Origin of the sequence: Streptomyces sp. NPDC048506 (assembly GCF_040651315.1) — a bacterium.
Lineage (GTDB): Bacteria > Actinomycetota > Actinomycetes > Streptomycetales > Streptomycetaceae > Streptomyces.
The window spans coordinates 57,672-112,748 of sequence record NZ_JBEZIX010000033.1; the positions used below are offsets into that span (position 1 = coordinate 57,672).

46 protein-coding genes (1 of these 46 cut by a window edge) are annotated in these 55,077 nt (G+C 71.7%); 14 read left to right on the forward strand and 32 right to left on the reverse strand.

The window, feature by feature from the left end:
- Together AB0C96_RS25855 and AB0C96_RS25860 are read right to left on the reverse strand one after the other, a co-directional pair.
- On the reverse strand, positions 1-1,297 hold the 5' portion of the coding sequence (locus AB0C96_RS25855) for a SpoIIE family protein phosphatase (RefSeq protein ID WP_362920272.1). 779 nt of this gene lie to the left of the window's left edge; 1,297 of the gene's 2,076 nt are visible here — the first part of the coding sequence; the start codon lies at positions 1,295-1,297; its stop codon lies beyond the left edge, outside the window.
- Positions 1,298-1,583: 286 nt separating this feature from the next.
- Positions 1,584-3,503: a right-handed parallel beta-helix repeat-containing protein gene (locus AB0C96_RS25860; protein ID WP_362920274.1), complete on the reverse strand. Its 1,920-nt coding sequence runs from the start codon at positions 3,501-3,503 to the stop codon at positions 1,584-1,586.
- 98 nt (positions 3,504-3,601) lie between these two features.
- Here AB0C96_RS25860 and AB0C96_RS25865 point away from each other — a divergent pair, with 98 nt between their 5' ends.
- Positions 3,602-4,567, forward strand: a complete 966-nt coding sequence (locus AB0C96_RS25865) for a TetR/AcrR family transcriptional regulator (protein WP_362920275.1) — start codon at positions 3,602-3,604, stop codon at positions 4,565-4,567.
- Between the two features lie 62 nt (positions 4,568-4,629).
- Here AB0C96_RS25865 and AB0C96_RS25870 read toward each other — a convergent pair whose 3' ends face one another.
- Positions 4,630-5,151, reverse strand: a complete 522-nt coding sequence (locus AB0C96_RS25870; protein ID WP_362920276.1) for a CBS domain-containing protein — start codon at positions 5,149-5,151, stop codon at positions 4,630-4,632.
- Positions 5,152-5,199: 48 nt separating this feature from the next.
- Positions 5,200-5,661 carry a cyclic nucleotide-binding domain-containing protein gene (locus tag AB0C96_RS25875; protein ID WP_362920278.1) on the reverse strand — a complete coding sequence of 154 codons (462 nt, stop codon included), beginning with the start codon at positions 5,659-5,661 and terminating at the stop codon, positions 5,200-5,202.
- A 511-nt stretch (positions 5,662-6,172) separates the two neighbouring features.
- Here AB0C96_RS25875 and AB0C96_RS25880 point away from each other — a divergent pair.
- From AB0C96_RS25880 to AB0C96_RS25890, 3 genes are read left to right on the forward strand one after another with little or no spacing between them, the layout of a single operon-like run.
- Entirely contained in the window at positions 6,173-6,877 is a 705-nt protein-coding gene (locus AB0C96_RS25880) for a CBS domain-containing protein (protein ID WP_362920280.1), read from the forward strand.
- Positions 6,877-7,743, forward strand: a complete 867-nt coding sequence (locus AB0C96_RS25885) for a universal stress protein (RefSeq protein WP_362920281.1) — start codon at positions 6,877-6,879, stop codon at positions 7,741-7,743. Before AB0C96_RS25880 ends, AB0C96_RS25885 begins: the two co-directional genes overlap by 1 nt.
- 53 nt (positions 7,744-7,796) lie before the next feature.
- Positions 7,797-8,528: a pyridoxamine 5'-phosphate oxidase family protein gene (locus AB0C96_RS25890; RefSeq protein ID WP_362920283.1), complete on the forward strand. Its 732-nt coding sequence runs from the start codon at positions 7,797-7,799 to the stop codon at positions 8,526-8,528.
- Positions 8,529-8,597: 69 nt separating this feature from the next.
- On the opposite strand, the gene AB0C96_RS25895 is transcribed toward AB0C96_RS25890, so the two are convergent.
- The 6 genes from AB0C96_RS25895 to AB0C96_RS25920 form a co-directional block, all read right to left on the reverse strand.
- Positions 8,598-9,476 (reverse strand): universal stress protein, encoded by an 879-nt coding sequence (locus AB0C96_RS25895; protein ID WP_362920284.1) that lies wholly within the window; start codon positions 9,474-9,476, stop codon positions 8,598-8,600.
- 181 nt (positions 9,477-9,657) lie between these two features.
- A complete protein-coding gene (locus AB0C96_RS25900; protein WP_362920286.1) occupies positions 9,658-11,028 on the reverse strand; it encodes a nickel-dependent hydrogenase large subunit in 1,371 nt (456 codons plus the stop codon).
- Positions 11,025-11,828, reverse strand: coding sequence for an oxidoreductase (locus AB0C96_RS25905; RefSeq protein WP_362920288.1), 804 nt, complete (start codon positions 11,826-11,828; stop codon positions 11,025-11,027). Before AB0C96_RS25905 ends, AB0C96_RS25900 begins: the two co-directional genes overlap by 4 nt.
- Position 11,829: 1 nt before the next feature.
- Positions 11,830-12,654: an FAD/NAD(P)-binding protein gene (locus AB0C96_RS25910; RefSeq protein ID WP_362920290.1), complete on the reverse strand. Its 825-nt coding sequence runs from the start codon at positions 12,652-12,654 to the stop codon at positions 11,830-11,832.
- The gene (locus tag AB0C96_RS25915; protein ID WP_362920291.1) at positions 12,651-13,136 is read right to left on the reverse strand and encodes a cyclic nucleotide-binding domain-containing protein; all 486 of its coding nucleotides are present in this window, start codon (positions 13,134-13,136) and stop codon (positions 12,651-12,653) included. Before AB0C96_RS25915 ends, AB0C96_RS25910 begins: the two co-directional genes overlap by 4 nt.
- Positions 13,133-14,287, reverse strand: a complete 1,155-nt coding sequence (locus tag AB0C96_RS25920) for a 4Fe-4S dicluster domain-containing protein (RefSeq protein WP_362920293.1) — start codon at positions 14,285-14,287, stop codon at positions 13,133-13,135. The genes AB0C96_RS25915 and AB0C96_RS25920 overlap by 4 nt, the downstream gene beginning before the upstream one ends.
- Before the next feature lie 173 nt (positions 14,288-14,460).
- Between AB0C96_RS25920 and AB0C96_RS25925 the strand changes: the two genes are divergently transcribed.
- The gene (locus AB0C96_RS25925; RefSeq protein WP_362920294.1) at positions 14,461-14,955 is read left to right on the forward strand and encodes a hydrogenase maturation protease; all 495 of its coding nucleotides are present in this window, start codon (positions 14,461-14,463) and stop codon (positions 14,953-14,955) included.
- Positions 14,956-15,022: 67 nt separating this feature from the next.
- On the opposite strand, the gene AB0C96_RS25930 is transcribed toward AB0C96_RS25925, so the two are convergent.
- The 10 genes from AB0C96_RS25930 to AB0C96_RS25975 all read right to left on the reverse strand — a co-directional run bounded on the left by AB0C96_RS25930 (position 15,023) and on the right by AB0C96_RS25975 (position 29,780).
- Positions 15,023-15,460 carry an Hsp20/alpha crystallin family protein gene (locus AB0C96_RS25930; RefSeq protein ID WP_362920296.1) on the reverse strand — a complete coding sequence of 146 codons (438 nt, stop codon included), beginning with the start codon at positions 15,458-15,460 and terminating at the stop codon, positions 15,023-15,025.
- 148 nt (positions 15,461-15,608) lie between these two features.
- The gene (locus AB0C96_RS25935; protein ID WP_362920298.1) at positions 15,609-16,256 is read right to left on the reverse strand and encodes a CBS domain-containing protein; all 648 of its coding nucleotides are present in this window, start codon (positions 16,254-16,256) and stop codon (positions 15,609-15,611) included.
- 43 nt (positions 16,257-16,299) lie between these two features.
- Complete coding sequence (locus tag AB0C96_RS25940) at positions 16,300-19,002, reverse strand: GNAT family N-acetyltransferase (protein ID WP_362920300.1); 2,703 nt, start codon at positions 19,000-19,002, stop codon at positions 16,300-16,302.
- A 73-nt stretch (positions 19,003-19,075) separates the two neighbouring features.
- Positions 19,076-19,801 carry a CBS domain-containing protein gene (locus tag AB0C96_RS25945; RefSeq protein WP_362920302.1) on the reverse strand — a complete coding sequence of 242 codons (726 nt, stop codon included), beginning with the start codon at positions 19,799-19,801 and terminating at the stop codon, positions 19,076-19,078.
- A gap of 112 nt (positions 19,802-19,913) precedes the next feature.
- On the reverse strand, positions 19,914-20,597 hold the full coding sequence (locus AB0C96_RS25950; protein ID WP_362920350.1) for a CBS domain-containing protein: 684 nt from the start codon (positions 20,595-20,597) through the stop codon (positions 19,914-19,916).
- 254 nt (positions 20,598-20,851) lie between these two features.
- Positions 20,852-23,488, reverse strand: a complete 2,637-nt coding sequence (locus tag AB0C96_RS25955; protein ID WP_362920304.1) for a cation-transporting P-type ATPase — start codon at positions 23,486-23,488, stop codon at positions 20,852-20,854.
- 201 nt (positions 23,489-23,689) lie between these two features.
- A complete protein-coding gene (locus tag AB0C96_RS25960) occupies positions 23,690-24,613 on the reverse strand; it encodes an RNA polymerase sigma-70 factor (RefSeq protein ID WP_362920305.1) in 924 nt (307 codons plus the stop codon).
- 164 nt (positions 24,614-24,777) lie between these two features.
- Positions 24,778-25,251: a carboxymuconolactone decarboxylase family protein gene (locus AB0C96_RS25965; RefSeq protein WP_362920306.1), complete on the reverse strand. Its 474-nt coding sequence runs from the start codon at positions 25,249-25,251 to the stop codon at positions 24,778-24,780.
- Positions 25,252-25,436: 185 nt separating this feature from the next.
- Complete coding sequence (locus AB0C96_RS25970) at positions 25,437-26,654, reverse strand: PP2C family protein-serine/threonine phosphatase (protein WP_362920352.1); 1,218 nt, start codon at positions 26,652-26,654, stop codon at positions 25,437-25,439.
- Between the two features lie 237 nt (positions 26,655-26,891).
- Positions 26,892-29,780 (reverse strand): TIR domain-containing protein, encoded by a 2,889-nt coding sequence (locus AB0C96_RS25975; protein WP_362920308.1) that lies wholly within the window; start codon positions 29,778-29,780, stop codon positions 26,892-26,894.
- 133 nt (positions 29,781-29,913) lie between these two features.
- On the opposite strand from AB0C96_RS25975, the gene AB0C96_RS25980 reads away from it, so the two are divergent.
- Positions 29,914-30,462, forward strand: coding sequence for a hypothetical protein (locus tag AB0C96_RS25980; RefSeq protein ID WP_362920309.1), 549 nt, complete (start codon positions 29,914-29,916; stop codon positions 30,460-30,462).
- A 110-nt stretch (positions 30,463-30,572) separates the two neighbouring features.
- On the opposite strand, the gene AB0C96_RS25985 is transcribed toward AB0C96_RS25980, so the two are convergent.
- Positions 30,573-31,772 carry an FAD-dependent monooxygenase gene (locus AB0C96_RS25985; RefSeq protein ID WP_362920311.1) on the reverse strand — a complete coding sequence of 400 codons (1,200 nt, stop codon included), beginning with the start codon at positions 31,770-31,772 and terminating at the stop codon, positions 30,573-30,575.
- Between the two features lie 104 nt (positions 31,773-31,876).
- On the opposite strand from AB0C96_RS25985, the gene AB0C96_RS25990 reads away from it, so the two are divergent.
- On the forward strand, positions 31,877-32,497 hold the full coding sequence (locus AB0C96_RS25990; protein WP_362920313.1) for a PadR family transcriptional regulator: 621 nt from the start codon (positions 31,877-31,879) through the stop codon (positions 32,495-32,497).
- A gap of 38 nt (positions 32,498-32,535) precedes the next feature.
- On the opposite strand, the gene AB0C96_RS25995 is transcribed toward AB0C96_RS25990, so the two are convergent.
- The 3 genes from AB0C96_RS25995 to AB0C96_RS26005 form a co-directional block, all read right to left on the reverse strand.
- Positions 32,536-33,672, reverse strand: coding sequence for an SDR family oxidoreductase (locus AB0C96_RS25995; RefSeq protein ID WP_362920315.1), 1,137 nt, complete (start codon positions 33,670-33,672; stop codon positions 32,536-32,538).
- 69 nt (positions 33,673-33,741) lie between these two features.
- Positions 33,742-34,746: a hypothetical protein gene (locus tag AB0C96_RS26000; protein WP_362920316.1), complete on the reverse strand. Its 1,005-nt coding sequence runs from the start codon at positions 34,744-34,746 to the stop codon at positions 33,742-33,744.
- Between the two features lie 276 nt (positions 34,747-35,022).
- Positions 35,023-35,370 carry a carboxymuconolactone decarboxylase family protein gene (locus tag AB0C96_RS26005; RefSeq protein WP_362920318.1) on the reverse strand — a complete coding sequence of 116 codons (348 nt, stop codon included), beginning with the start codon at positions 35,368-35,370 and terminating at the stop codon, positions 35,023-35,025.
- Between the two features lie 351 nt (positions 35,371-35,721).
- On the opposite strand from AB0C96_RS26005, the gene AB0C96_RS26010 reads away from it, so the two are divergent.
- The 3 genes from AB0C96_RS26010 (at position 35,722) to AB0C96_RS26020 (ending at position 38,819) form a co-directional block, all read left to right on the forward strand.
- Positions 35,722-36,261 (forward strand): gluconokinase, encoded by a 540-nt coding sequence (locus AB0C96_RS26010; RefSeq protein ID WP_362920320.1) that lies wholly within the window; start codon positions 35,722-35,724, stop codon positions 36,259-36,261.
- Between the two features lie 28 nt (positions 36,262-36,289).
- Positions 36,290-36,826 carry a DUF389 domain-containing protein gene (locus AB0C96_RS26015; protein ID WP_362920321.1) on the forward strand — a complete coding sequence of 179 codons (537 nt, stop codon included), beginning with the start codon at positions 36,290-36,292 and terminating at the stop codon, positions 36,824-36,826.
- A 154-nt stretch (positions 36,827-36,980) separates the two neighbouring features.
- Complete coding sequence (locus AB0C96_RS26020) at positions 36,981-38,819, forward strand: glycoside hydrolase family 15 protein (protein WP_362920323.1); 1,839 nt, start codon at positions 36,981-36,983, stop codon at positions 38,817-38,819.
- Here the strand turns inward: AB0C96_RS26020 and AB0C96_RS26025 are convergent, their stop codons facing one another.
- The 6 genes from AB0C96_RS26025 to AB0C96_RS26050 form a co-directional block, all read right to left on the reverse strand.
- Positions 38,820-40,613, reverse strand: coding sequence for a cation:proton antiporter (locus tag AB0C96_RS26025; protein ID WP_362920325.1), 1,794 nt, complete (start codon positions 40,611-40,613; stop codon positions 38,820-38,822).
- A 50-nt stretch (positions 40,614-40,663) separates the two neighbouring features.
- A complete protein-coding gene (locus AB0C96_RS26030) occupies positions 40,664-41,704 on the reverse strand; it encodes a cytochrome d ubiquinol oxidase subunit II (protein WP_362920326.1) in 1,041 nt (346 codons plus the stop codon).
- Complete coding sequence (locus AB0C96_RS26035; protein ID WP_362920328.1) at positions 41,701-43,185, reverse strand: cytochrome ubiquinol oxidase subunit I; 1,485 nt, start codon at positions 43,183-43,185, stop codon at positions 41,701-41,703. The genes AB0C96_RS26030 and AB0C96_RS26035 overlap by 4 nt, the downstream gene beginning before the upstream one ends.
- Positions 43,186-43,221: 36 nt before the next feature.
- Entirely contained in the window at positions 43,222-44,028 is an 807-nt protein-coding gene (locus AB0C96_RS26040) for an SDR family oxidoreductase (protein WP_362920354.1), read from the reverse strand.
- A gap of 197 nt (positions 44,029-44,225) precedes the next feature.
- Positions 44,226-45,806, reverse strand: a complete 1,581-nt coding sequence (locus AB0C96_RS26045) for a GMC family oxidoreductase (RefSeq protein ID WP_362920330.1) — start codon at positions 45,804-45,806, stop codon at positions 44,226-44,228.
- Positions 45,807-45,926: 120 nt separating this feature from the next.
- Positions 45,927-46,895, reverse strand: coding sequence for a cyclase family protein (locus tag AB0C96_RS26050; protein WP_362920332.1), 969 nt, complete (start codon positions 46,893-46,895; stop codon positions 45,927-45,929).
- Between the two features lie 516 nt (positions 46,896-47,411).
- On the opposite strand from AB0C96_RS26050, the gene AB0C96_RS26055 reads away from it, so the two are divergent.
- The 3 genes from AB0C96_RS26055 to AB0C96_RS26065 all read left to right on the forward strand — a co-directional run bounded on the left by AB0C96_RS26055 (position 47,412) and on the right by AB0C96_RS26065 (position 51,713).
- Positions 47,412-48,782: an alkaline phosphatase gene (locus tag AB0C96_RS26055; protein WP_362920334.1), complete on the forward strand. Its 1,371-nt coding sequence runs from the start codon at positions 47,412-47,414 to the stop codon at positions 48,780-48,782.
- A 358-nt stretch (positions 48,783-49,140) separates the two neighbouring features.
- Positions 49,141-49,749, forward strand: a complete 609-nt coding sequence (locus tag AB0C96_RS26060; RefSeq protein ID WP_362920336.1) for an AAA family ATPase — start codon at positions 49,141-49,143, stop codon at positions 49,747-49,749.
- A gap of 209 nt (positions 49,750-49,958) precedes the next feature.
- Positions 49,959-51,713 (forward strand): PKD domain-containing protein, encoded by a 1,755-nt coding sequence (locus tag AB0C96_RS26065; RefSeq protein ID WP_362920338.1) that lies wholly within the window; start codon positions 49,959-49,961, stop codon positions 51,711-51,713.
- A 94-nt stretch (positions 51,714-51,807) separates the two neighbouring features.
- Here AB0C96_RS26065 and AB0C96_RS26070 read toward each other — a convergent pair whose 3' ends face one another.
- The gene (locus tag AB0C96_RS26070) at positions 51,808-52,401 is read right to left on the reverse strand and encodes a TetR/AcrR family transcriptional regulator (protein ID WP_362920340.1); all 594 of its coding nucleotides are present in this window, start codon (positions 52,399-52,401) and stop codon (positions 51,808-51,810) included.
- 72 nt (positions 52,402-52,473) lie between these two features.
- Here AB0C96_RS26070 and AB0C96_RS26075 point away from each other — a divergent pair, with 72 nt between their 5' ends.
- Positions 52,474-52,752 (forward strand): antibiotic biosynthesis monooxygenase, encoded by a 279-nt coding sequence (locus AB0C96_RS26075; RefSeq protein WP_362920341.1) that lies wholly within the window; start codon positions 52,474-52,476, stop codon positions 52,750-52,752.
- A 6-nt stretch (positions 52,753-52,758) separates the two neighbouring features.
- Here AB0C96_RS26075 and AB0C96_RS26080 read toward each other — a convergent pair.
- A partial coding sequence (locus AB0C96_RS26080; protein WP_362920343.1) for a SpoIIE family protein phosphatase occupies positions 52,759-55,077 on the reverse strand: 2,319 nt, incomplete at its 5' end.

The window sequence follows — 55,077 nt, forward strand, 5'->3', positions numbered from 1 at the left end:
CGTCGAAGGGCTGGGGGTTGCGGGCGCGGCTGAGGCCGAGGAAGCCGAGGATGTGGCCTCGGGCGGTGAGCGGGGCCAGCATGTAGGAGTGCACTCCGGCACGGGCCAGCAGCGCGGCGGCGCGGTCGTCGCGGGCGATGCGCGCCAGGTCGGTGTCGTCGGCGCGGGAGATCAGGATCGGGCGGCCGGTGCGCACGCACTGGGTGGCCAGGCGGTCGGCGTCGAAGGCGGCGATCTGTCCGGGGGGATCGACGGCCCGGACGGCTTCGGTGGGGTAGGCGGCCTTGACCGCGAGCGCGCGGTAGACCGCGGGGCCGTCCCTCGTGGCCGGGCGGTGCTCGTCCAGTACGGAGTCGAGCACATCGACCGTGACCACGTCGGCGAGTTCGGGAACGGTGACCTCGGCCAGCTCTCGGGCGGTCTGGTCCACCTCCAGGGTGGTGCCGATGCGGGCGGAGCCGTCCGCGATCAGGGCCAGGCGCCGTCGGGCCTCGGCGGCCTCTGTGGCCGCGTGATGGCGGTCGGTGACGTCGGCCACCAGCTCTGCCACTCCGAGCACGCGCCCCTGAGGGTCGTCCAGCCGGTACAGCGAGATCGACCAGGCGTGCTCGCGCGGCCCCGGGTCGGCCGGGCTCCGGCCGACGATGGTGGCCCGGTCGACCATGGGAACCCCGGTCGCCAGGACCTCCCGCATCGCGGCCTCCGGCACCTCGAACTTCGCCGCGGTCATGATCTCCCGGTAGTGCCGGCCGAGGTGGTCCTTCGCGGGGATGCCGTGCATCCGCTCCAGGGCCGGGTTGACGGACACATACCGCAGACCGGTGTCGAGGATCGCCACTCCGATGGGCGACTGGGCGATCAGCCGGGTGGACAGGGCGACGTCCCGCTCCACCTCGCGCAGCGTCGGCGAGTCGGTGCCGAGGCCGAGGGCGTAGAAGTCGCCGCGGTCGTCGAGCAGCCGCATGTTGCGCAGCTCCACCAGTCGCGCGGTGCCGTCTTTGTGCCGCACCGGGAACGCACCGCCCCAGCTCTTACCGGTCTCCATGACCTCGGTGAATTCCTTGAGCACCAGGTCCCAGTGCTCTTCGTTGACGAGCAGCTGGGCGGCGTACTGCCCGAGCGCCTCCTCGGCCGGGTATCCGTACAGGTCCTCGGCCTGCGGGCTCCACAGGACGATCCGCCCCTCGGAGTCCAGCAGCACCGCTGCGACACCGAGGAGATCCAGCAGTCCGCTCGGCTCGGGCGACACGCCTTCCGGCTCATCGGGACCGGTCGGAGGGCCGTCGGCTGCGCTCACCCGGGCCTCCTTCCGCTCGCCGGACCACGCGGGCACTCGCCCCGACACGGTCCACGGCCCCGCTGACGGATGCGGCCCGTCCCCACGTCCGGTGGGTGCTTCGGCTTCCATGGTCCCCCCGGACCGGCCGACCGGACACCTCGTCCGGCCGGGCCGGCCCCTCTCCCTCCACGAGTCGCCTCACGTCTCCCCCACCAGGCGCCTCACGAGGCGCCTGGCCGCCAGCCGCTGACCTCCGGGCCCATCACACGCTGTATCTCGGCGACTACCCCGGCGGCCACCAGGGTCACTCGGCCCGGCCGGGGCTCGGGCCGACGGGCGGAGCGGACCGGCCTGCGGAAGCCAGGATGGCGGCGCCGGCGGGGTCGGCGGCCAGAGCCTCCTCGAAGCCGTCCCTCGGCAGCACCGTGTTCCTGGCGAGGGTGACTCCGCTCGGCGGGGAGTCGGCCCCGGCAGGGTGGTCGTCCCAGAAGTTGTCGAGGAAGGCCACGTTCTCCAGCGGGGGCGTCACCTGTAGCACGATCGGGGTGTCACTGCGGTGGACGACGTTGCCCTGCACGGTCACCCACGCGGCACCGTAGTCGGTGTAGAGGCCGAAGTTGTAGGGGGTGACGGTGTCGCGGATGACATTGCCCCGTACCAGGGTGCCCTCGGCGTAGGAGCTCCCCTGGACGCCGTTGAGGTAGATGCCGCCGCCGTCGGCAAGCACCGTCATGGTGTGGTGGATGAGGTTCTCGATGATCTGGACCCGGGCGGCATGGCTGCCGCCGGTGACGACGATCCCGCTGTACGGCACGTCGTGGATCTCGTTGTGAGCCACCGTCACCTCGCGCGCGTCGGTCACCCAGACGGCGGGTGAGCCGTGGTACTCGCGGCCGATGTGGTGGATCAGGTTCTGCTGGATCCGGGTACCGGTGCCGGAGGCGACGGTCACGGCGCTGCCGGAGACGTCCTCGATCCGATTGCCGACGACCGCGTTGTCGCGGCCCGGGCCGGCGAAGCCGATCGCCCCGGCGCCGAGCCGGGTGAACCTGTTGCCGTGAAGGGCGACCCGCACGGCGGCGGTGAACTCGACGTTGGCCGGCAGGAGCCGGGGTTCTGCCGGGATCGTCACATGGGCGTTGCCTTCGGCGAGTTCGACCTTGTGCAGCTCCCCTCCGCCGTAGTAGGTGTTGGCGAAGAAGTGCAGGAACCCGTGGGGTCCGTCCGGTTCGGTCCAGCCGGCGTGGGAGAAGGTCAGGCCGCGCAGCGTCACATCGTGCAGCGGATTCTCCTCGGTTCCCCGGCCGACGACCAGCTTCTCCAGGACCGGAGCGATGATCTCGGCTTCGGACGGGTCCTCGCCGGGCAGTGGCAGGTAGTGCAGGACGTGGCGCCCGGGGGTGCGCCGGTCGAGGACGAAGGTGCCCGGCTCGGCCAGGAAGCTCACGCTGTTCTCCGCCGAACTCGGCCGGGCCAGGCCGTCCCACCGTGTGTCCCGGCGGCTTTCGGGGCTTTCGGGGCTCTCGGGGCTCTCCGGCTTGCCGCCGACCCAGGTGGCGGTGTAGAGCTCGCGGGCCCAGTCGAAGGCGGGCTGGGCGAGGGTGATGGTCGTGGACCGCGCATCACCGGTGATCTCGGCGACCCGGATGCGGGCCTCCGACCACGGGTACACCCACGGGAAGACGAACTCGATGCTCGTCGGGTCCTGCCAGCTCTGCGGAGCCGTACTGTCCGTGACGTAACCGGTCTCGGTTTTCGTCACGCTGCCCGGAAGGCCGGGACTGAACGAGGCCCTGGGCGCTCTACGGCCGTTCACATACAGCTGCCGGGTCTCCAACGACCCCACCTCCGCCCGCCAGGCGCCGTCCACCTCGCCGGGGTGCCACCCGGTGATCGCCCGGCCACCGCTGACAACGGCCTTCTCCTGCTGGGGAGTTCCGTATCCATGGGCCTGGTAGACGACCCGGTGGCCATGCTCGCCCGAGTCTCCTGCGTCGGCGTCCAGAGTGAAGGGGGCGTCCAGGACGTATGTTCCGGTGCGGAGGTTGACCACGAGGTCGGAGTGGAGTGACGCGGTGCGGGCACGAACGGCCCGCTGTGCGGCGGGCAGGGTGGCGAACGGCCGGTCGAGCGTGCCGGGCCAGGAGTCGCGGCCCCAGGGCGCCACGTAGAGCTGCCCTGACTGATCGGGCTGGTCGGGCTGGTCGGGCTGGTCGTCGAGCATGGGTGTACCTTCCCCCCAAGGTGTGTATGCCGTACACGTATGCGTACACCATAAACACCGGACTAGGGTGGACGTCAAGGATGGGAAGGGGAGTGCGCATGACCGAGGAGAACACGGCGGCCGATCCTGGACGCACCGTCGAGCTGCTCTGGGGCGCCAAGGAGAGCCACGGCAGAGCGGGGCTGAACCTGGCCGGGATCGTCGCGGCGGCGATCGAGGTCGCCGACGCCGAAGGGCTGCCCGCGCTGTCCATGCGGCGGGTGGCCGAGCGGCTGGGCTTCACGACGATGTCGCTCTACCGGCACGTACCCGGCAAGGCGGAGCTGATCGAGCTGATGCGGGACACCGTGGTCGGCGAACTCGACATGGTCGCACCCGACCACCCCGAGCCCGAGAACGGCGACTGGCGCAGCGGCATGGAGGCGTGGGCCCGTGCGCGCTGGGCCCTGCACCTACGGCATCCGTGGCTTGCGCACACCGCCGGCAGCCGGCGACTGCCCGGCCCGAACATCATGGCCGACTACGACCGCGCGCTGCGGATCGCCGAGCGGACGGGGTTGCGGGCTTCCGAGGCGATCGCGATGGTCTCGCTGGTCGGCGGCTTTGTGACGACCGCCGCCCAGCAGGCCCACGAAGCCCTTCGCGAGGAACGGGAGTCCGGCATCTCGAACGCGCAGTGGTGGCGCAGCCGGGAGGAACTGGTCGCGCACATGTCCCCGTACCCCGCGCTCGGTCGCCTGTGGCAGGCCGGTGGCTTCGACGAGCCCGAGGACCCCTTCGACTTCGGCCTCGCCCGCACTCTCGACGGCGTCGAACTGCTCATTCGGCGCCGAAGTGACGAAAAGCGTGACGCAAATGGTGTCGCTGAAGCGCAGCCCCCCGCAGGGCGGTGCGCGGTCTGCGGCGCCGAGTTCGACGGGGTGCACAGGGGACGTCCACGGGACTACTGCTCCCGCGCCTGCCGGCAACGGGCCTACCGGCAGCGCCGATCGGCGACCTCGGCATCCACCGATTCCGGGGCGCCCGTCAGTGTGCCCGTGAGTTCTGCCGGCAACACCCGCTGAGGCCCTCGCCACGGCCGGCGCAGACACCACCGCACGCCCGGGGGAGACGGATGCCACCCGCGCTACCGCGGTCGCACATCCGCCACCGGCCGCTCATGCGGGAGGGCGGACAGTCCCGGGGCCCGGTCCCCTTCGCCCGCGCGCTCGGTGGAACGCGGCGGGCCGGGTGGCTCGGCCAGTGCGCACCACGACAGCGGTCCCAGCAGCTCGCCGAGGCGTCGTGCCACGTCCATGAGCAGGTCGTCGAGCGCCACCAGCCCGATGAGCCGGCCCTCGTCCACGACGGGCAGGCGGCGCACGCCCGCCCGGCGCATGATGCGGTACGCCTCGTCCACATCGTCGTCCGCCCCGACGGTGCGGACCGGCGCGGTCATCACACTGCTGACCGGAGAGGTCGCACTCAACCCGACGGCGAATCCGCGCACGGTCACGTCCCGGTCGGTGACCATGCCGTGGATCGCCGGACCGGACGTCACCACGACGCATCCGACGACGCTCTCCGCCATCCGCCGGGCGGTCTCCGCCAGCGTGGTGTCGGGCGTGACCGTCACCACCGGACTGCGCATCACCTCACGTACCCGCATGGGTCTGTCCCTCCTCCGGAGCCGCGGCGAGGGCGAGGGCCATCGCCTTCACGGCGGGGCCGGCATGGTGCTTGCTCCGGGGCCGTACATGTCGAGCAGACGAAGCCGCGTGGCCTGGAGGCGGCGGGCGACGACGTCGAGGACCCGGCGGGTCACCGCCAGGCCGAGTGCCGGATCCGCGTCGCACAGGGCGCGTACCGCCGTCGCGTCGAACTCATAGGCCCGCACGGGGGTGAATGCCTCCGCTCCCATGCGCCAGGCGTACGGAGGCACCAACCACGACCACCCGAGCAGATCGCCGTGGCCGAGCATCTCGACGACGGTCGGCCGCCGCCCCGCTACTCGGATGTCGAGGTTGACCGAGCCGGTGCGGATGATCCAGAAGCGGTCGGCGAGCCCACGTTCTTCGAAGATCCGCGTCCCCGCCGGAAACGACACCTCGTCGGCGAACTGCATCAGGCGGGCCCGCCCTTCGGCTGGGAGCACATTGAGCAAGGGTGTCGTGGTCATGGTGGTGTCTCCCGGGTTCGCGGCGGTGGCGTACGGCCGCCGGATCTGCCTGGCCGGTCGCCACCAGAGTGCGCACGCGCACGGTGCCCGGTACAGGGACTCTTCGGCGCGAGGTGATGGGCCGAACGGCCTCGGTGCGCGCACACGCAAAGAGGCGAGGAGGACCGCCCACTTCTCGCGGGCCCGGATTGCGCGGTGCGCGGCTTCGCTCCGCTGCTCCGCGTCCTCGCGTCCTCCTCGTCATGTCCAGGGAAGCGCGCACGGCCACGGAAGTGGAGGGTCGGTCGGGCCCTGTGCGGGGGCTGACCGGCCCTTTCCGGCGGGGCCTCCGGCCCGGCCCGGGCGCCGAGCGGCGATTGTCGTACGCCGTCGGGGTCTCGCCGCGGACCGGTCGGCCCGCGGGGACGGCCGGCCGGCTGTTGGGGCCGAGTGGCTCATGCCCGGCGTCCACGGGCCGGCCACGCTGGAGGTGTGGCCGCACGGCCGGCCGCCGCGGCCGAAGGAGGCGGAGATGGAGCACCGCACGATAGGTGAGCTGATGACCCGGAAGGTCGTGAGCGTCCGGCTCGACACCCCGTTCAAGGAGATCGTGCAGACGCTCGCCGACAACGCGGTGAGCGCCGTGCCGGTGCTCGACGGTCTCGGCAGACCGGCCGGCATCGTCTCGGAGGCCGATCTGCTGCGGAAGGCGGCCGATCGATCGGATCTGTCCGGCAGGACCCCGTTGCCGTATCTGGAGGCGTGGGAGCGGGCCCGGGCGGAGGGCCGCACCGCCGGTGAGTTGATGTCCGCCCCCGCGGTGTGCGCCCATCCCGAGTGGACGGTGGTGGAGGCGGCACGCCTGATGGAGGTGCAGAGCGTCAAGCGGCTCCCCGTGGTCGACGAGACGGACACGCTGCTGGGCATCGTCAGCCGCAGCGATCTGCTGCGCGTCTTCCTGCGCAGGGACGACGCGATCCAGGAGGAGATCACCCACGAGGTCATCGGGCGCACGGCACGTCTCGGCGCGTCGGGGGTCACCGCCGAGGTCGTGCGGGGCCAGGTGGCGCTGCACGGCACGGTGACCGACCCGTTGCTGATTCCGGTGCTGGTGCGGATGTGCGCGAGCGTCGACGGGGTGGTGTCGGTGTCCGAGGACCTGAAGGGAACTCCGGCCCCTGGCGAACCGGACGACAGGGTCGACGAGGGCCGCTCGCCGGAGAGGCGGTCGCCGTGATGAGGAACGTCGTCACCGTCGGGGTGGACGGCACCCTCCAGGCCCTGGCGGCGGCGCGCTGGGCGGCACACGAGGCGCGGCTGCGACAGTCCCGGCTGCGGATCCTGACCGCCTGGCACCCGCTCACCGCCGGACCGCGCGGCGCACCGTCCACGGCAACGGAGTCCCCGCACTGGCCGGACCGCATCCTCGAAGAGGCAAGGGCCACGGTCGTGTCGGCGCACCCGGGGCTGTCGGTCGACGTGAGCCTGGTGCACGAACCGCCGCTGGACGCCCTGGTCGAAGCCGCCGAGCAGGCGGATCTGCTCGTCCTGGGGTCGCGGGGGCTGGGACCGGCGGCGCGCTTCGCACTCGGGGAGACCGGCCTCGACCTGGTGCCTCGGGTCGCGGTCCCGGTCGTCCTGGTCCGGGCACGGCAGGACATCCCGCCCACCGAGGACGGCGACGGCATCGCGGTCGGCGTGAGCCTGCATGCCCCGTCTGAAGGGCTGCTGGCCTTCGCCTTCGAGACCGCCGCCCGGCGGGCCGTCCCGCTCCACGCGGTGCACGGCAGAGACCTTCCGCTGTTCGCCTCCGAACAGGGTGCTGCCAAGGAGCGGGCCGCCGCCGAGGAGGAGGCCGGGATCGCGCGCCAGGAGCTGTCCGAGGCGCTGCGCCCCTGGCGGGAGAAGTTCCGGGACGTACGGGTGGAGGAACGCGTGGTGATGGAGAGTCCGGCACCCGCCCTCCTGCACGGCGCGGCGGACGCCCAGCTGCTGATCGTCGGCCGGCGGCACATCGGCCGCGCGGTCCCTCGGATCGGTCATGTCGTCCATGCGGCCGTCCATCACGCTCCCTGCCCCGTGGCGATCGTGCCGCACGACTGAACCCGTCCGGACGGACACGGCCGGACCCCGCTCGCCGAGAGGATGTGTGCGTGATGACGACCGACAAGGCACCCGGATCCGGCGCCCGGCCGGGGCAGCCCCGCAGTGACCTGGGCCGGCGCGCCGCGCTGCGCAGGCAGCAGCTGGGGCTGACCCGGGAGGAGGTCGCGGCCCGGGCCGCCGCCTCACCCGGCTATCTCCAGTACGTCGAGGAGCACGGGGCCGAACCGGACATCGGGTTCCTGCTGCGCCTCGCCGCCGCACTGGACACCACGGTCGCCGACCTGACGGGCCGCACCACCGACCTTCCCGAGGGCCCCGGCAAGGCCGGCGCCCACCCCGAGGTGCTGGTGCTCGGCCCCGCCGAATGCTGGGAACTGCTCTCCACGCACGGCGTCGGGAGGGTGGCCGTCACCCTCGACGACGCCCCGGCCGTCTTCCCCGTCAACTACACCGTCGCCGAGGGCGTGATCGCCTACCGCACCCACGCGAACTCCGGTCCGGCCGCGGTGGCCGGCCACGAGGCCGCGCTGGAGGTCGACCACATCGACGACGCGTTCAGCCAGGGATGGAGTGTGCTGGCCGTGGGGCCCGCCGAGGTCGTCACCGGTTTCTACGCGTCCCGCGCGCTCGAAGAGCAGGCGTACTCGGCCCCGTGGGTGGGCGGTGGCGGGTACCAGTGGATCACCATCCGGCCGACCCGCCTCACCGGGCGGCGCATCCGCGTTCCCGGGGCACCGGTACCGCCGACCGGTGACACCGGGCGCGGCTCGGGCGCGCGGTGACACCGGGCACGGCTCGGGCGCGTCCGGGACGTGACCCGGTCCGGCCGTCGTCCCCGTCGGCAGCCCGGGTCAGTCCACACGGGCCTCACGAGGTACGACCGCCAGCGGGCCCGGTGCGAAGTGGGAGAGCGTGCGGCTGGTGGAGCCGAGCACCAGGCCCCGGAACCCGCCCAGCCCGCGCGACCCGACCACCAGGCAGCGCGCCTCGGTGGCCGCTTCGGCCAGTTGCACCGCCGGCTGCCCCACCAGGACCTTCTGTCGCACCGTGACCTGCGGGTACTTCTCCCGCCAGCCGGCGATCGCCTCCGATACGTCGATGAAGGACTCCCGGATGTCCTCCGGCCAGTCCCCGTGACGCGGCCGACGTACCTGCACCGCGAGCAGCTCCGCCTCGCCCAGGGCCGCCTCCTCGAACGCGAAGGCCACCGCGGGAGCCGAGGCCGCCGAGCCGTCTACCCCCACCATGACGGGCCCGAGCGGGTCGTAACGGGCGATGTCCCCGGGGACCAGGACGACGGGGCACGGAGGGTGGCCGACGAGTGACCGCCCGACCGTGGTGAAGGTGACCGCCTCCCCCGGTCCGGACACCTGGTGTCCGCCGACCACGAGCAGCACGGCGTCCTCGGCGGCTTCCCGCAGCACGGCGGTCGGGTGGCCGGCCTCCAGACGCGTCGTGGTCCGGAGGCCGGGTGCCCGCCCTGCCACGGAGTCCTTGTGGTGGTCCAGCAGGGCCTGTCCGGAGGCCCGGAAGTGCGAGGCCCAGATCTGGTCCGGTGTGTCGTGCCGGTCCTTCGGTGCGGCTCCGGCCGGCCACTCCTGGGCGTGCACCAGGCACAGCGGGCGTCCGCGCCGGACCGCCGCGTCCGCTGCCCACTCCACCGCGCCGCGCGCCGTCTTCGAACGGGAGACCCCGGCCACCACCGGGTTGCTCGGATCGTTGCTGCTCATGTCTCTTCTCCTCCCGGAGACAGGCCGCACGCCCCGGAGACGAGCCGCGAAGCGGCCCGGCGCCGGAACCCCGTGCTCCTGAGCGTGCCGCGCCGCGCGGCGGCGCCGGTAGGGCCGGGTGGCACCACGCTGGGGCTGGAGGACCCCGGGTGGCCATGGGGTCTGTCCGATGGGTCGGGGATCAGCCCCGCTCGACGGTCAGGTCGAGGAAGTGGGTGGAGCAGGAGATGCACGGGTCGTGGTTGCGGATCACCCGTTCGCACAGCGCGGTCAGCTCCGCGTCCGTGCCGCGGCTGCCGGAGTCCAGGCGGTCCTGCACGGCGCGCCGTAGGTCGTGCTCGATCGCGGCCTGGTTCTGGGCGGTCGGCGGGACCAGGTCGGCTTCGATGACGGTCCCGTCGGTGTCGAGGGTGTAGCGGTGGTAGAGGAGGCCGCGGGGTGCCTCGGTCGCGCCGTGGCCGGTGGCCGCCCGTGGGGAGACGTCGATATGGGGACGGGGCGGGGGGTCGTACCCGTCGATGAGGCGCAGCGCCTCGTCGACCGCGTACATCACCTCGACGGCTCGGACGACGATGCTCCGGAACGGGTTGCGGCACACCGTTCCGTCACGGGGATCGCCGAGCCCGGCCTCGCGCGCGATGCGGAGCACCTCGGGCGGCAGCCAGCGGCCGCTGACGGCGTAGCGGGCGAGCGGCCCGGTCAGGTGGCGGCGCCCGTCGAGCAGCGAGTGCAGGGCGGTGGAGTGCGGTACCTGGGTCTCGGTGACGTGCTCGGGGAAGGCGTGGACCGGGAAGCTGCGGGTGGGCAGGGCTCGGTCGCTGTCCGGGGGCAGGCCGGCGGTGCTCGGGGCCGGCATGGCGGTGGGGGTGCCGGAGTCGATGGCGTAGCTGCCGGGTTCGGCGAGTGCGAGGAGTGCGGTGTCGATTCCGGCGTCCGGGAAGTCGAAGTCGGCCACCCAGCGCACGGTGGCCTCCGCGGCGTCGCGGGCACGGCGCAGCCGTTCCGCCAGGGGCCGCAGTTCCTGTCTGGTCGGTACGCGGTGGAAGCCGCCGAGGCGGACGTTGACCGGGTGGATGGCGCGGCCGCCGAGCAGTTCGATGACCGCGTTGCCGGTCTGCTTCAGCGCCAGTCCCCGTTCGACGTGGGCGAGGTGGGTGCGGGCGAGGTCGATCACGCTGTCGTGGCCGAGGAAGTCGGGGGCGTGCAGCAGATAGATGTGGAGGGTCTGGCTTTCGATCCACTCGCCGCAGTAGAGCAGCCTGCGCAGGGCGGCCAGCTGCCCGTCCACGGTGACGCCGCAGGCGTCCTCGACGGCTCGGCAGGCGCTCATCTGGTAGGCGACGGGGCAGATCCCGCAGACCCGGGAGGTGATGTCGGGCGGCTCGGTGTAGGAGCGCCCGCGGAGGAACGCCTCGAAGAACCGCGGCGGTTCGTAGATCTTCAGGTGGGCCTCGGCGACTTGGCCGTCGTCGAGGCGCAGGTGCAGCGCGCCCTCGCCCTCGACGCGGGCGAGGGAGTCCACGCGGAGCACCTTGGTCTCCCGCTGTGTCACCGCTGGAGTTCCTCTCTCGACACCGCGTCGAATTCCGGTGCGCCGGTGTTGAAGGTGCGCAGGACCCGGACCACGTCGAGGGTGTCCATCCCGTCGCGGCGCAGCAGCGGGATGAACGAGGGGAAGTTGACGGAGTTGGACGGGCCGAAGCAGCCGTAGCAGCCCCGGTCGTAGGCCGGGCAGAGCGCGCCGCAGCCGGCGTGGGTGACCGGCCCCAGGCAGGGGGTGCCGTGGGCGACGGTGACGCAGACGGTGCCGCGGCGTTTGCACTCGAAGCACACGCTGTGGGCGGGCACGTCGGGCGTGCGGCCGGCCAGGTGGGCGGTGATCACCTCGACGAGCTGGCCGCGGTCGATGGGGCAGCCGCGCAGTTCGAAGTCGACGGGGACGTGGGCGCTGATGGGGGTGGAGGTGGCGAGGGTGTCGATGTAGTCCGGCCGGGCGTAGACCGCGGCCTGGAACTCCGCGACGTCCGCGTAGTTGCGCAGTGCCTGGACCCCGCCGGCGGTGGCGCAGGCGCCGATGGTGACGAGCCGGCGGGAGGCGGCGCGGATCTGCCGGATCCGTTCGGCGTCCTCCTCCGTGGTGACCGAGCCCTCGACCAGGGACAGGTCGTAGGGGCCTGGTCCGGGCGCGCTGGACGCCTCCAGGAAGTGGGTGATGCGGACCCGGTCGGCGATGGCGAGGAGTTCGTCCTCGCAGTCGAGCAGGGTGAGCTGGCAGCCGTCGCAGGAGGCGAACTTCCACACGGCCAGCTTCGGCCGCCGATCGGACGTGGTCCTGCCGGGCGATGTCGCCATCTCACAACTCCCTTACGCGGAGCAGGGGTTCGGCGCCGTACCAGGGGACGACCGGGCCGTCCCGGCACAGCAGCAGCGGGCCGAGCTGGCAGTGGCCGCAGTGGCCGGTGCCGCAGTGCATGGTGCGTTCCAGCGATACCCGGATCCGGTCCGGGGCGAGCCCGCGGTGGACGAGGTCGCGGGCGGCGGCCCGCATCATCACCTCCGGTCCGCAGACGAACGCCGCCGTGTTCGAGGGGTCGTACTCCGCGCGGTCGAGGAGCGCGGTGACCACCCCGACGTCCCCCTGCCAGCCGTCGTCCGGCCGGTCGACGGTGACGTGGACCCGGGCACCGGCGGCCCGCCAGGCCTCGACGTCCCGGGTGCAGAGCAGGTCACCGGGGGTGCGGGTGCCGATGAGGACGGTCGGCCGCCGGTACTGCCGGGGGGCGGCGAGCACGGCACGGACCAGCGGGCGCAAGGGCGCCAGGCCCAGCCCACCGGCGACGACCAGGAGATCGCGTCCCTGGGCGGCGGGCAGCTCCCAGCCGGTGCCGAACGGCCCGCGGACGCCGACCGTCGCTCCGGGCGAGAGGCCGTGCAGGGCGCGGGAGACCGCTCCGACCGCGCGGACGGTGTGGGTCAGCCGGTGGCCGTCCAGGCCGCTCAGCGACAGCGGGATGTCACCGATGCCGAAGGCGTACACCATCGCGAACTGGCCCGGGACGAACGGCGGCAGGGGCGCCGCCACCGGGTCGAGCACGAGCTCCGCGGTGTCGGGGGTCTCGTCCGTGCGCGCGAGCACCCGGTAGGGAACCGGCACGAGGTCCGGGCGGGCCGGGGTCACGGCGCCGCTCCCCCGGCTCCGGTGCGCGACGCGCCGCCGGGCGGGCCGTAGAGGTCCAGCAGGCGGGTACGGGCGGCTCGCAGCCGTCGCCCGATGGCCACCGCCGCGACGCAGCGGGTGACCGCCAGGCCGAAGGCCGGGTCCGCGTCGATCGCGGCGCGGACCTCCCGTGCATCGCACTCGTACGCCGTCACCATGGCGCGGGTCCGCGCGCCGAGGTGCCACTGGTAGGGCTCGAACAGCCAGGACCAGCCGAGCAGTTCGCCCTCGCCCAGGGTCTCGACGACGACCGTGCCGCGGCCCGGTTCGTGCACGTCCAGCGCGACGGTCCCGGAGCGGATGATCCAGAACCGGTCGGCCGCGCCGCCCTCGTCGAAGATCCGCAGACCGGCGGGGAAGGAGACCTCATGGGCCAGGGCGAGCAACCGGTCGCGGTGCGGCGGCGGCAGCGCCCCGAGGAGTCCGGGCCGGTCGGCCGTCACGCCGTGGCCTCGCCCTGTGCGCCGCCGGCCGCGCGCTCCGCGTGCAGCGCGTGGGCCTCCTCGGTGATGTCGATGCCGACCGGGCACCACACGATGCACCGCCCGCAGCCGACGCACCCCGAGCTGCCGAACTGGTCGTACCAGGTGCCGAGTTTGTGGGTGGCCCACTGCCGGTAGCGGCTGTGGCCGGTCGCGCGGACCGGCCCGCCCGGCAGATGGGTGAACTCCAGGTCGAAGCAGGACTCCCAGCGCCGCCACCGCTCGGCGTGGTCGCCGGTCAGGTCGGTCACGTCCTCGGCGGAGGTGCAGAAGCAGGTCGGGCACGCCATGGTGCAGTTGCCGCAGGTCAGACAGCGGGCGGCAACATCGTTCCAGCGGTCGGCGTGCAGGGTCTCGCGCATCAGCACCTGGAGGTCGACCTCGGGCATGGTGCGGCCCATCCGGCCGGCCGCCGCGTCGACCCGCTCCCGTGCCGTGGTGGCGACCGAGGGGTCGTCCGGCTGGCGAGGCAGCTCCGCCAGCACCGACGCGCCCTCGTCGCTGCCGGACCGGGCCCAGAAGCGATGCCCACCGCCGTCGACCACCTCGGTCAGCGCCAGGTCGTAGCCGCCGTCGACGGCCGGCCCGGTGCCCATGGACGTGCAGAAGCAGGTGGCTCCCGGCTCGGTGCACTCCACGGCGACCAGGAAGGCCCGTTCGCGGCGGGCCCGGTACCTGCTGTCGCTGTGCGGCCCGCCGGCCAGCACCCGGTCCTGTACGGCGATCGCCCTCAGGTCGCACGGCCGGACGCCGAGGAACGCGTACGACGGCGGCGGGGTGTCGTCCTCGGTCACCGCCCATGCGCCGTCGGGCCCGCGGTCGGCGCTCCACTGCCGCTCACGCTGCGGGTGCAGATAGGTCTTCCACGACTGCGGACCGGCGCTGTGCGCGAACGCCGCGCCGTCCTCACGGGGCCTGACCCGGTAGTGGCCGGCCTCCAGCTCGACGCCCCAGCCGTACGGCAGGTCGTCGCCGTCGGTGAGCTCGGCCAGCACGATCGCTCCGTCGCGCACGGTCGGCCCGATGACCGTACGGCCGCGCGCGACCAGGACCCGGACGAGCGCCGCCAGCCCCTCCGGCCCGATCACCGCGGTGGTTTCCTCGCCCGTCATCGGCCGCCTTTCGGTGCGGATCTGCGCCAACGCGGTCAGTATGTGACCGGTCGCGGCCCCGAAGTGGGACGACGATCCGAGCTGTGCTCCATCCAGCGCTACGGGTGCCCCGGACGGCCCCTGGGTCGTGCCGGACGACTCGGCGGGGGCGAGTGCGGGGAAGGACCGATGCCATGGACTCCTCCGACTCCACCGCACGGGTCACCGTCATCGGCATCGGGAACGACCACCGCCGCGACGACGGCGTGGGCTGGGCGGTCGTTACCGGGCTCGCACAGCGGCGGCTCCCCCGCGGCACCGGCCTCGTGCGCACCGACGGGGAACCCCTCCGCGTCATCGGTGCCTGGGAAGGCGCCCGCCTGGCGATCGTCGTGGATGCCGCCCGCGCCCGTCCGTCCCGGCCCGGCCGCGTCCACCGCTTCCGCGTCCACGGCGCGCCGTCCCGCAGGCCCTGCGGCGAGACCAGCTCACACGGCTTCGCGCTGGGCGATGCGGTGGAGCTGGCCCGGGTGCTGGGCCGGCTGCCCGGTGAGCTGCTCGTCTACGCCGTGGAGGCCGCCGACACCGGCCCGGGCACCGGCCTGTCGCCGTCCGTCGCGGCCGCTGTCGGCCCACTCGTCGCACGGATCGAGCGGGACCTCGCGGGCCATGCCGACGGTGGTCACTGAGGACGGTGTGGACAAACCGTCGGGCCGCGGGCGGTGCTCCGCGGCCCGGCGGCTGCCGGTCGCTGTCTCAGCTCTTCTTGGTGCCCCGGGTGACGGCGATCTTGGTGGTCTCGTCCTTCTTTCCTTCCAGCGGGACCCGGACCGTGAGGATGCCGTCGGTGTAGTCCGCGGTGGCCTTGTCGCCGCGCGCTCCCGCGGGCAGCCGGACGGCGCGGGCGAAGGATCCGTAGTGGAATTCGGAGGTCTCCTTGGTCTCCGTGCGTTCCTCCCGCTCGGCGCGGAGGGTCAGCACATCGCCGGTGACATCGATCGCGAGGTTCTTCTCCGGGTCGATCCCCGGCAGCTCTGCCTTGACCTGGTACGCATCCTCGCCCAGGGTCTCCTCGATGCGGATCTCGTGCGTGCCGAAGTGCCATGGTCCGCCGAGGATTCCGCTTTCCAGCCGGTCGAACACGTCCTGCATCGCGAGAGTCCGCGACGGGTGGCGTTGCATTACGTTGCCCATGGTTGCTCCTCAGTCAACGCGTCCGGTGGGCGGAGCGAACGCCCCTCGCTATCGATCCTGCTCGGCGCCCGACCCGCGACCAATGAGTCGATGGTCGCTGCGCCAGGGCCGAACGGCCCATGGGCGGGGACGTCCGTCGCGCCGGGCGTCACGGCCGGAAGCCGCCCCGGTCGAAGGCCGGCCCCGGCCCCGGGTACGCCGACTCGCCTCGGTGGACGAGCCGACTGACCACCCCGGTGACACCGTCGACCTGCCGCACCATCCGCACCAGGACGGCCACCTGGCCGCTGCTGTCCAGGCTCCCGCTGAGGGTCGCCACCCCGTCACGGACCGAGACGTCCACACTCCGCGGGCTCAGCCACAGCGTCCGCACCACGATCTCGTCGATCACCTCGTCCCGGATCTCCTCGTCGGAGCGGGCGAAGAGCCTGAGCACATCCCGCCGGGTGAGCATGCCGACGAGGCGTGCCTCCTCGTCCACGACGGGGAGCCGCTCGATGCCGTGCGCGGACATCAGGCGGGCAGCCCGGACGACCGAATCGTCGGCGCGGACGGTATGGGCCGGAGCGGACATCACCGTCTCCGCGGTGCAGTGGTCCAAGCCGCGGCCCGCGCTCCGTGCACGTGCCAGGTCGGTGGCCGAGACGACCCCGCGCACCCTGTCGTCGGAGTCCACCACGGGCACGCCGTTGATGCCGAACTCCGCCATCCAGCACGCCAGTTCATGTGCCGGCGTCCCGCTGCGCGCTCGGACGACATCGCCGGTCATGACGGCCCCGACCCGTCGACGCTTCATTTCGGGCCCTTCCTCCACACACATTGACACCGGCTGCCCGACCTCACGGAAGTCGGCGCAGCGACGGATCGGCCGCCCGGCGCGGCAGCAGACGGACCCGGGCGTCCACGACGGTGCTGCCGTCCGGCCGGGCGATCACGGGGTTGCACTCGGCCTCGGCAAGCTCCGGAAGGTCGTCGGCCATCCGGGAGAGCCGCGCCAACAGTGCCTCCAGGGAGGCGAGATCAACCGGCTCGGCGCCTCGATAGCCGAACAGCAGCGGTGCACAGCGGGGCGCGGTGATCAGCTCGTGGACGTCGGTATCGGTCAGCGGCGCGAGGCGGGCCGCCTGGTCGGCCAGCAGCTCGCTGGTGGTGCCGCCGAGGCCGAAGACCACCAGCGCGCCGAACACCTCGTCCTGCACCACCCCGGCGAGCAGCTCCGTTCCCCGCTCCACCATGGGCTGGACCAGCGCCCCGGTCATCGCCGTGCCGAGCCGGGCCGTCAGGTCGCGGTAGGCGGACCGGACGTCGCGCTCGCCGCGGAGGTCCAGCAGGACGCCGCCCCGCTCGGTCTTGTGGACCATGCCGGGCCCCTGTGCCTTCAGGGCCACCGCTGCGCCGGAGCGGCCCCTCACGCGGCCGGCGGCCTCGACTGCCTCCTGCTCGGTGGTGACGTAGGCCTGCGGCGCCCGAGGAACGCCGTAGCACTCAAGGAGCCGTGCGGTCTGCCGGGCGTCCAGCCAGCCGCCGGCCGGGTCCTGGGCGAGGAACTCCGCGACAAGAGCGCGTGCTTCCGTGGAATCGGCACCGACCGGCTCCACGACGTGCCCCTGCGGCCGGGCCAGCCAGCGGGCGCGTTCGGCGGCGTGCCTCAGAGCACGCGCCGCCGACCGCGGCTCGCCGTACGCCGGCACCGTCCGCCCGTCGTCGGCGCGGAGCAGGCGGACGCGTTCCGGCTGGTCGAGCAGGACCGCGACGACCGGGCAGCGGGCTCGTGCCGGGTGTCCCGAGGAGGTCAGCGCGGTGGCCAGGTCGGTGCCCACCGCGGTGGCCAGGGCGGTCGGCACCAGGGTGGTGAGCACGGCGTCCACCGCACCGGATGCGGCGATCCGGTCCAGGCACGCGCCCAGTGCGGGCGCGCTCACCGCCGGCGTGGTGTCCACCGGGTTTCCGGCACTGGCACCGGCCGGGAGGGTGGCGAGGAGTTCGGCCACGAGGTTCGTGGGCAGCTCGGGGACGGCGAGTTCCGCGTCCGCGCACGCGTCCGCGGCGAGTACCCCGGCTCCGCCCGCGTTGGAGATGACGGCGATCCGGCTGCCCGTGGGCAGTGGCTGGGAGTGCAGCAGTGCCGCGGTGTCCAGCAGCTCGCCGAGGGTCCGGGCGGCGGTGATGCCGGCCTGCGTGAACAGCGCCCGACGGGTCATGGTCGGCGTGGCCGCGGCCGCGGTGTGCGACGCGGCGGCCCGGCGGCCGGCCGCCGAACGTCCGGCATCGACGGTGAGCACCGGCATCCGGCGGGTGACGCGCCGGGCAGTTCGGGAGAAGGCGCGCGGGTTGCCGAACGACTCCACGTGCAGCAGGGCCAGGTCGGTCCGGTCGTCGCACTCCCACCACTGGAGGAAGTCGTTGCCGCTGACATCGCGCTTGTCGCCGAGCGAGACGAAGCTGGAGACGCCGATGCCCAGACGGGAGAGGCCGTCGAGGAGCGCGATGCCGACTCCGCCCGACTGCACGGCGACGCCGGCGGTGCCGGGCAGCGGCCGGCCGACGGCGAAGGTCGCGTTCAGCCGGACCTCCGGTTCGGTGTTGGCGATGCCCAGGCAGTCGGGACCCACCATCCTCATGCCCCAGTGCCGGCACACCGCCGTCAACTCCGTGGTCCGCTCGGCGTCGAGGCCGGCGGTCAGCACCACCAGTGCCCGCACCCCGGCTCGGCCGCACTGCGCCGCGACCTCGGGGACGTCAGCGGCCGGGACCGCGATGACGGCGAGGTCCGGGGCGCGGGGCAGGTCCCCTACGGAGGCGAACGCCGGGACGTGCAGCACGGCGTGGGCATGCGGGTTGACCGCGTGGAGGAGACCCCCGAAGTGGCTCGCGCGCAGGTTGTGCAGCACGGCCCGCCCTACCGAACCCGGCCTGGTCCCGGCTCCGATGACCGCGACCGAGTGTGGTCTCAGCAGCGGCCGCAGGCTCGCGATGTCGGCGGTGCGGCCCCGGAGGTCCACGGCAAAGCGGTACTTCTCGTCCGGTGCGAGCCGGATGACGCCGTGCACCGTGCTGCCGTCGTACCGCCGGGTGATGCGCAGCCCGAGGTCGGCCAGGACGCGGTGGACGGGGTGGTTGTCGGCGAGCACGTCGGCGGTGAAGGCGACGATGCCGTTCTCCCGGGCGGTGTGTACGAGGTGTTCCAGGAGCAGGGTGCCCACGCCGCGGTGGTGGAAGTCGTCGGCGACCGCCAGGGCGATCTCCGCGGTGGTCGGGTCGTCTCCGGTCTCGTACTCGGCGACACCGATCAGCCGGTCGCCGTGCAGGGCGACCAGGGTGCGGTGTCCGGGGGCGCCGGGCGCGCAGAGCCGTTCGGCCGCCCGTTCGCCGGAGCGGCGGCTGACCACGAAGAACCGGCTGCGCAGGTTGTCCGCCGACATGTCGTCGTAGAACCGCAGCACCTGCTCGCGGTCCTCCGGGCACGCCGGACGCAGCCGGGCCGTGCTTCCGTCTGCGAGCAGTGCGCACACCGTGCGGACGGCGGCGGCCGTTTCCGTCATCGCGCCATGTCCCTTCTCCGGCATCGCCCGGCCTCCCGCGCCGACCGGTCCCACACGGTCGGCGGAACCCGACTCAACGGACCCGCCGGACCTCCTCACCCCGGGTCGACCGCCCCGCTCCCTGGGACGACCGCCCCGTCCGCTCATCCGGCTCCCGCTCGTCCCGGACGTCGAACGTCACGTCCACCACGCCCTCGACGGCTCGCACCAGACGGGCCGCGACGGGCAGCAGAGCCCGTTCAGCGATCCGGCCGCGCAGCGCGACCACCCCGTCCACGACACTGACCTCGACCTCCGTCGACTCGTCCGCGAACAGCCGGTCGACGATCTCCGTGCGCACCTCCGCCGCCAGGTCCTCATCGGAGCGTAGGAAGACCTTCAGCAGGTCCGCGCGGCTGACGATGCCCTGCAACATCCCCTGGCCGTCGACCACGGGCAGCCGCTTGACTGACTTGCGCGCCATCGTGCGCGCCGCCTGAGCGATGGTGTCGCCGGCGTGCACCGTCAGCGCCGGGGTACTCATCAGCTCGCCGGCCGTCAGGGCACCGGCCTTGCGCAGGTCGTCCAGCCGGCGCAGCTGGTCCATCCGGTCCGGGTCCTCGTCCCGGAACTCCTCCTTCGGCAGCAGGTCGGCCTCGGAGACCACGCCGATCACCCGCCCCTCCCCCGCGAGCACCGGCAGCGCGCTGACCTTCCACTGCTCCATGGTCTCGACGATCTCCTTGAAGCGTGCGTCCTGGCCGACGGCGACCACCGTCTGGGTCATCACATCGCTGACGCTGTGCGGGGTGTGCGCCATGACGCCTCCTCCCTACGGGCCACTGCGACACCTTCAGCGTGCTGGTGCCCGCCGGTGCGGGGCAGGGGCCGTCCGGCCCTACCTCCGGCCGACCGGCCGGGACCGCCCCCGGTCAGAACGGCGAGCTCACACCGGACGGCACGGCCCGTACCGAGGCACCGCCCGTCACGTCGAAGCTCACGTCCACCACTCCCTCGATGCCGCGCACCAGGCGCGCCATGACGGGCACCAGCGACCGGTCGCGGACGTGCCCGCTCAGCGTGACCACCCCGTCGACGACGGCCACGTCGAGTTCCTTCTCCGGCACGGTGAACAACTTCCCGAGGACCTGGCGGACCTCCTGCGCGAGGTCGTCGTCCGACCGCAGGAACACCTTCAGCAGGTCGGAACGGCTGACGATGCCCACGAGCAGCCCGTTTCCGTCCACGACCGGCAGTCGTTTGACGGATGACCGCGCCATCGTCCGGGCTGCCTGGGCCAGCGTGGCGTCGGCGAGTACCGTCACCGCGGGACTGGTCATCAGCTCCCCGGCCGTCACCGCCTCCGCCCGACGCACGTCGTCGGACTCCCGCAACCGCTCCAACCTTGCCGGGTCCGCCTCCCGGAAGCCCTCCTTGGGCAGCAGATCGGCCTCGGACACCACTCCGATCACCCGCCGCTCGGCCGAGAGCACCGGTACGGCACTCACCCGCCGGCTCCGCAGGGTCCGGACGATCTCCTTGAAGCGGGCCTGGTGATCGACGGCAGCGACGGGCTGGGTCATCACGTCGCTGACGAGGTGCGGAGTGCTCGGCATGGGAGTGCTCGGCATGGTGACGCCTCCTCGGAAGCCGGCCGGCTTCGCACGGCCCCACATGAGCGCGGTGAACGTCCGACCGCCGTCACCACCCAGCCTGGAACCTTTCGAGCCGGCCGGACAGGGCCGTCCGGCCCTTCCCCCGCGCCGTAGGGCACCGGTGCTCCGAGCACACCCGAGGCAGTGCCCTCCCCCTCCGGCCTCCCCGGCGCCCCATGCGCCGCCGAAGACCGGCGAGGTCCCCGCTGCGGCGCTCAACCATGCCCCGGAGCAGCAGGCGTCCCACCCTCCCCCGGCTCCAACGGGCCCGCACCCGGTGGGCGTTCCGGTCTCAGCCGCGCCTGGAGGCGCATCACGACATGACCGAGGCCGGACAACGCGCAGGCGATCGCCAGGTCGACGGGCGGGAGGGGCTCCGTACCCAGCAGGTCCCGCAGCGGGGGCAGATAGACGCCGGCTGCCTGGAGGCTCAGTGCCGTGCCCACGGCGACCAGCAGGAAAGGGTTGGCCAGGGTGCCCGGGCGAGCCCGGGATCCGAGCGCCACGCCGAGCTGGGTGGCGCCGAGGACCAGGAACATCATGGACTGCCAGGGGCGTCCGGTCTCCCGGGCCCAGACGCCGGCCGCCAGTGTGACGGTGGCGACGAAGGCCCCTATGAACAGGATCCGCGGCCACAGGCCGGCACCCAGCACACTCTCCTCGGGAGGCCGGGGCGGGTGCCGCATCGTGTCCGGGGCGACGGGCTCCGCGCCGAGCGCGACACCGGGCAGGCCGTGCGTGAGCAGGTTGATCCACAGGATCTGCGCGGGGAGCAGCGGCAGCGGCATCCCCAGGAAGGGGCCGAGCAGCATGACCAGGATCTCCGCGGTGCCCCCGGCGAGCGCGTAGAGCAGGAAGCGGCGCACGTTCGCGTAGACCCGGCGGCCCTCCTCGACGGCCGACACGATCGTGGCCGGATTGTCGTCGGCGAGTACCAGATCGGCCGCCTGGCGTGCCACCTCGGTGCCGCGCCGCCCCATGGCCACGCCGATGTCGGCCCGGCGCAGGGCCGGGCCGTCGTTGACGCCGTCCCCCGTCATGGCCACCACGTGACCCGCCCCACGCCACGCCTGAACGATGTCCAGCTTCTGCTCGGGGGTGGTACGGGCGCATACCCGCACGCCCGTCAGATCGCCCGCCGTGCCTTCCCGGATCCGCTGGCCGGTGGTGACGTCCTCGTCGCGGGCGGCGATGCCGAGGCGCTCGGCCACGGCCCGTGCGGTCAGCGGATGGTCACCGGTGATGAGTACGGGGACGATGCCGGCACGCTTGCAGGCGGCGATGGTCGTCCCGGACGCGCTCCGGGGCGGGTCCAGGATGCCGACGAGGCCGAGCAGCGACAGGCCCGACTCCCACGTCCCGGAGGGCTGTACCGTTCCCTCGTGGTCGGCGGAGGCGACGGCGAGCACCCGATATCCGCGGCGTGCCAGCACCTCCGCCCGTGCCGTCGCACGGGCGAGCGCGTCCGGGCGGTCGGCCAGGATCCGCGGCCGGAGCAACGCTTCCGGCGCCCCTTTGCACACGACCCGCAACCCGCCCTCCGGTCGCCGGTGCACGGTCGTCATACGCTTGCGACCGCTGTCGAACGGAATCTCCTGCACGCGTGGCAGCTCGCGGTCCAGCGCGGCCCGGTCCAGCCCGAGGCGGGCTCCGGCCACGAGCAGCGCGGCCTCCGTGGGATCGCCCAGCGCACGCCACTGGGTGGAGCGGTCCGACGGAGGCTCCAGCGCCGCGTCGTTGCACAGCATCGCGGCACACAGCAACGCCGCCAGGTCGGGCGCATCGCCCGCGGTCACCGACGTACCGCCGCGAACGACCCGGCCCTGAGGTTCATAGCCCGTACCCTCGACTGCGGCCTCTCCGTGCGGCGTCCAGAGCTGCTCGGCGCGCATGCGCCCCTCGGTCAGAGTGCCGGTCTTGTCGGTGGCGATCACGGTCACCGAGCCCAGCGTCTCCACCGCGGGCAGCCGGCGGACGATGGCGTGCCGGTCCGCCATCCGCCGAGCTCCCAGCGCGAGAGCGAGCGTCACAACGGCCGGGAGGGACTCCGGGACGGCAGCGACGGCGAGGCTGATCGCCGCCACGATCATCAACTCCACAGGCTGACCGCGCACCAATCCGAGAGCGAGGACCACCGCGCACAGCACCACGGTGACGGCCGCCAGAACGCGGCCGAACCCCGCCAGCCGGTGCTGGAGCGGAGTCGGACCGGGCGCCGCGCCCATCAGGGAGGCGATCCGGCCGAGCGCGCTGTCGGCCCCGATGGCGGTGACCGCGATGCGTCCGTGGCCACGGACGATGACCGTGCCCGCCGACACCGTGCCGCGCGACCTGTCACTGTCCGGGGCCTTCTCCACCGGCACGGACTCGCCGGTCAGCGAGGACTCGTCCGACAGCAGCAACGTCGCGGCCAGTACGTCGCCGTCAGCCGGAACGATGTCCCCCTCGGCCAGCAGAACCAGGTCACCGGCCACCACCTCGGCAGCCGGAACGGATCGTTCCGCGCCGTCCCGCACCACCCGGGCGGCGGGGGCGCTCATGGCGGACAGCGCCATGACCGCCTGCTCCGCCTTCACCTCCTGCACGACGCCGACGACGGTGTTCACCGTGATCACGAGCAGGATCACGGCGGCATCGGACAGGTCACCGGTGGCGATCGTCAGGGCGGCGGCCACCAGCAGAACCAGGATCAGCGGGTCTCGCAGCTGCTGCAACACCCGCCGCCACACGGGCGTCCGCGGCTCCTCCGGGAGCTTGTTGGGCCCGTGGCGCTCCCGTCGCCGCGCGGCTTCCTCCGACGACAGACCCGACCACTGCGGGAGGCCCGCTCCGGAGTCCGTCGCCCTCCGCATCCGCTCTCCACCTGCCCTACGCCTGTTCACGCCGCGAGCGGAGGTGCATCCGATCCACCGACCAGGGTGCCCGGGCCGTTCTGTTCGGTGTGCGCCATCGGCCGCTCCCGTCACGTATCGCGCCTCCACTCCGGAGGGCAGGACTCCGTTTCTCAGGGTGCCACCGCGAGAGGCAACCGCCGGTGACCGACGGACCCACGGTCAGTTCCGCTGCCGACGGGCCTGCTTCACCTCGCGGTCGAGAGCCCAGACGTCGGCAACCGGCCCGAGGTGGCCGAGCTTGTCGGGATTGCTCACCGTGCGGACGGCCTGGATCTGCCCGTCGAGCACATCGAGGACCATGGCGTGGCTCACCTTGCCGTCCCGGTCGCGGAAGACGGCGCCGGGCTGGCCGTTGACCTCGTGCGGCTCGAACGTCACGTCGATCCGGATCAGCCAGGGGAAGACCGCGCCCAGCAGCCGGGCCACGTTCTCCGCACCCATGACGGCCCTGGCCAGCTGCGGGGCCTTGCCACCGCCGTCCCCGACCAGCTGCACGTCGGCGGCCAGCAGACTCTGTAGCCCGCCCACATCGCCGTTCTTCAGCGCGTCGAAGAACCGCGTCGCCAGCTCCTGCCGCTCCTGACGGTCCGCTGCGAACCGTGGCCGCCCGGCCTCCATGTGCCGCCGCGCCCGCACCAGCAGCTGACGGCATGCCGCCTCCGAACGCCCCACCGCCGTGGCGACCTCGTCGAAGCCCAGGGCGAACACCTCCCGCAGCACGAACACCGCCCGCTCCAGCGGGCTGAGCCGCTCCAGCAGCAGCAGCGCCGCCATCGACACCGAGTCGGCCAGCTCCACCGACCGCGCCGGATCCTGATACGGATCGCTCAGCAGCGGCTCGGGGAACCACGGGCCGACGTACTCCTCGCGCCGCACCCGCGCGGAGCGCAGCACATCGATCGAGATCCGGGTCACCGCGGCGGACAGAAAGGCCTTGGTCGACGTCGGCCGGGTCGCCGAGGCGTCGAAGCGCAGCCAGGTCTCCTGCACCGCGTCCTCTGCCTCACTCACGCTGCCCAGAATCCGGTAGGCGATCGAGAACAGCAGCGGCCGCAGTTCCTCGAAGTCCTCGACCTTGCTCACGCCGGATCTCCCCCGCATCCCTCTTGAACCCCTCCCACCCGGCCGTACTCGCTGGCGCAGGCGTCTTCTGGTGATCATCCGGATCACCGGCAGGCCGGGTCAACGTCCCCCAGCCCGGGTGCTCGGAGCCCGCAGACGGGCCCCGAGCCGGTTGCCGATGCCGTTCAGTGGAACTGCCCGGGCTCGTAACTGCCGGCCGGCTGCCGGGTGATGACGTTCAGCCTGTTCACCATGTTCATAAAGGAGATGATCATCGTCAGGGCGGTGAGCTGCTCCTCGTCGTAGTGCTTGGCGGCGCGCGCCCACACCTCGTCGCCGACCCCACCGGCCGCGTCCGCGACCCGGGTACCCTCCTCCGCCAGCTCCAGCGCGGCCCGCTCGGCCTCGGTGAAGACCGTGGCCTCCCGCCAGGCCGCCACCAGGTTCAGCCGCACCGGGGTCTCGCCGGCAGCGGCGGCCTCCTTGGTGTGCATGTCGATGCAGCCGGCGCAGCCGTTGATCTGGCTCACGCGCAGTGCCACCAGCTCCTGCGTCGCGGCCGGCAGCGGCGAGTCCTTGAGCGCCTTGCCCGCCGACATGACGTACTTGAGGGCCTTGCCTGCGGTCGGGTCGGCGAAGTAGTTCAGTCGCGCGTCCATGGTGTGCTCCTTCGTGGTCGTCAGTGGCTACACCCCTGAGACGGGATAGCCCGACCTCCTGTGACATGGACGGATGTGACCTGCGTCGCGCCGCCGCAGGCATGGGTCGACGGCCGAAGTACGCACCGTCCACGTTCGGCACGGCGCCCTTGACACCCCTCACAACAGCGCAGTTTGACGTGACGTCAGTTCGCACCGCCAGAAGCTCCGGCCATGCGGAACAGGGTCCCACCCGGCTCGCCGTCGGAGCCGTGGCCGAACCCGCCGATGTGCAGGCCCCGCCTGGGGTGTCGACCGCGGTGCACGGTGGGTGTGCGGTGCAGCGCGATGAGTGCCGCATCGTCGGCGAGGTGTCCCCCGACGTGGCCGAGGAGATCGCGCCGGATGTGGTGGAGCAACACCTCGGGGCTGGTCCCCGTCCACTGGGCGGCCCGTTCGCCGAACGGGTAGAAGCCGCCGGAGGCGTCGCGCGCCTCGACGACGCCGTCGGTGTAGAGCAGGAGCGTGTCTCCCGGTTGGAAGGAGACCACGTCCAGGGTGTAGCCCGCCGGGCCGACTGCGCCGATCCCCAATGGTGGCGCCGGATGCAGGCTCGGGGCGGTGACGGCGCCGCCGGGGCTCAGCAGCAGGGGCGGGGGGTGGCCGCAGCTGGTCATGAGCGTGATGTGGTCCCCGTCCGGGACCTCCAGCAGCAGCGTGGTGGCAAAGCGCTCCCCCGCCTCTTCCGCCGGCTCGAAGTCCGTCAGGTAGCGGGACACGCTCTCCTCCAGGGCGGCGGCAAGATCGGGCAGCGTGGTGCGCCGGTGGGCGGCTTCGCGGAAGGCACCGAGCAGCAGGGCGGCCTCACCGATGGCGGACAGCCCCTTGCCCCGCACATCGCCGATCATCACCCGGACCGCGTCGTCGGTGCGGGTGGCCGCATACAGGTCCCCGCCGACCTGTGCCTCGTCTTCGGCAGCCAAGTACAGGCAGGCGATCCGCAGCGGCCCGATCCGCTCGGGCAACGGCCACAACAGCACGTGCTGGGCGGCCTCGGCCACCGACCGCACCTGCGCCAGCTCCGCCCGGCGCCGTTCCCGCGCCACGCAGTAGAACACCACCAGGCACGACAGCACCGTGAGCGCGAGGAGCTGCACCAGCACGTTGCGGGTGAACAGCGCACCGAAGTGCCAGCCGATGAAAGCCTGGGCCGCCACGGCCAGCAGCCCGATCGCCCCGGTCAGCCACGGACCGGCGAACGAGGCGGTGATCGCGGGCGCGATCACCAGCAGCGGCCCCAGGTGCACATCGGCCGGCACCAGCAAGTCCACGACCGTGATCGCCACGATGAGCACGAGAGGAATCAGCAGCAGCGCATGGCTCGACTTCCATGCCTGCCGCACACCGGCAACCGGATGCCGGATGGACACCTCTCCACCATGCACCGCCTCGGGGCAGCTCACCAGCGCCACCGACGACGGCATACGGTCCCGGAGCCGTTCACATGGCGCCGACCGCCGTCCGCCGCGTACGTGCCAGGGGGTGACGACGGACGGTGAACGGTGGAAGGCGGACACCATGCGCCCTGGTCGACCGACAGGGCGCGATCGGCGAACCACACGCAGTAGCGGCCCGTTGGCGCGGCCCGAACGGCGCACCGTTCACCCGCGGGCGGTCCCGCAGGGGGCTGCGACATCCACGTCTTCGAGGTAGCGCTCGCGTTCGACCGCGGGGAGCGGATCGGGGGCGAGCGTGCAGAGGATCTCGCGCCAGGCCGCGAGATCGATGGTGCGGCGCACGAGGGAGCCGTCGGCCCCGAAGGCCAGGAGGGAGCCCTCGGGACCGGCGAAGACGTCTGCGCCGACGCCGACCGAGCCGCTGTTCTGGCCCTGCATTTCCCACGTCCCCCGGTCGTCACCCGAGGCGGTGTCCCAGAACTGGAGGCCGGCGTCGCGGCCACTGCCGTACGCCTGGACGAGGAACGCGGAGTCTTCACTGAAGGCCGCGGCCATCTGACCGTTGGGGGACACGGCCGTGCTGTGCACGACCCGCCCGGATGCGACGTCCAGCACCGAGAGGCGTTTGTCCTTGTTGACGACGGCCACCTTCCCACCGTTCCGACTGACCGTGACGTACTTCTCGAAGGTGTCCGTGGTCGCGACCGGTTGCTTCCGTACCAGTTGGAGCCCCTTGCTCTCCGACCAGCGGTAGACGGAGAGCGCGTGGACGTCCAGAACGGCCAGAGTCGTGCGGTCCGCGCTGACCGCCATGTCGGCCGACCAGGCGTCCTTGAAGGGCTCGGATTGCCGAATCTGCCCTGAGCGCGGGTCCATCACCGTCACGGCGTTCCCCCTCATCGCGATGATGTGGCGATCGTCCGGGAGGAAGGACACCGGCGTGAACCTGTCGATGGCCCTCGGGGAACCCACCTGCGTTCCCGTGCGGGGATCCCAGACCGACACCATCCTCTCCTGAGCCACCACCACACGCGTACCGTCACGACTGGCGATCACACCGTCCTGGCGGACAGGCTCGTTGGCGAGTCTCCAGGGGATGTGTCCGAGGCGTTGGATGCCCTTTTCGCCGACGGTCCACAGGTCGGTCCCGTGCCGCCCGGCGCGGAAGGCGAGCCGGTGGTCCGGGGTGAGTTCGGTGTCCTTCACATGCTGCTCGTTCTGGAGGACGGTGCCGGCCTGGAGGCTGCTGGTGGAGAAGAGCGAGACGGCCCCGTCGCTGGATCCGGCGGCCACCCATGTGCCGTCGCCCGAGGCCGAGAGGGTGCGCACCCGGAATCCGAACGAGCCGAGCACGCGCCGAGGCCGCAGTGCCGCGTCGTAGACGGCGACCTCCTGGCCCGAGGAACCGGCGGCGAACAGCGACCCGCGGGAATCGGCGGGCATGGCGGGGCGGTCGAGCGCGTGAGCGGCGGACGTGCTCAGACGTCGGCCTTTCACCAGGTCCCACAGTTGGCCCTTGCCCCCTGAGGAGCCGGCGTCGAGATAGGCCCGGGCGCCGTCGTCCGACAGTGTGACGGACATGACGTCGGTGGGCGGGAAGCCGGAGAGGCGTCGTGGTGCCGTCCAGGATTCCGAGTCCGGTGAGAGGGTACGGACACGTCCGGTCCGGGAGTCGAGGGCCTGGAGACGGTGCTTGGTGTCGAAGGCGAGGGAGAAGGCTTCGGGGGCGACGCTCTCCTTGCTCAGCAGGTGCCCGGTGGATGCGTCCCAGACAGCGAGATGGAAGTCGGGCTCCCCCTCGACGGACGTGGGGGTGAAGAACGTGGCGGCCAGCCGCTTCCCGTCGCCGGAGAAGGCGAACGAGCGCAGCCCCGTGGAGGCCGTTGCCAGCTTTCCTCCGTCGCTTGCGACGATCGTCCGGAGCAGCTTCTGCCGTGGAACGTCCCACACTTCGATCTGGTTGAACGGGGCTTCCACCGCGAGCAGACGACCGTCATGGCTGAGGGCGAGGCCACCGCCGTCCTGGGGCCAGGAGCTGCCGCGCAGTCCCGGCAGCGTCTTGTGGGCGCGGATGTCGTAGAGATGGATCAGCCCACGCTTGTCGCTGTTGACGATCTCGGGGTCGAGGCCGGAGTAGTAGGCCAGCATGCTGCCGTCCCGGCTGACCGTCACATTGGTGGCGGGACTGTGCCCGGCGCCTTCATACCCGGATACCTCCTCGTTCCCCGCCTGTAAGTGCCGCGACGCACTGTCGTTGGCCGCCACGGCCCGCCCCAGCGCCTGGGCGGCTTCGCCCGTGTGCTCGACGGCATAGGCGTAGAGGGCGAACTGGGCGGCCTTTCGGGGGTCCCTCGCCGCCGTCTCCAGGGAACGTGCGGCCAGGGCCTGTGACGCGTTGGTCCGTGCGCCGGCATCGGCCCTGCCGCTCTGCGACCACGCATAGACACCCGTCGCGATCATGACCACGACAGTGGCCGAGGCCACGATCCGCGCCCAGCTCCTTCTGCGCTTCGCGAGACGGATGAGGTGGAGGTCCTTGCTGTCCAGCTCGTCCTTGCGAAGGCCGTGCACGGGAGCGGCGACCGTGACGACTCTGTCGCGGAACTCGGTTCCCGGCGACACGTCGTACGCGGCGGCTTCCCGGAACTTGCGGAAGTCCACCCAGAGCGGCACGGTCGCGAAGGCGCCCCGCAGCACGTCCGGGAGGGCCGTCGTACGAGACCAGTCGAAGTCGGAGGCGCTCTCGTCCCAGGCGATCGTTCCGGCGCTGAGTGCGATCAGAAAGCGGTCCAGGGAACGGTTGTTGAGCCAGTAGGTGATCTCCTGACGCACCCAGGGGGAGGCGGCGGCCTCGGGCGAGGCCAGGTAGACGAAGTACCGGGACCCCGCCAGGGCCGTCTTGATCGCGCCGGACAGGTCGCTGCTCGCGGCGAGGCTCGTAGTGTCCCGGAAGACCTTCGCGCCCGCACGAGGGGGGAAGCGACGCTCACGGCCCACGGCCGCAAAGCCGTCCTCAAGCCCTTCGGCCAGCGGGATGTCCCGCTGATGGCTGTAGGAGATGAAGACGTCGTAGTGGTGTGGGCGTTGTTCCATACCCGTCCCCCGCATGGTCGTATCGCGTCCGGTCTGCGTCAACTCGTAGATTGTCACGGCGAGTTTGTGGACAGGGGAGGATTGGGAAATGGCACTCCGGCGGAGATTAGGCAGCCGCACCAGAGGCGGCAGGTTGACGACGCACCAGGTCACGGTCAAGCTCACGATCCCGTTCGTGGCCGAGATCAGCGGGGTCTGGCAACCGGAGGAGTCCGAGAGACAGGCGGCGTGGGAACTCTATGTCGAACTGGCGACGCGGGTCACGGTCGTCGAACTCGGCGAGAACGAGGGGCTGTTGAGGGAGGCGCTGTCGTCCTTGTACACGGTCTTCGGCACCACTCGGGAGATCCTGCGACGGTACGGACCGGCTGTCGCGCCGCGGGTGCCTCCCGGGCACGTGACCTTCGGGGTCCTGGCGGTGAACGTGTTGAACCTGTCCATCCGGCCGCTCCTCAGCCGTTGGCATCCACTGCTGACCGCGCACGAGGCCACTCGACAGGACGGCACCGACCCCGTCACCCACGAGCGCAACTGGGACCGGGCGGCGGAACTCCGGGCGGAGATCGAGGCGGTGCGGAAGGTACTGATGAAGCTGGCCCAGGCTCTGAACGAGGTCGCGGGAGTCGGTGACCTGATCACCACCCACGTGCCCAGGCAGGCACCTGCCGCTGAAGCGCCTTAGGGCTGTGATCGCGGTTGCGGTGACGAGGTCGCAGTTCTCCGGCTGCGACCTCGTCGTGCGCCGTGGCCGTGGTGGGCGCGGCGCCGTCGTCGGTGACGCCGCGGTCGTCCTCACCCGCGCCCGGCGTGCACCGTCTCCGCCCAGTCGATCCGGTGGAAGTGGAGTGGGCGGAACATGTCCTCGGGGGTGGGGAACGCCGATGCGTGGGCCTCCTCCTTGCCGGCCTTGACCTTGTTGACGGCTGCGGCGTTGCGGCCGATCGCCTCCACCCGCGGGCGGCGCTGGGCCTCGTAGGCGGCGAACGCCTCGCCGGGCGTGGGCAGATCGCGCAGGCAACGGGCCAGTTCGACCGCGCTCTCGATGGCGAGCGAGGCCCCCTGTCCGGAGCTGGAGGACGGGGCGTGCACCGCGTCCCCGACGAGCACCATCCGGCCGCGGTACCAGTGCGGTACGGACGGCATGCGCTCCATCTGGCCGACCACCATCAGCGCGTCGGGGCTCGTGTGCTGCAAGAGCCGCTCGCCCGGGACATGACCGGCGTACAGATCACGCAGCCGGCTCAGCCACTCGGCGGCGGGTACTCGCGCCAGGTCGGCCGGGCTCGGCGGGGTGTCAGTGGGCAGTCCGGCGAACCAGATCGGCCGCCCGTCCGGGCCCTGCCAGTAGCCCATGAAGGCGCGGCCGAACGCGAAGTACATGGTGCCCGGTTCGATCCCGGGCGCACTGCCCACCGCCGCGTAGCCGCCGAAGCTGAGTACGCCGCCGTACTCGGGGTCGGGTGCCTGCGGGTCGATCACGGTACGGACGGTGGAGCGGATGCCGTCGGCGCCGATCAGGATGTCGGCGGTCGCGGAGGTCTGGTCGGCGAAGTGGGCGGTGACGCCGTCGGGCGTCTCCTCGGCGGCGACCAGCCGCTTGCCGTACGCGAACCGGACGCCCGCGGCGACCGCACGGTCGGTCAGCGCCCGGAAGAGCCGGTCGCGCGGCAGCGTCAGCGTGGCGGGCAGCTCGGGGAAACCGCCGAATCCGGCGAGGTGGTTGCCGGCGCCGTCCGCCATCACCACCCCGGGCACCGGCTGCCCGGCGGCCTTCACCGCTGCATCGGCACCGACCGTCGCCAGCGCCGCCTGACCGTTCGGCGCCAGCCCCAGCCAGGCTCCCACGCCGTCCGCCGCGGCGGGGTACGCCTCGTAGACCGTCGCCGTGATGCCCGCCTTGTGCAGGGCGAGTGCCGTGACGGGGCCTGCCACACCGCCCCCGATGACCAGTGCCGTCCGCACGCCGGAGCCGCGGCCGTCGTTGTCGTTCATAACCCCTCCCATGGGTCAGCTGGATGCGCCGTCCGAGCGCCAGGCAATAGTTGCAAAGTAACTAGTCTCAATGCAACTAATTTCTCCTTGACTACGATGCCTGCATGTCTGCCTCCGTGAAGAGCTCGCCGCTCGGCCTGACCGTGCTGGCGCTGCTGCACTACCGGCCGCTGCACCCCTACGGCATCCAGCGACTGCTCAAGCAGTGGGGCAAGGAGCAGGTCGTCAACGTCGGCCAGCGAGCCGGGCTGTACCGCACCATCGAGCGGTTGCAGGCCGGTGGACTGATCGCCGTCCGGCAGACCGAGCGCGACCAGCAGTACCCCGAGCGGACCGTCTACGAGGTCACCGATGAGGGCCGGGCGGTCACCCGCGAGTGGCTGGAGCAGATGCTGGCGGTGCCCAAGGCGGAGTTCCCCTTGTTCCCGGTGGCGCTGTCGAACATGCTCATGCTCAGCCCGGACGAGGTGACGCCGATCCTGGAACGGCGGGCGGCGCGACTCGCCGCCCAGCGTGCGGACCTGGAGCGCCAGTCCGCCGAAGCCACGACCGGACTGCCGCGCATCGCGCTGATCGAGAACGAGTACCTCCTCGCCGTCCTCGACGCCGAGGAGCGCTGGCTGCAAGGGGTGATCAGCGATCTACAGGACGGCAGCCTGACCTGGTCCCCGGAGATGCTCGCGCAGTTCGAGGAGGCGTCCGCATCAGGGGCGGCCGCGACCTGACGCAGCCGGAGCGGGATGCGGGAAGCGACGGTGACCGGTCAGGCCGGGCCGGGGACGGCGTCGGTTCGGTGTCGACGGGCGAGTTCGTGCCGGTGGTAGTGGGCGAAGAAGCGGTTGAGCAGAGCGTCGTCCATCGGGTAGCGGGAGCAGTCGGGGTGGGTGAGGGCGGCTCGGGTGTGGTCGCGTCGGAAGCGCTGGTCGTGGGTGAGGTAGGCGCTGTAGAACTCGTGGAGCAGATGGGCGAGGTGCAGATCGGGGGCCCGGAGCCGGACCGGGTCGGGGACGAGTTCGTAGTCGGCGATGCCCAACTGCCCGAAGATCGCGCCGAGGGTGGCGCCCACGGTGGGCGGGGTCGGGTTGCTCAGGTGGAAGACGCGGTGCCGGGTGGTGGCATGGGCGATGTCCACCAGTTCGCGGGTGACGTGGTCAACGGGCACCAGGTTGATGGGCAGTTCGGGGTGAGCGAGCAGGCGGACGGGATGGTGGCCGCCGTCGAGCCCGGGGCGTAGGGCGTGGTGCAGAGCGATGCGGCGCATCATGCCGTAGACGCCGGAGTAGGGGCCTCCGCAGGCGAGGGTGGTGTGGTGGCCGATGACCGCGGTGGGGCGGTAGATACGGGTGGGCAGCGGGGCGTTCCACACGATCCGCTCGGCGGCGATCTTGCTGGCTTCGTAGCACTCACGCGGTGTCGGGGTGGTGATGGGCTCTTCGGGGATCTCGCCTTGGCGGTGGCCGGCTACGTAGACGGTGGAGACGTAATGGAACGCCTCGGCGTCGAGCTGGGCGGCCAAGGTGACGGTGCGTCGGGTGCCGGCGGTGTTGGTGGCGAAGGGCCGGCGCCGGTTGGCCCGTCCGAAGCCGACCAGCGCGCCGACGTGCCAGAACCAGAGCGGGCCGGCGGTTCTCAGCCGGGCCGGATCGAGGCCGAGGCCGGGTCGGGTGAGGTCGGCGGCCACGGCCGTGACCAGGCGCAGGGCCTGCGCGACGGTGTCGGCGTCGGTGCGGTAGGCCCGAGCCGCCGTGGTCAAGGCGGCCGTCAGCCGGGCGTGCCCGTCACCATCCCCGGCACGCACCGGGCAGATGATGGCGCCGGTGTCGGGGTGGGGTGCGAGTTCCAGTACCAGGGCGGCTCCGATCAGGCCCGTCGCGCCGGTGATCACGTGGGTGCGCCTCATGGACGTGCTCCCGACGAGTCGGCGGGGCGGAAGGCCAGCGCGGCGTTGTGGCCGCCGAAGCCTGCACGTTCAGCGCCCGCCTCCGCGCTCCTGCCGGCAGCCGCCGGTGAACCGCGACCGCCGGCAGGCGAACCAGATCCCTCCCACGAGCAGGGAGAGCACCACCATGACGAGCAGGCCGGTACCCCAGAATCCGCCGGTCAGCCGGACTCCGGTGAAGACGATGGCGGCGGTGGCCAGCAAGGGCAGCAGGGTGAGGGCCAGGAAGCGCAGGATGACGGCGACGCCGGCGGTCCTGGGCAGGCGGCCGAACGGGCGCCGCTGTCTGAGCCGATCTCCTGCCGCACCCGGCGAGTAGTACTGCACGGCCTTGGCCGCCAGTTGCAGGGTGCTCTGCCGGTAGAGCACGGCGAGCGCCGGCACCCAGATCAGCGGGAGCACCATGCCCACGAGGAACAGTGCGGCGATCATGCCTGTCGACAGGATCCGCTGAAGTCTGCCGCGGTGCTTGTTGCCGCCCGTGAGGCCGAGGACGGCGGCCATCCTGACGATCAGTGACCAGCGCGTGCGCCGGGGAATGCGGCCGTGGCCGCCGGGGGGATGACGGCTCACCCCGATCAGGGCACGGCCGGCCGCTTCGGTTGACGGGTACACGTCCTGAAGGACCAGGAGGTCGGCGACCCGTTGCTCGCTGCACGGGTCGTTGCCGGCAACGGCGGCGAGTTCGAGCACCATCCGCGCCTGCGACAACAGGGCCGCCACGAAGCTCACCGGCATGACGACGATGAACGGCCCTCCCAGCGCGGCACCGGCGACGATCGTCATCCGCGTTCCGTGCGCGATGGCATCCCGGCCGAGCTCATCGGCGCCGGCCAGGGGGCTGCGCTGCTTCCGGCGGGCCACCGCGGTGGCGGCCTGTGGACCGAACCGCCGCACGGCGAAGAAGGCCAGCTGCTCGGGCATGTGCTGCGGGTCCGCCCAGATCATCGGCAGCAGCGCCTGGGCCTCGACCGTCACCGACCCCTCGGTGCGGGCGGGGCGTGCCCCGGCCCTGTTCCGTTCACCGCCGTTCATCCAGGGCCAGCTCTCCTCAGCCGTCGCGTGGACCCCTGATCTTCCGTTGCTCACTCCCCTCTCGGCCGACCACTCGCCCGGTGCGGCACGCGGTTGTCGGCGCGCGGCCCCCGGGCCCCCGCCCCCTCCTTCGGGCGGTCGGCCGGATTCGACGTTTTCGGATACGGAATATGGAATACGAAACACGCAATGCGGAATACGGGATGCGGAATGCGGTGACGAGGACGGGGGCTGCCCGCGCCATGCGCCGTCAGCCCCCGGCCATCAGCCGCCTCGTCACCTCTCCATCTCGTTGACGAGTTCGGCGAAGCCGAGCGCGCGCAGCACGCTGCCTGCCGCGTCGACCACCCGTGCGCTGCCGACGATCGGCGCGATGGCCACACAGACGGCCTTTGCGTCTTCGGCGGTCAGGCCGGCCTCTTTCGCCACGCCGAGATTGGCCAGGTACGAGGCGGGCGCCGCATCCATCGCAATGAGCGCCGCCAGCCGCACGAGGTGGTAGGTGCGCTCGTCGAGGCCGGAATTGGGTAGCGTTTCTATGGTCATCCGTGCCAGTTGCTCGAAGACCGGGTGCTCACCCTGGGCAAGGGCACCCAGGGCTCGTTCGGGAGCTTGAGCTGTCATGATCAGCGACCTTCTCACTCAAAGTGTCCTGAGAACCACGCGGACCGCGAGGGGACGCCGAACGAAATGGACCTTTACGCAGGAAGTGCCCTACGTCTATGTGATTCCTTCGCGGGCTCGGCGTCAAATGCTGCCGGTTCGCGACGAAGGGCTCGCAGCGGCGTCGGCGGGCGTCCCTGCCCGTTACGCGTCCGCGTGTCCCGCCAACTGCCTCTCGGCACCTTGAGGTTGCGGTTCGACGACGGCTGACGCGGAGCGAGCGGGAGTGCCGGGCGTGCGGCGCTCTGCGGGATGACCGGCGATAGTGGACATGTATGCATCAGTGTTCCACTGCCACCTCAGGGAGGCTCGTTGGCCGGCACGGCGGCCGGTGCGCGGGTGGTGATCGTGATGGGGGTGTCGGCGTCCGGAAAGTCCACCGTGGGAGCGCAGATGGCACGCCGTCTCGGTGTGCCGTTCCTGGAGGGCGACGATCTCCACCCCGCGTCCAACCGCGCCAAGATGGCGTCCGGGCACCCCCTCGACGACGCCGATCGTCGGCCGTGGCTGGCCGCTCTCACCGAATGGATCCGGGCGACTGCGGCCAGTGGTCACGGCGGCGTCGTCGCGTGTTCGGCGCTCAAGCGGGAGTATCGGGACCGGTTCCGGCGCCTGGGCGCAGATGTGTGGTTCGTCTTTCTGGCTCTTGACCGTGAGGTGGCCGCGGAGCGGATCGCGCACCGGAAGGGGCACTTCATGCCGCCGGAGCTGCTCGACTCCCAGTACGACGCCTTGGATCCGCTGGAGGCCGACGAGCCGGGCGTCACCATCGACGCATCCGGCAGCGCGGCGCACGTCGTGGCAGCCGCGCTGCGCGCAGTGACCGGGCCGGAAAGGTTGCCAGGCCCCTGACCGGATCGAACGATCCGGACCCGAGGCCGTGACGGCCGGCCGGAAACGAGCGCTCCGCAGCTCCGCCCGCACGGGGTCGATCGCCGTCGACGGCGTGGAGACGATGTTCTCGCGTCGCACGGAACAGATCGAGGCCGACCAACCGGGCGCGCTCGTCCACCCGCCGCTGTGGGCGGCGGTCGAGGCCCACATCCGGACGGAGGGCACCTATGTGCCGTCCTTCTATCTGTTCCTGGCCATCGCCGGACTCATCGGCGCGGTCGGCATCATGACGAACTCGCAGATCCTCATCGCGGCGGCCATGGTGGTCGGCCCCGAGTACAACGCGATCACCAGCATCGCCCTCGGTCTCGACCGGGGCAACCGTCGCCGGGTCCGGGACGGGGTCCGCGCGCTGACGGTCGGATTCCTGCTGGCCATCGCGGTCACTCTGGGCTTTGCCGCGCTGGCGCGGGGTGCCCACCACGTGGTCGTTCTGGTGGTCGTCGGCGTCCTCACCCTTCGTCTGCAACGACGCCTGTGGCGCCGGGCCACGCGAGGCGCCGCTTCGGGGCCGCAGCGCTGAGGGTTGCCCGATGGGTCGTGGCCGAAGAGGACGGTCACGTCCACGACCGGCACAGGCCGCGCGGCCCGGGCTCGGCGCGCCCGAGCCGGGCCGCCGCCTTACCCTGGTCGGGGAGCGGCATTCGGGTGACTCGCACGCCGGAAGGGGCGCCCCGATGGACGACTACCCACTCATCGAGAACCACGGCCTGCTCGGTGATCTCCAGACCGCGGCGCTGGTGACCACCGATGGGACGGTCGACTGGTTCTGCTCCCCGCGGTTCGACTCGCCCAGCGTGTTCGGCGCGCTTCTGGACAAGGACAAGGGTGGCCACTGCACGGTCCGACCGGTGCACCCGACCTACGCGACCAAGCAGTTGTACCTTCCCGACACGGCGGTCCTGGTGACCCGGTTCATGACCGAGGCGGGCGCCGGGGAGGTGCTCGACTTCATGCCCGTCACCGGGACCGAGGTCACGCCCAGCCACCGGCTGGTCCGCATGATCCGCTGTGTGCGCGGCAGCATGACCTTCGAGATCGACATCGCCCCGCGGTTCGACTACGGACGCAATGCCCATCAGTTGCACCTCACCGAGCACGGAGCGGTGTTCGCCTCGGACGACGGTGTGGAACTCACCGCGCACGCGATCCGCGAACCGGACGACGAGCGGCTGATGGACGTCCTCTCGAACCGGAACGACGACCTGCACGTCTCACTGACCCTGGACGCGGGCCAGCAGCGGGGGCTGGTCCTGGAGGCGGCCGCCGACGGGCCGCCCAGGGAGATCCGCCTCGCCGAGTACCAGCAACTCTTCGATGACACCGTGGCGTTCTGGCGCTCCTGGTTGGGCCGGTCACGGTACTCGGGACGCTGGCGGGAGGCGGTGGAACGGTCCGCGATCACGCTGAAACTCATGACCTTCGCCCCCAGCGGCGCCCTGGTGGCGGCCCCGACGGCGGCGCTCCCGGAGCAACTGGGCGGCGAGCGCAACTGGGACTACCGGTTCACCTGGATCCGTGACGCGTCCTTCTCCGTGTACGCCCTGCTGGGACTGGGCTTCACCGAAGAGGCCAAGGCGTTCATCGGCTGGCTGGGTGACCGGGTCGCGGAGCGGGCCGGCAGTGCGGGGGACTCCGGGCCGCTCAACATCATGTACAAGGTCGACGGCTCGTCCGACCTGGCGGAGCGGATCCTGGACCACTGGGAGGGCTACGCGCGGTCCGCCCCGGTCCGGATCGGCAACGGCGCCGCCACGCAACTACAGATGGACATCTACGGCGAGGCCCTGGACAGCATCTACTTCGCCCATCGGCACGGAATCCAGCTGGGCCACCGGGGTTGGACGTCGCTGCTGACGAACCTCGAATGGCTGGTGGACCACTGGGACCAGGCGGGAGAGGGCCTCTGGGAGAGCCGCGGCGGCCGCAAGAACTACACCTACGGCCGGGTGATGTCATGGGTCGCGTTCGACCGCGCACTGCGGCTCGCCGAGTCGAACGGTCGACCGGCCGCGGCCCCGCACTGGAGCCGTGCACGGGACGAGATCTACGCCCAGGTCATGGCCGAGGGGTGGAGCGCGGCACGTCATGCCTTCGTCCAGCACTACGGCAGTGACGTGCTCGACGCCGCTCTGCTCCGTACGGCGACGGTCGGGTTCATCACGCCCGACGACCCGATGTGGCAGTCCACCCTCGACGCGATGGAGCAGGAGCTGGTCAGCGACAGCCTGGTCTACCGGTACAACCCCGAGGCCTCGCCCGACGGGCTGCGCGGCTCCGAGGGAACCTTCTCGCTGTGCACCTTCATGTACGTCGACGCCCTGGCCCGCGCGGGGCGCGCCAACAGGGCGAGGCTGGTGTTCGAGAAGATGCTGGGGTACGCCAACCACCTGGGTCTGTACTCGGAGGAGATAGATCTGACGGGCCGTCAACTGGGGAACTTTCCCCAGGCGTTCACCCACCTTGCGCTCATCGACGCGGCCATCACCCTGAACGCGGCGCTCGACCGGCGGTAGTCAGTCCTCGGTCGGGGTGGCCGGGCCCGCGCCCGTCTCCGGCGCGGGTCCGAGGAGTACGAGCGTGTCGCCTTCCGTCGCGGTGACCGGCCGGGCCTCGGTGACCGGTTCCAGCCGGCCGTCACGCCGTACGACGAACAGCGTGTGGTGTCCCGGCGGGCGCGGGGCCGACGCGGGCTGCACATGGAATCGAGCGCCCTGCTGGTGCAGAGCGACCAGCGCGGGCCGGACGAGGTGCGGGCCGAAGAGGGTGTCACCTCCGGTGTAGGGCGCCACGACGCCCTGACTGTCGGGCGGCGGGCCGACGCGGTAGACGGGGCCCTCGACGCCGTCCTGAAGGACGACCGAGGCGAGCGCGTTGAAGTCGTCGTCGTCCGTGAGCAGGAAGGCCGCCGTGACTCCCGCCAGCCGGGCCCGTGGATCGGTCCTCATGGCCATCAGCTCCCCGGCGGCCAGCTCGATCCCCGCCTCGTGGATCCGGTTCCTCTCCTGCGCGAGTCCCGCCCACATCAGCACGTCGAGTCCGGCGGCGCGCAAAGCCCGTGCGAGATCGACGGCCCAGGGGGCTCCCCCCATCAGGAGTGGGCGGGCGCGGGCGGAGCGGGCGACTCCCAGCCTGGTGGCCACCGGTCGCGCCGTCATCCCGTAGACCACGACCGTACCGACGATCACCAGGAAGGTGACGGGGAGGATCTTGTCGGCGCCCGGCAGACCTCGGGTGATGAGCGAGGCGGAGAACGTCGTGGCGGTGGACGCCGCGACGATGCCACGGGGCGCCACCCAGCCGACGAAGGCGCGTTCACCGGCGACGAGATCCGACCTGACGGTGGACAGCACGGCGACCAGGGGTCTGACCACCAGGACGAGCACGGCGACGAGAGCGACGGCGGGCAGCAGCACCGGGACGACGGACTTGGGCGTCACCGTGGCCGAGATGGAGACGAACAACAGGGCGATGATCAGCCGTACGAGCGTTTCGAAGAACGGCCGCCGTGCGGGCATGTCGAAGCCGGGCAGGTTCGCGACGGTCAGCCCGGTGACGACCGCGGCGATCAGCCCGGTGTCGTCGAACACCATGTCGCAGCCGGCGGCCACCGCGACGACGACGGCCAGCTGGGCGAGTGTGCCGAGCGTCTCGCCGAGGCGGAGCAGCCGGAGGGTGAGCCACAGCAGCCCGACGCCGACCGCGCCGCCCGCGAGCCCGACGGCGATGCCGGCGAAGAACGAACCGACGTGGAGTCCGTGACCGGTCTGGAATCCGCCGGAGACCACGGAGTGGAAGACGACGGCGCCGAGGATGCCGCCGAGCGGATCGATCAGGGACCCTTCCCACACCAGGACCCGCCGCACCCCGTCCGACGGCCGGACGTGCGCGAGCAGTGGGCCGACGACGGTCGGCCCGGACACGACGAGGATCGCGCCGATCATGCAGGCCGCGGCCAGCGGCACCCCGAAGAGGCCCGGCCCCAACCCCATGACGGTTCCCCACGTGAACAGCACGCCGAGCACGATGAGTCGCACGACCACGCTGCGGGTCGCGCCCCTGAGATGGCGCAGTTCAAGTCCCAGCCCGGCGTCGTAGAGGATGAGCGCCACCGACAGCGACACCAGGGGGGAGAACGCCGGCCCCACGAGCTCGTCGGGGCGGACGACGTCGGTGAGGGCTCCGGCGGTGAACCCGGCCGGCAGCAGCACGATCAGGTCCGGGATCCGCAGCCGGCTCGCGAGGATCTGGGAACCGACGGCGAGGGCCACGGTCAGGCCGATGCCCAGCAGGATGTCGTCCTCGGTCACCGTGCTCTCACCCCGTGCCGCGCACCCGGCGCAGTGCGCCTGCCACGAGGTCAGCCCTCGTCACTCGCACCACTGCGGCGCAGGTCGGCGTCGGTGAGGCCCTCCAACTCGCCATGGGTGTCCAGCCAGTAGACCAGGGCCACCGCGGGGACGATCAGCACGACGGCCACGAGGGTGACGAACGCCAGCCAGCGAAGGGTGGTGGGCGCGCCCGCGCCCTCGGCAACGGTCAGCGAGGTCGGGATGAGGTACGGGCGCTGTGCCATGCCCCAGCCGATGACGGCCGCGGCCACCACGCCGATCGCCGCGCCCCGGGACCAGGCCCCGGAGGAGCGGATCAGCAGCCAGGCGGTGGCGAGCGTGCCCAGCGCTGCCACAACGACGAAGACGAGCCCCACGCCGTGCGTGAGCCCGTGCCACACATGAGGCGCATCCCCATGGGTGACGAACAACGTGGTCACGGAGAGCACGGCGACGGCGGCCAGCGCGCCCAACGCCCGCCGCCGAAAGTAGCCGTCGAGATCCGGCGCGGTGAAGCGCCGGGCGTCCGCGGCCAGGAAGACGGCACCGAGCAGGGCCGTGGTCGCGACGGCGAGCAGACCGAACAGGACCGAGGTGGGGTTGGCCCAGGCGTCCGTCGACGCCCGGGTCCCCGGCGTCACCCGGCCCGAGGCGACTCCGCCGACCGCGGCGCCCAGGAAGAACGGCGTCAGGAGCGAGGAGACGGCGAACACCGCTCCGTACAGGCGCCGGGCGGCCAGCCTCCGGACGGGCTTGCGCAGCGCGAAGCCCGCGCCGCGCAGGACGATACCGACGGCGGCCAGCGCCAGCGGCAGCCACATCGCCGTGAACACCCGTTGGAAGAAGACCGGGAAGCCGGTCCACATGATGACCAGCACGAAGATCAGCCAGACGTTGTTGACCTCCCACACGGGGGCCATCGCATGGTCGATCAGCCACCGGGGCCGCTTGCCGCGTTCGGCCCCGCCCGCGGTCAGGTCCCAGAAGCCGGCTCCGTAGTCGGTGCCTCCGGCGCAGGCGTAGGCGGCGATCGCGAGCAGCAGCACGACGGCGATGACACCGGCGATCACGAGCGGCCCTCCGTGGACGAGGGGGTCCCGTTCCCACCGGACCGCGACGGGCCTTCGAACCCGACCGTGGCGCGCGGTCCGTACGGCGTGTCGGTCTCCGGTGTCTCCGGGGATGTTCGCCCGCCGCCCGCCTCGTCGGCCGGCCGCCAGCGGGTGCGCATCCCCAACAGGACCGCGAGGAACGACCCGAAGACGAAGACGTACACCACGACGACCAGGCCGAACATGATCCACAGGCTGGTGGCACGGGTCGACGTCACCGCTTCGGCGACCCGCATGTTCTGGTAGACGATCCACGGCTGGCGGCCCACCTCGGTGGTGATCCAGCCGCATTCCACGGCGACGACGGAGGCGACGCCGGCCACCGCGGCGCACCGGAAGAACCACGGCGAGGCGGGCAGCCGGCGGCGGCGCAGCCAGACCAGGGCGTACCAAAGGGCGAGCAGCAGCAGCACGGATCCGATGCCGACCATGGTGTCGAAGGTCCAGTGGGCGATGGTGGCCTGAGTGGCCGTCGGACGGTCGCCGGCGGGAACGGAGGTCAGCCCGGTCACCTTCGTGTCCGGGCGGAAGCCGGCGAGGACGGAGTCGAGCTGCGGGATCCGGATGCCACCGGAGATGCTCCCGTCCGGATGGAGCCGCCCGTAGAGGTACTCCGGCACGTGGGTGTCGGTCTTCCAGACGATCTCCATCGCGGCGAACTTCACCGGCTGCTTGTGGAACACCTGCCGGGCGATGGAGTCGCCCAGCACGAACTGCACCGGGGTGAACACCGCGGCGAGCGTGAAGGGGATCGTGAAGCCGAGCCGGTGGTACCGGTCCCGGCGGCCGCGCAGCCAGCCCACGGCGTAGACGCCGGCCACGACGTACCCCGCCGTCACCAGCATCGCCACGACGAAGTGCCAGTACTGCGGGCCGAACATGGGCGTGAAGAGCGCCTTCCAGATCTTCACGTCGACGGGGTTCCCCGCGGGATCGAGGGTGAAGCCCCGCGGGGTGTTCATCCAGGAGTTGGCGGCCAGGATCCCGAAGGCGCCGAGCAGGGCTACGGCGGGCAGCGGCAGTCCGAGCAGGAAGTGGGTGCGGGCTGGAAGGCGCCGCCAACCGTACAAGTAGACGGCGATGAGCACGGCTTCCAGGAAGAAGGCCCAGGCCTCGACGCTGAAACCGATCCCGAAGACATCGCCCCACCTGCCCATCATGCCCGGCCACAGCAGCCCGAACTCGAAGGACAGCACGGTGCCGGTGACGACCCCGATCGCGAACTGGACCGCCATGACCGCCGACCACCGCCGCGCCAGCAGCACGGCTGTCCGGTCGCCGCGGCGCAGACCGTAGCCGTGCATCACGAGCGTGATCAGCGGCAGCGCCACACCCAGGGGCACCAGGATGATGTGGGAGGCGAGGGTGAAGGCCATCAGCGATCTGGCCGGGAGGGTTTGCGCCGGCGCATCCGCCAGCAGCAAGACCGTGGTGTGCATGCGAGGCGCTCCCAGGGACGGCGCGGACGGGGTGAGTCAGCCGCCGGTGGCGAAGCCGGGGAAGAGCGTCATCCCGCCGTCCACATAGAGGGTGGTGCCCACGACGTAGTCCATGAGGTCGGAAGCGAGGCCGACGGCCGCGTGGGCGATGTCCTCGGGGTCGCCGATCCGGTCGTAGGGAATCAGTCGCAGGAGGTCCTGCTGCGCCTCCGGTGTCTCCCAGGCGTTGCGGTTGATGGGGGTCTTGATGGCTCCGGGGGCGATCGCGTTCACCCGGATCTTCTTCGGGGCGAGTTCCTGCGCCAGCGTCTCCATCATCATCTGCACGCCGCCCTTGGAAGCGGCATAGTTGACGTGGCCCGTCCACGGGATGACCTGGTGCACCGAGCTCATGCAGATGATCTTCCCGGCCGCGCGCGACACCTCGGGGACGACGCCGCGCCGCAGGAACTCCTTGGCCGCCTCACGGGCGCAGAGGAACTGCCCGGTGAGGTTGACGTCCAGGACCTTCTGCCACTGGGCGAGGGTCATCTCGGTGAACGAGGCGTCACGCTGCAATCCGGCGTTGGCCACCAGAACGTCGATCGTGCCGAACTCCTGGACCATCCGGTCCATCATCGTGACGACCTGGTCCTCGTCGGACACGTCCGCCTCATGGGACACCGCCCGAACCCCGAAGGAAGTGATCTCCGCGACCACCTTCTCGGCTTCCTCGCGGCCCGCCACGTAGTTCACGACCACGTCCGCTCCGGCCCGGCCCAGGGCGACGGCCGTCGCCCTGCCGATTCCCGAATTGGCGCCGGTGACCAAGGCCTTCTGCCCCTTGAGCAGCTGCGCGGGCATCACGTCCTGAGGGGCGCCCTCGGTGGCATGCACGATGCGTTTCTCCTCCACTGCCTGGCCCACGTCGTCCGGGCCGCGGCCCGGCGGTTCAGGCGTCACCCAATCACCGGGGCCGGCGGCGGCACGCCGGGAAAGGCTGGCGTTGCGCTGCCCGACTGAGGATTTTCGCCCGGTCGGAGTGCGTCACCGCAGGTCGGTCAGGTGAGCCGGGCCACGAGGTGGTCGCCCACCCGAAGCGCGTTCGCGATGGCCGTCAGGGACGGGTTGACCGCGCCGATGCTCGGGAAGAAGCTCGTGTCGACGACATACAGGTTGTCCAGGTCGTGTGCCTTGCAGTTGGTGTCCAGGGCCGAGGACGCAGGGTCGTCGCCGAATCTGACCGTGCCCGCCTGGTGTGCGGTGGCACCGATCGGCATGCCCTTGTGCAGGTAGATGCTGTGGGACAGCAGGCGGTGCTCCTGCATGCCCAGATGGCCGAGCATGTGCTGGAGTTTGTGCCGCAGTCGCATGAGGCCGCTGATGTTGTTGTTCTCGTCGAGCGTGAGGTGGATGCGGCCGTCGCCGTCCAACGTGACCCGGTTGTCGGGGTGCGGCAGGTCCTCTCCGCAGAGCCAGAAGTCGACGGCGTGGTGGGCGAGCACTTCGAAGGGCGTGTCCGGTGCCGCCGCTCCGGCCCAGCGCGGGGCCTCCCCGTGGATCTGCTCGGCATCCGACTTGCCGAGCATCTGGATTCCGCCGAGGGGGTAGTCCCAGTCGTCCGCGCCCAGGTACCAGTCGTGCAGGGCGAGGGTCTTCTGGAACTGGGTGTCGTTGGGCTGCCGCGAAATCGCCATGAGGGCAAGGTTGTTGTGGCGCATGTAGTGCCGGCCGACCACGTCCGAGCTGTTGGCCAGCCCGTTGGGGTGCCGATCGTTCGCCGAACTCAGCAGCAGCACAGCGGAGTTGACCGCACCACAGGACACGACCACGATGTCCGCCGAGAACCGGACCTGTTCCTCGCCCGGGAGCTGGGCGACGACCGCCGTCACACTGCGGCCCGCGGGATCGGTGTCGAGCCTGGTCACCCGGGCTTTGGTGAGCATGTCGACGTTGGGGTGTTGCAGGGCCGGTTCCACGCAGATCACCTGGGCGTCGGACTTGCCGCGGACCAGGCACGGGAAGCCGTCCACCCGGTTGCAGCGGATGCAGACACTGTCGTGGGTGGCCTGACCGTGCTCGTCCTGGGTGAGGTTCACCCCGATGGGAAGGTGGAAGGGGTGCAGTCCGCGCTTCTCCAGGTCGTCGCTCAACTGCTGGATGCGTGGCTCGTGTTCGACCGGCGGGTAGGCGTACTGCCCACTGCACGGGCCTTCCCAGGGGTCCTCGCCGTGCCGGCCGTGCACCAGGTAGAGGTGCTCCGCCTGTGTGTAGTACGGCTCCAGGTCCTCGTAGCGGATCGGCCAGGCGGGAGAGACGCCGTCGTGGTGACGCAGCGCGCCGAAGTCCTCCGGCCGCAGCCGGAACAGCGCCGCACCGTAGAACTTGGTGTTGCCGCCCACGTAGTAGTTGACCTCGGGCGGGAACGCGTTGCCGTGCTTGTCGAGCCAGAACTCCGGAGCCCGGTACTTGCCCTTGACGAACACTGCGGTGGAGTCCCAGTTGTCACGTTCGCGCCGCAGGTAGTCGCCGCGTTCGAGCAGGAGCACCCGCTTGCCCGAGGGGGCGAGCCGGTGGGCGAGCGTGCCGCCGCCGGCGCCGGTGCCGATGATGATGACGTCGTAGTGGGAGGAGTCGCCCATGGCGACCACCGTCCTCGTCTCCGCGGCCTCCAGCGGTTGCCGGAGCCTGCCATGACTTCCCTCTTCGAACGTATACGCCCCGCGGCGACGCGGCACCCGGAGCGGCCCGCGTGCGCACGCTCACAGGACGGCGATCGGATTCACCGGAGAGCCGGTGGCCGCCGGTAGCCGCAGGGGGGCGATCACGCACAGGAAGTGCCAGCGGCCCTGCCGTTCGCACGCCGGTACCAGTTCCTCGAAGTCCAGGTAGTCCATCAGGTGCAGCCCCATGGCGTTCATGGCCAGCACATGCACCGGAAACGCGATGCCGGCCACCGCGCTGGGGGCCGTGTCGTTGTTGCCGTCCGACCCGAGAGCGGCCACCCGCCGCTCGACCAGGAACGGCATCGCCGTCGGGTGCAGGCCCGCCCGCGCCTGCGCCGCGTCCCACGCACCGAGGGTCCGACGCCGACGGCGGTGACCGACGCGCACGAAGAGCAGATCGCCCGGTCCCACCGTGACGTGCTGGTCGCCCTCGGCCGCCACCAGGTCCTCGGCGGTGACGTGGTCGCCCGGCTCAAGCCAGGGCACGCCCCGCAGCCGCGGGATGTCCAGCAGGACACCGCGGCCGACGATGCCGTCCCGCACCAGGTCGAGCGTGAGCGCCCCGGCACCCTCCGGCGTCACGGTGCTCGCCGGGACACCGCCGTAGAGTTCGCCGTCGAAGACGACATGGCACAGCGCGTCGAGGTGGCTGTCGGCGTCGCCGTGCACGTTCATGGCGAACCGGTCGAGGGCGAACCGCAGCCCATGGGCGTCGTCCTCCTGAGGCACGGGGCCGATCATCCGGTGGGACGCGGGCTGCGGGTCATCGGGCCCCGGTCCGGTCTCGATGGGAGCGGCCAGCGACACGGTGCGCCCGCACCGGACCTCCGCGGCGGCGGCCACCACATGCTCGGGCCTGAGCCGGCCCAGCGCTCCGCGCCGCCGATCCACCCCCTCCCCGGCCTGGTCGCGCAGCCGGCGGTACAGGGACCGGAAGGCCGCTTCGGACAGTGCGTGTGGCGCCGCGGAGTGCGGCGTTGCGGGGTGCGACGACCGTGCGCTCATCGCGACCGATGCCCTGGTCGGGCCGGATACCGCGGCTCACCGGGGCGGGACGCGGCACGCCGCCGGTGCGGTTCCGTCCGTACGGTCCATCATGTGAGCTCCTCAGTACGGTCCATCACATGAGCTCCCCCGATCGGGCGCGGGTCACCGGCGCGCGGCTCCGGCGCGGGTCACCGGCGCACGGATCATCAGCGCGCGGCTCCGGCGCGGGGCTCCGGCGCGGGGCTCCTCTTTCACTGTCGGCCTCCACGAGCCTCCACGCATCCCGGGGCGCCTCCGATCGCAGCCCTGGCGATCGGCCCGACTCCTGACCCCGCGACAACAGCAGCCCCTCGCAGTGGAGATGCGCAGGGGAGGCTCCCGAACCCGCCTGGTCCGGCCCCCCGTGCGTGTCATGTTCCGGATACGCCGACACAGCCAATCGTTTACCTCGCCTTTGCCAGAACCTGGTGATCTGTCGCTCGTTGGCCACCGCATCCGCACGCCGGACGCCGGACGCTTCAAGGAGTCGTATCCATGCACAGACCCTCTCGCCGTCACCTCACGATCGCCACCGCCCTGGTCGCCGCGACCGCGGCCGCCGTGGCCGTCACCACCGTCGCCGGTGCCTCCGCCGGCGCCTCCGACAGCACGCAGCGGGCGAAGGACGCGATCCAGGGCGGGAAGGCGAAGAACGTCATCCTGCTCATCGGCGACGGCATGGGCGACTCGGAGATCACCCTCGCCCGCGACTACACGGTGGGCGCCAACGGCCGCCTGAACATGGACAAGTTCCCGATGACGGGCGCCTACACCACCTACGCGGTCCACGCCGACGGCACCCCGGACTACGTCACCGACTCCGCCGCCAGCGGCAGCGGCTGGGCCACCGGCGTGAAGACGGTCAACGGCCGGATCTCCAAGACGCCCGGCACCGACAAGGCGGTCCGGACCGTCCTGGAGTTGGCGCAGCGGAACGGCTACGCCACCGGCAGCGTCACCACCGCCGAACTCACCGACGCCACCCCGGCCGTGCTCGCCTCCCACGTCACCGACCGCTCCTGCCAGGGCCCGGGCGACATGGCCAAGTGCCCCACCGACACCCTCGCGGCCGGCGGTCCCGGCTCCATCGCCGAGCAGTCCGTCAACCACAAGGTCGACGTCCTCCTCGGCGGCGGCAAGCAGCGCTTCGACCAGAAGGTCACCGACGGCCAGTACAAGGGCCTCACCGTCACCGAGCAGGCCGAGAAGCTCGGCTACCAGGTCGTCACCGACAACACGGGCCTCCAGAGCGTCAAGGCCGGCAAGCCGGTGCTCGGTCTCTTCGCCACCGGCAACGTGCCGGTGGAGTGGACCGGTAAGGCGGCCGCGGTCGGCGGCACCGACCCGCAGCGGTGCACCACCTCCAACCCGAACCGCCCGTCGACGACCCCGAACCTCGCGGACTCCGCCACCAAGGCGATCCAGCTGCTGGAGGCCAAGCAGAAGCACTCCACGAAGGGCTTCTTCCTCCAGATCGAGGGCGCCTCGATCGACAAGCAGGACCACGCCGCCGACCCCTGTGGCCAGATCGGCGAGACCGCCGCCTTCGACCGCGCGGTGAAGGTCGCCCGCGCCTACGCGGCCAAGCACCCCGACACCCTCGTCGTCACCACCGCCGACCACGGCCACACCAGCCAGATCGTCCCGCTGGAGGCCACCCCGCCGGGCCTGTCCTCCACCCTGGTCACCGACGAGGGTCAGCAGCTGAAGGTCAACTACTCGACCAACACCCCGGGCCAGTCCCAGGAGCACACCGGCACCGAGGTCCGCATCGCCGCCCAGGGCCCGCAGGCGTACCGCGTCCTCGGCGTCACCAACCAGACCGACCTGTTCACCACCATCCGCGAGGCGCTCCGCCTGCGGTGAACCCACGAGCGAGGCACGGTACGGCCGCCACCGTACCTCCTCGCTCCCGCCTCATCCCGAGAGCGTGCCGCCCCGCCGGCGGCACGCTCTCCCGGTGTTCCGCGCCCCTTCCGCGGCCCGCCCCGTCAAGCACACTGGCGGACCGAAGTCTGCTGGCCGGTCTTCCGCGCCGGGGGGCCGGACCAGCGGCGGTCTGACAGCGACGCGGCGCGCACTGCTCCGCGGCGCTGATGCCGACCAGGCGAGAGTGCCCCAGACCTGCACGCCGTGGTTTCTCCCCGTGAGTTGTCCGGTGTGCCGACGAGCGCACCTGGAAACGCGGTTGCCGGCCGGCACACGCTTTGACAGGCTGCCGGGCGTGATCGCTGCCGAGAGGTCGAGCTGCCTGATCGTGACGGGGATGCCAGGGGCAGGGAAGTCGACGGTGACCAGACTGGTCGCCGAGCGTCTGCCACGCTCCGCTCGGCTCGACGGCGACCAGATCAGCAGGCTGGTTGTCGGCGGTCGCGTCGGGGCCCTCGGCGAGCCTGTCGACGAAGCAGCGCGGCAAGTGGAGCTCTGCAACCGCAACTTGTGCCTGCTGGCGAACAGCTTCTCCGACGCCGGCTTCACGCCCGTGATCGACTGGGTGATCCCCGACCGCAAGCAGTTGGACTTCTTCCGGGCCCTCCTCCCGGCTCGGCAGGTCCTGTTCGTCGTCCTCGCGCCGGGCATCGAGGTGTGCCGGTACCGCAACTCCATCAGGGACCCACGCGAACGGTTCGACTTCGACGGCTACGAAGGTCTCGACACCGACATGAAACGTGAGCTCGGCGAGGTCGGCTGGTGGTTCGACACCGCGGCCCTCACACCTGACCAAACCGCCGACCAGGTCATCCGCGAAGCCGGCCACCGAGGCGCACAGACGAGCATTCCGGATCGGCGAGAAACTGGAGCACACGGAGCCGCGGCAGGTAACTGCTGGTAAGTGATCAGTTTCACTCAGTAGGGAACCCTCTCGCGGTCCATGATGGACTTTCGGCTGCCATCATCCCTATGGATGCGGACTTGAGTTGACTCCGCACGGATCGAAATGACCGCGAGAGCAGGGGTGTTGGCGTGAATTTAGTGTGGTGGCGACGGGGTGCGCCACGGCGGGCGGGTACCGGCGCGGGTTCCGTTCCGAGCCGGCCGTTGGTGGCCCGTCGTCCGCTGGCGGCGAGGCGTTTCGCGGCCGTCGGCGCGGCCGTCGTGCTCCTCGGCCAGCTCCTGGGCGGACTCCCCGCCGCGGCGCAGGCCGGCGCCCTGCCGGGATCGGCGTTCCCCCTCGTCCTCGACGTGGATCTGACGCCGAATCCGGTGTGCAGCGGAGCCGTGCACGGCCGGGTGCAGGTCTACGACCCCGCCGCGGCCAATGCCGGAGCCACCGTGGAGTGGCGCGTACGCGCCGGAGCGGAGCAGCTGGCCGGCGGGCGCCTCGCCATGGCCGCCAGTGTCGGCACGGCGGAGTTCAGCATCCCCTTCGACCGGGTGCCCGCGGCCGAGACCGCCGTACAGGTCGACGCGCGCATCGCCGCCTCGTCCGACGGCGATGGCCCCGGCCGCTACGGCAAGGTCTGGCGGGACACGGTACGCCGGGGGTGCCACCCGGTGCGGGTGGCGTCCGTCGGTGACTCCGTGGTCTGGGGGCAGGGCCTGGACCACGACCAGAAGTTCCCCTATCTGACGGGCCAGTTGCTCGGCCGCGAGACCGGCCGGGGCTCCGCGAACTTCGACTACTCGATCTCCGGCGCGGTGCTCGACGCGCCCGAGCTGCCCGCGGGCAACGATGACGCGGCCTGTCTGCGCACGACGGAGAAGCAGGATCCGGACGGCGACGGGGAGATGGAGTTCGGCGAGGTCACCCAGCAAATGCCGGACGTCTTCTGCCAATTGGAGAAGGCGGGCGCACAGGCGCGAGCGGGAGGCTACGGTCTCGATCTGGTCGTGATCAACGGGTGCATCAACGACCTCGATCCCTTCTTCGGCATCGGCGTCGGCATCACCCCCGGCTCGGAGAACCTCCCCGAAGCAGTGCGGCGCGAGTGCTCCGGCGTCGGCGCGGCGCCGGAGAACCCGGCCAAGGACGTGCCCTACTTCAGCGGCGCGAAGGTCGGATACGGCGGACGCGGGATGCAGGCGGCGATCGAGAAGGCCCACTCCCTGCCGGGGCGGCCGAAGGTGATCGTGGCCGACTTCTACTACGCGCTGAGCCGCAGCAGCTCTCCGATCCCGGTGAAGACCTGTTCGACCCCGGGAGTCACCCGAGGATGGCTGACCTCCTGCAAGAGCGCCCTCGGCAGGGTGGCCGAGCGCTACGAGCAGTACACACAACTGGCCAATGCCGCCTACCATCAGGCGGCGACCGCAGCCAACGCGGCGTCCATTGACGGTCCGTACGCCGTTGCGGCCGACGGGCTGTTCACCGTCGACAACGCCCTCCTCACCCGGGACTCCAAGGTCTGGAACACCCCGGTGACCGACCCGGCGTTCCCGCTGCGCACCCGGGCCTGCCCCGAAATCAGCGCGACTCCGGCGCAGTGTCTGGCCGCGGCCGTCGGCCACCCGGACATCGAGGGCGCCCGGCAGTACGCCGACGCCTTCCTCCTCAACCCGCGTGTGCGCGAGTGGTTCCGCCTCCCCCGGCAGGGACCCCGGGCACGGCTGCACGTCCCGGCGAACGCGCACGTCGGCAGCGAGGTGCCGCTGTCGGTGACGGTGGACGGCAAGCCGCCCGCCGCCGGCTACCGCTACCACTGGTACTTCGGCGACGGTACCCAGCAGGAGACGAGCGACGCGGCCGTCACCCACGCCTACGACCGTAAGGGTCCCTGGCTGGCACGGGTCGTGATGACCGGTCAGAACGGCGGGAAGGTCCTGGTCGAGGCCGACCGGGCCATCACCGCGGACTGACGGCTCCGGCTCAGGGGCGGCCCGCCGGCGCGGGCCGCCCCTCGGCACGCCGTGCGCCGGCAGGACGGCTCGGATCCCGACCGGCAGGACCGGTTCACTCCCCGACCGGCAGCACCGCCGATGCCACCATCGCGCGCAGCGCGGCCAACGCGCCCTGCGCATCGACCCGTTCGGGTGCCAGCAGCCACTGCTGGTGGATGCCGATCACGGCACCGCTGATGGCGACGGCCAGCACCTCTGCGGACACACCGGGCGGCAGCGGCAGTCGCTCCAGCCATCGCCGGCAGTGACCCCGCAGGGTGTCGTGGATCTCGACATAGCGACCGTGGATCGGTGAGCCCGGCTCCAGCGCCTCCACCAGGAGCGTGACGAACAGCTTGGTGGTCGGCATCTCGAGCAGCGCCTGGGCGCCCGCCATGAGGCGGTCGAACCCCGCCTCCGGGGCCTCCGGCTCGTCCGGCTCGGCGAGGCCGGCGCCGATCAGTGCCACCGAGCGTTCAAGTACGGCCAGCAGCAGGCCCTCCTTGCTGCCGAAGTGCCAGGGGATCGATCCCCTGCTGATCCCGGACCGTTCGGCCACATCGGCGAACGTGGTCTGCCGATACCCCTTCGCCGCGAACAACTCCGCCGCCGCCACAAGGATCCGCTCGCTGCTCTCGTGACTGGTCTGCTCTCGTCGCGTTGCCACACCGCCCCCCTTCTATGCCCATCACAATATTCTATGCTGGCCAACATAGAGCCCCGAGTTCAGGAGAACACCATGAAGGTAGGAATGGTGGCGTACCACTATCCGCACGCTGCTCACCGCGAGGAGTTCATCTCGCGGGTCCAGCACGTCCGCGAGGTCATGCTGCGGACACCGGGATGTCTTTCGGGTGAGTGCTGGGTGTCCGGCGACGCGGTGATATCGATCGTGCAGTGGGAGTCCGAGGAGGCACGGGCCGCGTCGCTGGCAGCCGTGGCGGAGGCGGGAGTGGACGTCGCCTACGACGAGCGCGAATCTCGCCCCCGCGAGATCGTTCCGCTCGTGGCGGCCTGAACACCCTCATACGTTGAAGGAGTTGGGACCCGCTCCGTCAGGCGGTGAGGGCAACGGCTGCTCCGCCCAGATGGTCTTGCCGTTGTGCACGTAGCGGGTGCCCCAGCGTTCGGCGAGTTGGGCGACCAGGAAGAGGCCGCGACCGCCTTCGTCGGTTGTGGCGGCGTGGCGCAGATGGGGGGAGGTGCTGCTGGTGTCCGAGACCTCACAGATGAGGTAGCGGTCCCGGACGAGCCGGAGGGTGACCGGGCCGCTGCTGTAGCGGTAGGCATTGGTGACCAGCTCACTGACGATCAGTTCGGTGGCGAATGCCATGTCCGCCAGTCCCCAGTCGTCGAGCTGCGCCACCGCGCGCGCCCGGCCCTCCGCGGCCGCGGTCGGCTCCTCCGGCAGTTCCCAGGTGGCCACCTTGTGGTCGGCCAGGCAGCGGGTGCGGGCGGTGAGCAGTGCGATGTCATCGCTGGGACGGTCGGGCAGCAGTGCGTCCTCCACCGCCTTGCAGGTCTCCTCCAGCGAGCGGGCGGGTTGGCTCAGCGCCCTGCGCAATTGCGCCAGGCCCTCGTCGAGGTCGCGGCGGTGGACCGCCAGGAGCCCGTCGGTGTAGAGGGCGAGCAAGGTGCCCTCGGGCAGTTCCAGCTCGGCGGCCTCGAACGGCAGGCCCCCGAGGCCGAGCGGCGGGCCGGCCGGCAGATCGGGGAAGTCCACCCGTCCGTCCGGTGTCACCACCGCGGGCGGCGGATGGCCGGCGCGGGCGAAGGCGCAGCGCCGGGAGACCGGGTCGTAGACCGCGTACAGGCAGGTCGCACCGACGACCTGCGGGGCACCTTCGTCGGTCGCCTCCTGCTCGGCCGCCAGCCGGTCCACGAGGTCGTCGAGGTGGGAGAGGACCTCGTCCGGCGGCAGGTCGAGGTTGGCGAGGGTGTGGACGGCGGTGCGCAGCCGGCCCATGGTGGCCGCCGCGTGGATGCCGCGGCCGACCACGTCGCCGACGACGAGGGCGACCCGCAACCCGGAGAGCGGGATGACGTCGAACCAGTCACCGCCGACGCCGGCGGTGGCGTCGGCCGGCAGATACCGGTGGTCGATCTCGACCGCCGGGTGTTCGGGCACCTCGCTCGGGAGCAGGCTGCGCTGGAGCGCGAGCGCGGCCTGGTGCTGCTGGGTGTAGCGGCGGGCGTTGTCGATGCAGACGGCGGCCCGGGCGGCGAACTCCTCGGCCAGCGTGCGGTCGTCCTCCTCGAACGGCTCGGGCCGCTGCCACCGCCACAGACTCACCACGCCCAGTACGAGACCGCGCGCGACCAGCGGCACGACGATGAGCGAGTGGACACCCAGCTCCAGCACCCGCTCGACCTTGTCCGGGTCGAGGGAGGACCAGCCGGGAGAGAACTCCAGGACCGGTTCGAGGACGGGGCAGCGGTCGGCCAGACATCTGGCCTGTGGTGCATCCGGTGGGAAGTGCATGGTGTGGCCCACCGGATACAGCACCGGCGGAGCCTCGGGCGAGACGCTCCGGACGGCCGCCCTGACCAGGGATGCCAGGGCCTCCTGGCCCGGTTCCTCGCCACGGGTGACCGGTTCGAGCAGGTCGACGGAGACACAGTCCGCGAGGTCGGGGACCGCCACCTCGGCCAGCTCGCGCGCCGTGCGCTCCACGTCGAGGGTGGTGCCGATACGGGCACCGGCCTCGTTGAGGAGCGCCAGTCTCCGACGGGCCCGATGGCGGTCGGTGACGTCCTCCACCATTTGGGTGACGCCGAGGATCCGGCCGGAGGAGTCCTGCATCCGGAAGGCCGACACGGAGACGACCAGATCCCGGTCGGGGTCGTGCCGCAGACGGCAGGGCTGCTCGGTGAAGATCAGCGGCTCACCCGTTTCGAGCACCCGCCGCAGCCGCGCCTCCACCGTTTCGGTGTCCCGGCTGATGACGAAGTCGCCGGTGCGCAGCCCGCGGTAGTACTCGGCCGGGATGCCGCCGAACCGCGCGAGCGCCCGGTTCACCCGCAGCAGGCTCAGGTCGGGGGCGTGCACCGCGATACCGATCGGGGACCGGCGGAACATCCCGTCCAGGACCGACCGGTCCGTCTCCCACTGGATCACCTGGTCCGCGGGCGCGCCGACGACCATCCACTCGACACCGCCGTCCGCCCGCGCCACCGCCCGGACCCGGCAGCCCAGCTCCATCCGTTTGCCGTCGCTGTCCCGTACGGGGATGACCCCGAACCAGCCCCCGGCGCCGGGGAAGCAGACCAGCCGGCCCACGGGCACGGCGCGGTCCGGGGGCGCACCCGTCAGCGGCCGGAGCAGCGCGGCCTCGGAACCGCT

Excerpts from the sequence above, each read along its gene's own strand:
- AB0C96_RS25885 (WP_362920281.1), top strand. The coding sequence starts at position 6,877 with ATGAGGAACGTCGTCACCGTCGGGGTGGACGGCACCCTCCAGGCCCTG.
- AB0C96_RS26035 (WP_362920328.1), bottom strand. The coding sequence starts at position 43,185 with ATGCACACCACGGTCTTGCTGCTGGCGGATGCGCCGGCGCAAACCCTC.
- AB0C96_RS25925 (WP_362920294.1), top strand. The coding sequence starts at position 14,461 with ATGGACTCCTCCGACTCCACCGCACGGGTCACCGTCATCGGCATCGGG.
- AB0C96_RS25965 (WP_362920306.1), bottom strand. The coding sequence starts at position 25,251 with ATGGACGCGCGACTGAACTACTTCGCCGACCCGACCGCAGGCAAGGCC.
- AB0C96_RS25955 (WP_362920304.1), bottom strand. The coding sequence starts at position 23,488 with ATGCGGAGGGCGACGGACTCCGGAGCGGGCCTCCCGCAGTGGTCGGGT.
- AB0C96_RS25930 (WP_362920296.1), bottom strand. The coding sequence starts at position 15,460 with ATGGGCAACGTAATGCAACGCCACCCGTCGCGGACTCTCGCGATGCAG.
- AB0C96_RS26020 (WP_362920323.1), top strand. The coding sequence starts at position 36,981 with ATGGACGACTACCCACTCATCGAGAACCACGGCCTGCTCGGTGATCTC.
- AB0C96_RS25950 (WP_362920350.1), bottom strand. The coding sequence starts at position 20,597 with ATGCCGAGCACTCCGCACCTCGTCAGCGACGTGATGACCCAGCCCGTC.
- AB0C96_RS25905 (WP_362920288.1), bottom strand. The coding sequence starts at position 11,828 with ATGGCGACATCGCCCGGCAGGACCACGTCCGATCGGCGGCCGAAGCTG.
- AB0C96_RS25935 (WP_362920298.1), bottom strand. The coding sequence starts at position 16,256 with ATGAAGCGTCGACGGGTCGGGGCCGTCATGACCGGCGATGTCGTCCGA.
- AB0C96_RS25870 (WP_362920276.1), bottom strand. The coding sequence starts at position 5,151 with ATGCGGGTACGTGAGGTGATGCGCAGTCCGGTGGTGACGGTCACGCCC.
- AB0C96_RS25940 (WP_362920300.1), bottom strand. The coding sequence starts at position 19,002 with ATGACGGAAACGGCCGCCGCCGTCCGCACGGTGTGCGCACTGCTCGCA.
- AB0C96_RS25975 (WP_362920308.1), bottom strand. The coding sequence starts at position 29,780 with ATGGAACAACGCCCACACCACTACGACGTCTTCATCTCCTACAGCCAT.
- AB0C96_RS26045 (WP_362920330.1), bottom strand. The coding sequence starts at position 45,806 with ATGGGCGACTCCTCCCACTACGACGTCATCATCATCGGCACCGGCGCC.
- AB0C96_RS25985 (WP_362920311.1), bottom strand. The coding sequence starts at position 31,772 with ATGAACGACAACGACGGCCGCGGCTCCGGCGTGCGGACGGCACTGGTC.
- AB0C96_RS25875 (WP_362920278.1), bottom strand. The coding sequence starts at position 5,661 with ATGACCACGACACCCTTGCTCAATGTGCTCCCAGCCGAAGGGCGGGCC.
- AB0C96_RS26005 (WP_362920318.1), bottom strand. The coding sequence starts at position 35,370 with ATGACAGCTCAAGCTCCCGAACGAGCCCTGGGTGCCCTTGCCCAGGGT.
- AB0C96_RS26000 (WP_362920316.1), bottom strand. The coding sequence starts at position 34,746 with ATGAACGGCGGTGAACGGAACAGGGCCGGGGCACGCCCCGCCCGCACC.
- AB0C96_RS25920 (WP_362920293.1), bottom strand. The coding sequence starts at position 14,287 with ATGACGGGCGAGGAAACCACCGCGGTGATCGGGCCGGAGGGGCTGGCG.
- AB0C96_RS26040 (WP_362920354.1), bottom strand. The coding sequence starts at position 44,028 with ATGCCCGCGCAGCTGCTCAAGGGGCAGAAGGCCTTGGTCACCGGCGCC.
- AB0C96_RS26075 (WP_362920341.1), top strand. The coding sequence starts at position 52,474 with ATGAAGGTAGGAATGGTGGCGTACCACTATCCGCACGCTGCTCACCGC.
- AB0C96_RS26055 (WP_362920334.1), top strand. The coding sequence starts at position 47,412 with ATGCACAGACCCTCTCGCCGTCACCTCACGATCGCCACCGCCCTGGTC.
- AB0C96_RS25865 (WP_362920275.1), top strand. The coding sequence starts at position 3,602 with ATGACCGAGGAGAACACGGCGGCCGATCCTGGACGCACCGTCGAGCTG.
- AB0C96_RS25895 (WP_362920284.1), bottom strand. The coding sequence starts at position 9,476 with ATGAGCAGCAACGATCCGAGCAACCCGGTGGTGGCCGGGGTCTCCCGT.
- AB0C96_RS26050 (WP_362920332.1), bottom strand. The coding sequence starts at position 46,895 with ATGAGCGCACGGTCGTCGCACCCCGCAACGCCGCACTCCGCGGCGCCA.
- AB0C96_RS25990 (WP_362920313.1), top strand. The coding sequence starts at position 31,877 with ATGTCTGCCTCCGTGAAGAGCTCGCCGCTCGGCCTGACCGTGCTGGCG.
- AB0C96_RS25890 (WP_362920283.1), top strand. The coding sequence starts at position 7,797 with ATGACGACCGACAAGGCACCCGGATCCGGCGCCCGGCCGGGGCAGCCC.
- AB0C96_RS25945 (WP_362920302.1), bottom strand. The coding sequence starts at position 19,801 with ATGGCGCACACCCCGCACAGCGTCAGCGATGTGATGACCCAGACGGTG.
- AB0C96_RS25860 (WP_362920274.1), bottom strand. The coding sequence starts at position 3,503 with ATGCTCGACGACCAGCCCGACCAGCCCGACCAGCCCGATCAGTCAGGG.
- AB0C96_RS25995 (WP_362920315.1), bottom strand. The coding sequence starts at position 33,672 with ATGAGGCGCACCCACGTGATCACCGGCGCGACGGGCCTGATCGGAGCC.
- AB0C96_RS25880 (WP_362920280.1), top strand. The coding sequence starts at position 6,173 with ATGGAGCACCGCACGATAGGTGAGCTGATGACCCGGAAGGTCGTGAGC.